This is a genomic window from Kribbella sp. NPDC048928, assembly GCF_043197975.1.
GTDB lineage: Bacteria > Actinomycetota > Actinomycetes > Propionibacteriales > Kribbellaceae > Kribbella.
Genome location: NZ_JBICUC010000012.1, coordinates 163,429 through 218,622 on the forward strand (window position 1 = coordinate 163,429; position 55,194 = coordinate 218,622).

Here is a 55,194-nt window from a genome sequence, read left to right on the forward strand (position 1 = left end):
CCGGACGTGGACTCGCGCCGGACGTGGACTCGCGCCGGACGTGGACTCGCGCCGGACGTGGACTCGCGCCGGACGTGGACTCGCGCCGGACGTGGACTCGCGCCGGACGTGGACCCGGGCCGGACGTGGACTCGCGCCGGACGTGGACGTGCGCCAGATGTCGGCCCGGGCCGGACGTGGACCTGCGCCAGATGTCGACTCGCGCCATACGCCGGCTCGAGTTAGACGCGTGAACTCGCGCCGGACGTGGACCCGCGTGAGACGTGGACCCCTCTAGACCTCGACCCTCTGGCCGGCGCGGCGCGCCGGCTGGCGCCCCTCGCCGAGTCGTGGCGATTGGTCTCACCCCCATTTCCCGAGTCGTGGATCGGGGCTGCTTTTTGGCCGTTTTGGCAGCCCTGATCCACGACTCGGCGGAAGCATCTTGAATCTCATACCCCCTGGGGGTATGTTCGAGGGGTGAATGAGCAGATGGGTGGCATGGAGCACGGCGGCGCGCACAGTGCGCACGCGGGTCATGACTCGCACTCGGGGCATGACGTGCACGCGGGCCACGGCGAGCACGCGGCGCATGACGAACACGGGGGGCATGACTCGCATGGGGGGCATGGGGATCATGCGGCGCGGTTCAAGGATCGGTTTTGGGTCAGTTTGGGGCTGGCTGTGCCGGTGGTGTTCTTCAGCGAGATGTTCGCGGATCTGCTGGGGTACACGCGACCGGACTTCGCGGGCGCGGGGCTGATCGCGCCGGTGCTCGGCACGGTGGTCTTCCTGTACGGCGGGCAGCCGTTCCTGACCGGTGGCTGGAGCGAGCTGAGGTCCCGGCGCCCCGGGATGATGCTGCTGATCTCGATGGCGATCACGGTGGCGTTCGTCGCCTCGTGGGTGACGACGCTGAAGCTCGGCGGGTTCGACCTGGACTTCTGGTGGGAGCTCGCCCTGCTGATCGTGATCATGCTGCTCGGGCATTGGCTGGAGATGCGTGCGCTCGGCGCCGCGTCGGGCGCGCTCGACGCACTGGCCGCGCTGCTTCCGGATTCGGCCGAGAAGGTCACCGACGACGGAGTGGTCGAGGTCGCGCTGCACGAGTTGCAGACCGGAGATGTCGTACTGGTGCGGTCGGGCGGAAGGGTGCCGGCCGACGGGACTGTCGTCGAGGGGCAGGCCGAGGTCGACGAGTCGATGATCACCGGCGAATCCCGGCCCGTCTCGCGCGCCGTCGGCGATGCGGTTGTCGCCGGAACTGTTGCCACCGACAACGCTCTGCGCGTCGAGATCACCGCGGTCGGCGACGACACCGCGCTGGCCGGTATCCAGCGGCTGGTTGCCGAGGCGCAGGCGTCGTCGTCGCGTGCGCAGGCGCTGGCCGACCGGGCCGCGGCGTTCTTGTTCTACTTCGCGTCGATCGCCGGCCTGATCACGTTCGTCGTGTGGGCGTTGCTGGGTGAGCTCGACGACGCCGTGACGCGGACAGTGACCGTACTCGTGATCGCCTGCCCGCATGCTCTTGGGCTGGCCATCCCGCTGGTGATCGCGATCTCCACGGAACGTGCCGCGAAGGCCGGCGTACTGGTGAAGGACCGGCTGGCGCTGGAACGGATGCGGACGATCGACGCGGTCCTGTTCGACAAGACCGGCACCCTGACCAAAGGCGAGCCAGCCGTCACCGGAGTCGCAACCGTCGACGCGCTCACGCACAACACACTCCTCGCCCTAGCCGCCGCAGTCGAGTCCGACAGCGAACACCCCCTAGCCAAAGCAATCGTCCGAGCTCACAAGTCCGGCGCCCAGTCCACCGCTTCGCGGGTCGGCAGCGATCGGGCCAGCGACGCCCGGGATGTGGCAAGCACGGCGGGAGCTGTGGGTGAGGATGCGGCGAGCACCGCTAGTTCGGCGAGCACCGCTAGTGCCGGGAGCGCTGCTAGTGCAGCGAGCGCCGCTAGTGTGGCGAGCGGGGCGGGTGGGCGTGCTGGAGGCTCCGGGGTGCTGGTGGCGTCTGAGTTTCGGTCTTTGACGGGGCGTGGGGTGCAGGCTGTGGTGGATGGGGCCGAGGTTGCGGTCGGAGGACCGGCGTACCTGCGGGAGAACGGATTGGTTGAGCCGGAGGCGCTGCGGACCGACGTCGTGGAGTGGAAGGCTCGTGGGGCTGCGGTGCTGCATGTGGTTCGGGACGGGCAGGTGCTGGGGGCGATCGCGCTCGAGGACGAGGTACGGGAGGAGTCCCGGCAGGCTGTCGCGGCGCTGCACAAGCGTGGAGTGAAGGTCGCGATGATCACCGGCGATGCGCACCAGGTGGCCGACGCGGTCGCGAAGGAGCTCGGGATCGACGAGGTGTTCGCGGAGGTGCTGCCGCAGGACAAGGACGCGAAGGTCGCCGAGCTACAGGCCCGCGGGCTCAAGGTCGCGATGGTCGGCGACGGCGTGAACGACGCGCCTGCGCTGGCCCGTGCCGAGGTCGGGATCGCGATCGGCGCCGGGACCGACGTCGCGATCGAGTCCGCCGGGGTGGTGCTGGCGGCGGACGACCCGCGGGCGGTGTTTTCGGTGATCGAGCTGTCCCGCGCGAGCTACCGCAAGATGTGGCAGAACCTCGCCTGGGCCACCGGGTACAACGTCATCACCGTGCCCTTGGCCGCAGGTGTTCTCGCCTTCGCCGGCGTTGTCGTCTCACCCGCCGTCGGCGCCCTGCTGATGTCGATCTCGACCATCGTCGTCGCGCTCAACGCCCAGCTTCTGCGCCGCCTCGACCTCAGCCCGACCCGCCTGGCCCCGGCCCAACCAGCCTCGGCCTCGTCAGCCTCGACCCAACTTGCCGCTTGATCTCGAAGGAGTCCGCTGTGCCTGCCGTCGAAGCCCGTCTCGCCACACCTCGTGCCGATCGCTACCTGACCCAACTCACCAGCCATCTGTCCCACGGGCCCGGCGGTCTGAAGGTCGTATCCACGTCTGCCGACGAGCTGGTCATTGATCTGGGTACGGCGACGTGGACGATCCGCACTACGCCCGCGGAGCTGGTCCTGCGTGTCGAGGCCGCCGATGCCGCTGCGGTCGACCAGCAGAGTGCCCGTGTGGCGAATCGGGTGGAGCAGATCGCCCGCCGCGACGGACTCCAGGTCACCTGGCAGCCCGCCTGAGCTTTCCGGAAACAAATTGTCACCCACTGACAACAAGTTTCCGGAAAGACCGGAAAGACCGGAAAGTCCGGAAAGTCCGGAAAGGCCGGAAAGCCGGAGAGCGGGTCAGGTGGTGGGGGCGTCCTCGCGGAGGAGGCCGGCCGACTTCAGGTCCGACCACAGCGCTGCAGGCACGTCCGTACGGGCCAGGGCCGCGTTGGTGTGGACCTCTTCCGGCGTACGGCAGCCGACCGCGATGCCTGCGACCGCCGGGTGGAAGAGCGGGAACGCCAGCGCCGCCGCGGGCAGAGTCGTCCCGTGCGACTCGCAGATGTCGGCGATCTTGTTGGCCTTGTCGATCAGCGACTGCTCCGCGGGCGCGTAGTTGAACGTGGTGTCCGCCGCGGGCCGCGGCTGCGACAGCAGTCCTGAGTTGAAGATGCCGACAGCAACAACCTGGACGTCGTTCTCGAGACAGGCCGGCAGTACGTCGTCGAGCCCGTCCGGATCGATCAGCGAGTACCGTCCGGCCAGCATGATCACGTCGAGGTCGATCTCGCGGACGAACCGGGTCAGCATCGCGGCCTGGTTCATCCCGGACCCGATCGCGCCGATCACGCCCTGCTCGCGGAGCTCGATCAGCGTCGGGAACGCGGTCGCGACGGCCTCGTCGTAGTGGTCGTCCGGGTCGTGCACGAACACCACGTCCAGCCGGTCGGTGCCGATCCGGCGCAGTGAGTCCTCGATGCTCTGCAGGACGCCGTCGCGCGAGAAGTCCCAGCGCCGGCGTCGCGTCGTACTGAGGTCGAAGCCCTCGTCGTCGGGCGCCGCGCTGTCCGCCGAGTAGATGATCCGGCCGACCTTGCTCGAGAGCACGTAGGAGTCCCGCGGCTTGCCGTGCAGCCCGAGCCCGAGGCGCTCCTCGGCGAGGCCGAGGCCGTAGTGCGGGGCGGTGTCGAAGTACCGCCAGCCTTCGTCCCAGGCGGCGTTCACCGCGGCGACGGCGTCGGTCTCGTGGACCTGACCGAGCAGGTTGCCCAGCGGCGCACCGCCGAGCCCGATGCGCTGATCCTCCGGAAAGAGCTTCATCCCTTGACCGCCGGCAGCCGCAGGTTCTGCATGCCGCCGTCGACCGCGAGCGCGGTACCGGTCGTCGAGCCCGCGAGCGGACTGGCGAGGTACGCGATCGCCGCGGCGACCTCGTCGGCCGACACCAGCCGGCCCATCGGCTGCCGCGCCTCGAGGGCCGCGCGTTCCGCCTGCGGGTCGGTGGCGACGTCGAGCAGGCGCCCGACCCACGGAGTGTCCGCCGTCCCCGGGTTCACGCAGTTCACCCGGATGCCTTCGCGGACGTGGTCGGCGGCCATCGCCATCGTCAGCGCGAGCACGGCGCCCTTGCTGGCCGAGTACACCGCGCGGTTCGGCAGGCCGGCGGTCGCGGCGATCGAGCAGGTGTTGACGATCGCGGCCGCGTCCGACTTGCGCAGGTACGGCAGGGCTGCGCGGGTGACGCGGGCGATGCCGACCACGTTGACGTCCAGCACCCGGTGCCACTCGTCGTCGTCGTTCGCGGTGACATTGCCCTGGGCGCCGATGCCCGCGTTGTTCACCACGATGTCGATCCCGCCGAGCTGCAGCGCCGCGGCGGCGACCGCGTCCCGTACCGAACCGTCGTCGGTGACGTCGGCCGCGATGCCGGTCAGCGGCGCATCGACCTCGGGCTTGAGGTCGAACACGACCACCCGGGCGCCCCGGGCGGCGAGCAACGAGGCCGCTGCCAGACCGATGCCCGACGCACCGCCGGTGACTACTGCGCGCAGGCCGTCGAAGTCGCTCACTTGCTCTCCTTAGTCAGGTCGGTCCAGATCTTGCCACCCGGGAACCGGAAGCCGGTCAGCGTCTCACTGTCCATCTCCGCCCCGAACCCAGGTCGCAGGGGTGCCACGTAGTGCCCGTCCCGGATCAGCACCGGGTCCAGGAAATGCTCGTGCAGGTGGTCGACGTACTCGATCACCCGGTCGTCCATCGATCCACTCACCGCGATGTAGTCGAACATCGACAGGTGCTGGACCAGCTCACACAGTCCTACCCCACCCGCGTGCGGGCACACCGGTACGCCGAACTTGGCCGCGAGCAGCAGGTTCGCGATGTTCTCGTTGACGCCCGCGACGCGCGCGGAATCGATCTGCATGACCGCCAGTGCCTCGGCCTGCAGGAGCTGCTTGAACACGACCCGGTTCTGTACGTGCTCGCCGGTCGCGACCCGGATCGGCGCGATGCCGCGGGCGATGGCAGCGTGCCCGAGAATGTCGTCCGGGCTGGTCGGCTCCTCCACCCACCAGACGTCGTACGGCGCCAGCGCCTCGACCCAGCGGATCGCGTCCGGGACGTCCCAGCGCTGGTTCGCGTCGATCGCGATCCGGATGTCCGGCCCGACCGTCTCGCGGGCCAGCCGCAGCCGGCGGATGTCGTCGTCCAGGTCCGCGCCGACCTTCAGCTTGATCTGCGTGAAGCCGTCCGCGACCGCCTCCTGGCACAGCCGGACCAGCTTCACGTCGTCGTACCCGAGCCAGCCGGGCGTCGTCGTGTACGCCGGGTAGCCGCGCTCGCGCAGCACCGCCTCCCGCTCGGTGCGCCCGCCCTCCGCCTTGCGCAGGATGTCCAGCGCCTCGTCCCGGGTCAGCGCGTCGGTCAGGTACCGGAAGTCGACCAGGTCGACGAGTTGCTCGGGCGTCAGGTCCGCGAGCAGCTTCCACAGCGGTACGCCGGCGCGCTTGGCGGCCAGGTCCCAGACCGCGTTGACGACCGCGCCGATCGCCATATGCATGACGCCCTTCTCGGGCCCGAGCCAGCGCAGCTGCGAGTCGTGCACGAGCGACTTCCAGAACCCGCCGAGGTCGTCGAGCGTCGCCTCCACGGGCAGTCCGACCACATGGTCGCGGAGCGCCTCGATCGCGGTGGTCTGGACGTCGTTCCCGCGGCCGATCGTGAACGCGAACCCGTGCCCTTCCAGCCCGTCCCCGGCGTCGGTCCGCAGGATCACGTACGCGGCGGAGTAGTCCGGGTCGGTGTTCATCGCATCGGACCCGTCCAGGTCCAGCGACGTCGGGAACCGGACGTCGTACGTCTCGAACTCGGTGAACCATGCCATGCGGGAGCCGTTCTACGCGGGCGGGCTGTCGAGACCAGATCCTATAGGATATGTGGCTCGCCGCGGTAGCTGTACCGCCATGCAGGCAGAACCCCGGATTTCGGGCGGTTCGAGGGCCTTGGACAGGGGTTCTGCCTGCGTGGCGGTACACCCCGTACAGTCAGGGCGTGGCTGATGACGCGATCCTTCGTCTGGGGCGCCGGGCGTTCGGGCCGGGGGAGTTCGCCGTGATGGCGATCGTGAACCGGACGCCGGACTCGTTCTTCGACGGTGGCGTGACGTTCGCGGAGCAGGCGGCGCTGGCGGCCATCGACCGGGCGGTCGCGGACGGCGCGGACCTGGTCGACATCGGCGGCGTGAAGGCCGGGTACGGCGAACCCGTCGACGAGGCCGAGGAGCTCCGCCGGACCGTGGACTTCGTCGCGGCCGTCCGGGAGCGGCATCCTGACCTGCTGATCAGCGTCGACACCTACCGCAGCGGCGTCGCCCGCCGGGTCGGTGCGGCCGGGGCGAATCTGATCAACGACACCTGGTCCGGGCACGATCCCGAGCTGGCAGGCGCGGCCGCCGAGTCCGGAGCGGGGCTCGTCTGCAGTCACGTCGGTGGGCTGAAGCCGCGGACCGATCCACATCGGATGGCGTACGACGACGTGGTCGCGGACGTGATCCGTACGACGACCGCGCTGGCCGACAAGGCGGTTGCTGCGGGCGTCCGCCCGGACGGGATCGTCATCGACCCGACCCACGACTTCGGCAAGAACACCCTGCACTCGCTCGAGGTGACCCGCCGCGTCGACGAGCTCGCCGCGACCGGCTGGCCGGTCCTGGTGGCCATGTCGAACAAGGACTTCATCGGCGAGACCCTCGATCTTCCGTCCGCGCAGCGCGGGCCGGCGACGCTCGCCGCGGTGAGTGTCGCGGCCTGGCTCGGTGCCCGCGTGTTCCGCGTCCACGACGTGGCCGGCGTCCGGCAGGCGCTCGACCTGATCGCCGTACTGCGGAAGTCCGCGGCGCCGGCCTACACCCGAAGGAGTCTGGTGTGATCCACGACCGCGCTGCCGGGACCGAGCTCACCGAGGAGCAATTGGTCGCCGCGTACACGGTTCCCGACCGTTCGGCGGTCCGTCTCCGGGCGAACTTCGTCACCAGCCTCGACGGTGCCGTGACGCTCGAAGGCCTGTCCGGTGGGCTGTCCAGCAAGGACGACCAGAACATGCTCGGCCGGCTCCGGATGCTTGCCGACGTCGTCCTGGTCGGAGCGGGCACGCTGCGCGCCGAGGGGTACGGCGGCCTGCGGCTCGGTGCGAAGCGCCGGGCGTGGCGGACGGCCCAGGGTCTTCCCGAGAACCCGACGCTCGCGGTCGTCAGCGCCCGTTTGGAGCTGGCTGCTGACAGCCCAGTCTTCACCGACGCTCCGACGCGGGCGATCGTCATCACGTGCGCAGCGTCGCCGGACGAGCAGCGCAAGGCGCTGGCCGAGGTGGCCGACGTGCTCGTGTGTGGCGAGGACGCGGTCGATCTCACCGCGGCTGTAGCGGCCTTGGCGGAGCGTGGTCTGCGTCAGATTCTCTGCGAGGGTGGGCCGCACCTGCTCGGTTCGCTGACCGCCGCTGATCTTGTCGACGAGCTCTGCCTGAGTGTCTCCCCGCTGCTTGCCGGGCCGGGCGCGCGCCGGATCACGGACGGTCTCGCGGCGACCGAGGCGCGGCCGCTGCCGCTGCTGCACGTGCTGTCCGGAGACGACGGCTTCCTGTTCCTGCGCCACGGAAGGGAATCGCGGTAGTGCCGGTCATCGCGGCCGCTGTGTGCCCGCATCCGCCGATCATCGTTCCCGAGCTCGCATCGGGTGCCGCTCCGGAGCTGGACGAGCTGCGCGCCGCCTGCTGGGCTGCCATCGACCTGCTCGCGTCCGCGACGAGCATCCTCGTCGTCGGGTCCGCGCCGGTCTCGGCCACGTACGCCGCCGACGCGGGCGGCTCGTTCGGTCCGTACGGCGCCCCTGACGTACGCATCGGATCCGGTACGCCGGTGCTCCCACTGTCGTTGTCCGTGGGAGGCTGGCTGCTCGAACGCTCGAAGGCCGCAGACCTGCCCCGGTCGTACGTCGCGGTGTCGGTGAACGAGGCGCCGCGACAATGCGTGGAGCTGGGTGCCCGTGTAGCCGAAGGCAACGAACGCGTCGGCCTGCTGGTGATGGGTGACGGCTCCGCCCGCCGCAGCGACCACGCGCCGGCCCACCTGCATCCGCGCGCCGAGGTCTTCGACACCACAGTCGCAAACGCCTTGCAGGACAGGGATGTCGAGGTCCTTGAAGCTCTCGATCCGGACCTCGCAGCCGTACTGCAGGCCGCCGGTCGCGCACCGTGGCAAGTGCTCGCCGGCGCACTCAAAGGTACGTCGTTGTCCGGCGATCTGACCTACGATGCCGCCCCGTACGGCGTCGGCTATTTCGTTGCCAGCTTCACCTAGTCTCTAGTTGCTCCAGGCCCCATTTCGCCCAGTCGCGGAGGGCCGGGAGCATCCGCAGGCCGCGTTCGGCCGCCAGCCGGCCGAACGCGAGCGGGTCGCCGCGCCACTCCGGGCCGGCCTCCTCGATCTGCGCCTCCAGTGCGGCCAGTCGACGTTCGGTCTGGTCGATCGTCTGTTGCAGGAAGACGCGCGCCTCGGCCGGCTCGAGTGAACCGACCAGGAACAGCCGGAGCGCGGCGCCGCTGCGGACCACCTCGTCGGCGGGCTCGAGCATCCAGCGCCGCAGCTCCTCGTGGCCGGCCGGCGTGATGCCGTACGTCTTCCGGTTCCGGGACTGTTCCTCGACGACCTCGATCAGGCCGGCGTCCAGCATCTTGCGCAGCTCCGGATAGATGTGGCTGTGCGACGCGTGCCACGCCCACTGGCTGAGCTCCTCGAAGGACTTGGTCAGCTCGTAGCCGGTGGCCGGCTCCTGGTCCAGCAGTCCGAGCAGTCCGTGGCGCAGTGACATGCGGCGAACCGTAGCATGACGAATGTACTTGTTGACATGTACAAATTGACATTAACCTGGAGGCCTGACGACGAGCGAGGGGATGCGACCGATGGTGGACGTACTGGTGGTGGGAGCGGGGCCGACCGGGCTGACGCTGGCGACCGAGCTGAGCCGGTGGGGGTTGTCGGTGCGGATCGTCGACCGGGCGCCCGGTCCGCAGCCGGGGTCGCGCGGGTTCGGGATCAAACCGCGGACGCTGGAGATCTTCGACAGCTTCGGGGTCGCGGACGAGTTCGTCGCCGCGTCCGGGACCAACGGGCGGACCAGGGTGCATCTCGGCGGGGCGCTGCTCGCGGACTTCACGGTCAAGCCCGATCGGCCGACACCGGCCAGGCCGTTCCCGAACTACGTGTCGCTGCCGCAGTGGCGGACCGAGGCGATCCTCCGGGACGGGCTGGCGCGGCGCGGCGTCACAGTCGAGTTCGGTACGACCATGACCGAGTTCGCCGACGACGGCTCGTCCGTGCTGGCGACGTTCGAGGACGGCTCGCAGGAGCGCGTGCGGTACCTGGTCGGATGCGACGGCGGCCGCAGTTCGGTGCGGAAGGCGCTGGGGATCGGATTCGAGGGGCGTACGGACGACGTCCGCGCGTTGCTCGCCGACGTCGACGTGTCGGGGCTGAAGGATCACGCCGTCCACATCTGGGGCGGCGACGAGGAGATGCTGGCGCTGCGGCCGTACCGGGAAGGCGAGCCGTGGCAGGCGATCGCATCGATCGGCGCGGACGAGGAGCCGACGCTGGAATGGTTGCAGCGTGCGGCTGTCGAACGCAGCGGCGTACCGGGATTGCGGGTGACCAGTCCACGCTGGCTGTCGGTGTGGCGCTACAGCCTGCGGATCGCGGAGCGGTACCGGTCCGGACGGGTGTTCATCGCGGGGGACGCGGCCCATGTGCACAGCCCGTTCGGGGCCTTCGGGCTGAACTCGGGCGTCCAGGACGCGTACAACCTCGGCTGGAAGCTCGCCCTGGTGCTGCAGGGCGCTCCGGAGGCCCTGCTCGACACGTACGAGGAGGAGCGGCTGCCGGTGGGACGGGCGATCCTCGAGGAGAGCGACCGCCGGTTCGCGTCCGCGACCGCGCCGCCGCGGTTCCTTCGGCCGATCCTCCCGTACGTCGTGAAGCGGTTCCTGGCCCGGTTGAACAAGCGTGGCCGCAACGATCACCCGCGGTACTACGAGTCGCCGCTGACCATTCCGGGCAAGCGCCGGCTGCGGGCCGGGGACACTGCTCCGGACGGGGTCGGGCGGACGGCGGACGGGCGCGTGCGGTTGTTCGACCTGTTCCGTGAGCGACGGTTCACGCTGCTCGCGATCGGGCGCGAGGTGCCGGAGCTCAGCGGGCCCGTGGACGGGTATGCGATCGATGTCGAGGGCAAGGGCTACCCGCGGTCCGGGTACGTGCTGGTGCGGCCGGACGGGTACGTCGCCGCGGTGACCGACGACGTCGCCGAGGTGACGACGTACCTGCGTCGCTGGACGGAGTCGCTGATACTGGCCGGGTGACTGAGGAACGGACGGGATATCGGCGGTCGGCGAAGTCGCCCCGGGGCGAGGCGCGGCGGCGGGAGCTGCTCGACAAGGTGGCGGACGACCTCGGCGCGAACGGGCTGGTCGACTTCTCGCTGCGGCGTGCGGCGCGGGCGGCCGGTACGACGCACAAGGTGCTGCTGTACCACTTCGAGGGCCCGGAGGACCTGCTGACGCAGGCGGTCCTGCAGTTGCGCGAACGGCGGATCACCCGGGCCGTGGCAGCCGCGAACGAGGCGGGCGACCGGTCGATGGCGGAGCGGGTGCGGTCGATGTGGCCGACGCTGATCGGCGCGGAGTCCTGGGTGCTGGACCAGGCGATCGGGCTGGCGATGTTCGATGCCGGCCGGTACGCCGATCTGGCGCGGTCGGCGTCGCGGCAGTACCTGCCGACGTTGCTGGCGCTCTGCCCTGACGACTGGGGCGACCAGCGCAAGACCGAGGTGGCGGAGTTCGTGCTGGCGACGCTGCGCGGGTTCCTGATCGAGTGGCGGACCAGCGGTGACGGGGCCGGGATCGAGGCCGGGCTGGCGGCGCTGGTCCGGGCGCTCGAGCGGGAGGAGACCGCCTGAGAAATGGCCATGGACAGATTTGCGAACCACGTGGTTCACTTCTCTCATGCGCGAGAAGGTGAACTTCACGAGTGCCGGGGTGCAGTGCGCCGCCTGGCACTATCCCGGCACCAACGGCGGGTGCCTGGTGATGACCGGCGGCTTCGGAGTGACGAAGGAGCCGGGGACGGATCGGTTCGCGGAGCGGTTCGCCGCGGCCGGATTCAGCGTGCTGGCGTTCGACCACCGGTACTTCGGTGAGAGCGGCGGCGAGCCGCGGCAGCTCGCCCGGGTGCGGGACCAGCTCGCCGACTGGCGGGCCGCGATCGAGTTCGCGAAGACGCTTCCGGGCGTCGAGCGGGTGGGCATCTGGGCGTTCTCGCTGCCCGGCGGGTACATCGTCCAGCTGGCCGCGGAGGACCTCGGCGTCTCGGCGGCGATCGCCCAGTCGGCGAATGTCGACGGCCCGACCGTGACTCGGCACGCCTCCCGCTACCAGGTGCCGAGCAGTGCGCTGCGGCTGCTCGGCCGGTCGCTGCTGGATGTCGTCGGCGGCTGGTTCGGTCGCCCGCCGCGGCTGGTGGACCTGGCCGGCCCGACCGGGACGGTGGCCCTGCTCAACACGCCCGATGCCCTGCTGGGCAACGGCATCTTGAACCCCGGCAACATCTACCCCGAGTGGGAGCAGACGATCGCTGCCCGTTCGGTCTTGCCGGCCGCGATGTACCGCCCGGCCAAGTACGCCCCTGACGCCCGCTGCCCGATCCTGTACGTCGTCTGCAAGGACGACAAGTCAGCTCTCGCGGCGCCGACGCTGAAGGCTGCTGCCACCACACCGAAGGCAGAGGTCCTGCAGGTCCCTGGCAACCACTACGCGCCCTTCACCAACGCCCACGAAGAGGTGGTCGAGGCGGAGCTGGCGTTCCTCACCAGGAACCTCGTAGCTAGTCGGACTCCACAGGCACAGTAGGCCAGCGGTCCGCGGTCGCCGCCAGGTCTTCCCGGCCTGCGGCGTTCAGCTGGTCGATCAGCTGACCACGGGCTGCTTGCACGGAGGCTACTGCGTCGTCGGACGTGGTGTGTGGCCCTGACCAGTTGCACACCGCGTCCCCGGCGTACCAGTCACCGGCTGCGGACCGCCGTACATGTGCTGCCGCCAGACGGGCAGCAGGTAGCGGTACGTCGGCCAGCTGTACAACGGTGTCGAGGGCGACCACGTCTGCGGACAGGTCAAGCAGGGGGCGCAGCTCGACGGCGTCTGTGAGTACGAACTCGTAGCCGGCCGGTGCGCGTTCCGCGAGCCAGTCGATGGCCAGCGCACTGACCTGTGCGAGCTCGTCAGCGAGCTCGGCCTCCAGGGTCTGCACGCCGCAGACCCGCGGATCGGTCGGGCGCAGGGCTGCCTGGCACCGACGTACGAGCATCTCCTCGGGCAGCGTCTGCCGGCGGCCGACGATGCGCGACAGCCCGACGATGTCGAAGTTCAACTCGTCCGGTGTGCGCTTCCGGCCCGGGGCCAGCGCCTCACCAGGACGCGTACCCCGCGTCGTCCACGGACCGACGTGCCACCGCTGCAGAGCCGTCATGGCGCCGACCCTATACGCGCGAGTGCCGAGTAACGGACCGTAGGCTGGCGGTGTGAGCTACACCGTGAGCCGTTTGGCAGACGTGCTGGCTGAGTCGGTCAGCTGGATGTCTGTGCGTACGGCGGACGCGGTCCCGGGGCCGGACTGGATCTCGTGCGCGGACCTGATCGCGGAGCAGCAGTCGGGCGCTGATCCGACGCTGGCGTGGCGCACTGCCGCCGCAGCCGACTACGCGCGTGACTACGAGATCGAGCCGCCGGAGCAGGTCGCGGCCATGTTCACGCTGATGTGGTATGTCCAGGTGCCGTCGCTGGTCGCTGCAGTGAGTGCTGCGGTGACTGGGGTCTCGCCGGAGGTTTCACCCGAGGCACTGGCCTTCAAACGGCACCCGCTGGCGCACTACCCGGCTGAGGTGGCGCTGCTGTCACAGGAGGTTGTTCCCCTCGACGTGGCGGCCGCCCAGCACAAGGCGCACGTGAACGCGTTTCTGGACTCGTACGAGCCAGGGGTGAAGCTGGGCTCGTTGCAGCGGCTCGGGGCAGTGGGGGACGAGTTGCGGGCCGCACTGCGGTTGCCGGAGGACGCCCCGTACGTGGATGAGGCGGCCCGAGCGTTCGGGGTGTCGCTGGAGCAGAAGCTGCGGACGTCCTGCTGCTACTTCTACGTACTGCCGAAGGTGACGGCCTGCACCACCTGCCCGCGTTTCCGCTGATTGGTCTAGACGGGCTCCCGGCGAAGGATTGCCGCCTGCTCCGCCGCCCCAAAGAGTGGAGCGCATGCGCTGGACACGAGTAGTGGTGGCGAGTGGACTGATGGTGACGACGGCAGGGTTGGCGCCGATGGCGCACGCGGCCCGCGCGACACCGGGTATGTGGACCGAGACGTCGTACAACTCGGTCTTCAAGGACAGCGGACGGTCACCGGAGGCCGGGAACGACCTCCGGCTCGACACCGCGAAGAACGACTACGAGGCGGCCCAGATCGTGCTGCGCGGCCCGGCCGCGTTCACCGTGCAGGGTGTGGACTTCAGCGCGCTGCGCGGGGCCCGCGACGCCATCCCGGCCGGGGAGCTCAGCTACAACCCGGTCGGGTACGAGTACCTGGACCACAACTCGTACAACGGCTGGGAGCCGGACAACTTCGTCACGCCGACGATCCGGACCGCGCCGGGCGACTTCCCGGACCGGCTGCTGAACCAGACGAGCATCGACGTGCCGGCGAACCAGACGCAGTCGATCTGGGTCCGGGTGCACGTGCCGGCAACCGCCAAGGGCGGCGTCTACACCGGTCACGCGCTGGTCCGGACGACCCAGGGCAACCTGAACGTGCCGATCCGCGTGAACGCCCGCAACGTGGTGATCCCGCCGGCGAACCAGAGCGAGTTCACCAACGTGATGTGGACGAACTTCCTCGGCCTGACCTCGTGGGACATGGGCCAGGGCGACACGGTCAAGCTCTTCTACGGACACGACCGGTACTCGCCGCAGTGGTGGCAGCTGATCGACAACTGGGCCGACACGATGAAGCGCTACCGGCAGAACAACCTGCAGCTGCCGCTGGTCAACCTGCTGACCGACGGCGGCAGCAAGGTCGATGCGGCAGGCAACTACACGTTCAACTTCGACCGCTTCGACCAGGTCGTGCAACGGTTCCTGGACAAGGGCGTGGTGAACCGGCTCGAAGGCTTCACCGGGGCCGGGCCGCAGAACGCGGACCACAACCCGCAGTACCCGCGGTACCTGCAGGAGGTGACGCCCAAGGAGACCGGGCGGCAGCTTCCGGACTTCGTGTACTGGGACTCGCCGGAGGCGGACAACTGGTACAAGCAGTTCTACCCGGCGCTTCGTCAGCACGTGGCGGCGAAGGGCTGGTCGAAGATGTTCTGGATGCACGTCGGGGACGAGCCGGGCGCCGGCGGCGACCCGGGCTGGTTCGGCATCGCGAGCAAGCTGAAGCAGTACTGGCCGGACGTGAAGATCGGCGACGCGACCGGGCAGGGGCTGGCCCCGCGGGTGGCGCACACCGAGGACATCGTGATCCCGAACCTGTTCGACTACACCCTCAACCCGAAGCCGTTCGACGACGAGCGCCGGGACGGCAAGCCGCTGTGGTTCTACAACTGCAATGTTCCGGCCGGCAACCACCTGAACAGGTTCATCGACCAGCCGGAGTGGAGTCAGCGGCAGACCATGTGGCTCGCGTACGGCAAGGGCGCCACCGGGTACCTGCACTGGGCGTACGGCAACTGGCAGTTCAAGATGAGCGACCAGACCGTGAAGGGCGACGGGTACATCGTCCGGCCCGACACGGTGCACAACACAGTCGAGGCCTCACCGCGGTACGAGTCGTTGCGGGACGGCATGGAGGACTGGGAGGTCCTCAACCATCTTGGGAAGACCAATCCGGGGCTGGCACACGACCTGGCGAACGCCGTGGTGCAGGCCAGCGACAAGTACTCGCCGGACGTCAACTACATGCAGCGGGTCCGCGCTCTGGCGCTGGACGCGGCGGCTGGGCTGCCCGTGACCAGCAAGGATCTAGTACGGGCCAAGACCGCCGGCCCGAACCGGGTACAGGTCGACCTGGGTAGTCAGGCACAGGTGGACGGCGTACTGCTGCACTGGGGCTCCACGTGGGCCGCCAAGTACCGCGTACTCATCTCGTACGACGGTAAGACGTGGGCCGAGGCCGCGAGCCGTGCTGACAACCCGGGCGATGACCTGGCCAAGCCGGGCGGCGACGACTTCCTGGGTGTGAACGCCAAGACCCGCTACATCCGGATCGAGTCCGCTACGCCGTTCCAGCCGCCAGAGGTGGAGGTCGCGGGGAAGCGCCTGGCGCAGCCGAACCTGGCGGGCGGGAAGACGTACACCGCCAGCGCGCCGTCCGGGCGGTTCCCGGACGCGGGCATCGAGGCGACCGACGGCGTGCTCGGGGACAACTGGGGCGACGGCAAGCAGTTCGGGTACGAGCTGGCCAACGTCGGTGACAGCGTGCAGCCGGTGGTCACGATCGATCTCGGGAAGGCGGAGCCGATCGGTACGGTCCGCGTGCACGCCTATGAGGAGTACCCGGATTACCGGCCTGACCAGATCACCGTCGCGACCAGTACGGACGGGACGAACTTCACCGACCGCGGGAAGGTCAGTTCCGTGAACGGCGCGTCCAGGATCTGGTACGACGTCGGCTTTGCGCCGGCGCCGGCCCGGTGGGTGCGGCTGACGTTCGACAAGACGATGCACAACAAGTACCAGACCGGTGTGTTCATCGACGAGATCGAGGCGTACCGGGGCGCTCCGCACCTCGGCTGAGTTGTCCGGACGGATTCTGTCGGTGGCGCCGGGGAACATGGTCGGCATGAGTCGACTTGCTACCCAGGCGTCACCGACCGGTAATTTTCTGGTCGGTTGTCCAGTCCATGACCCGGAGCTAGGTTCGCTGTCGTGACCTCGTCCGGTGGTTCTCCGGCGACGACCCCGATCGGCTCCCGGGCCGAGGCCGAGGGCTACGTCGCGATGGTGTGTTTCAAGCACGGTCCACCTCGGCTGCACGGCGTCGAGCTCGAGTGGACCGTGCATCATGCGGATGACCCGCACCGGCCGCTCGACGCCGGACAACTGAGCAAAGCCCTGGGCGAACATGCCCCCGCGACCCTGGTGCGCGGCAGTCCGCAACTGCCGCTCGGCCGGGGCGCTCTGGTCACCGTCGAGCCGGGTGGCCAGGTGGAGATCTCCGGCCCCGCGTCGGACTCGATCCCACGGCTGATCGACGACACTGCCGCCGACGCCGCCGAGCTCGCCTCCCTGCTTCTCGACGCGGACCTGGTAACCGGCGCCTACGGCCTGGACCCGTTCCGCGCTCCGCGCCGCATCCTCACCATCCCGCGGTACGCCGCGATGGAACACGCGTTCCAGCGCCTCGGACCGCACGGTCCCCGGATGATGTGCAGCACCGCCGGCCTGCAGGTCTGCCTGGACGCCGGCGAGGCGGACCAGACCGCACTGCGCTGGCGGGCGCTGCACGACCTCGGCCCGGCGCTGGTCGCACTCTTCGCCAACTCCCGTCGCCGGGACGGCACCGACACCGGCTGGGCCTCGGCCCGGACCGAGGCCACCTTCGGCACCTGCGCCCCGTTCACCGAGCCGCCTCCGCTGGACGGCGACCCGGCGGCCGCCTGGGCGCGGACGGCGATGGAGGCGCCGGTGCTCTGCCTGCGCCGGGGCGATACCTGGGACGCGCCCACCGGGCTCACGTTCGGAGCCTGGGCGGACGGGCAGCTCCCGGGCGACAGACCGACGTACGACGACCTCGAATACCACCTGTCCACACTCTTCCCGCCGGTCCGCCCGCGCGGGTACCTCGAGGTGCGCTACCTCGACGCGCAGCCGGGGGACGGGTGGATCGCCCCGACCCTGCTGCTCACCGCACTGATGTCCGCGCCGATGGACCAGGTGCTGGCCGCGGCCGAGCCGGCCGCCGGCCGCTGGTTCCCGGCGGCCCGCGAGGGCCTGAAGGACACCTTGGTCCGCCGCGCCGCGCGCGACGTGGTCGCGCTCGGCACCGAGGTGCTGGATCGGACCGGTGTGGATCCCGAACTCACCGCTGCCGTCGCAACCCGGCTGCAGCGCATCGTCGACAACACCCAAGGAAGGCGAGCCTCATGAACCACCAACTGTCCGACCTGTCGCCGGAGGGCCTGCGAGCCTTCGTCGGTGCGCAACTCGAGCGGTCCCGGGCCCGGACGACGCAGCTGACCGACGCGGTCGACACCGACGACCTGGTCAAGCAGCACTCCAAGCTGATGTCCCCGCTGGTCTGGGACTACGCCCACGTCGGCAACCAGGAGGAGCTCTGGCTGGTCCGCGACGTCGGCGGTCGCGACCCGCTCCGCCAGGACATCGACGAGTTGTACGACGCGTTCCAGCACCCGCGCGCTGATCGTCCGTCGTTGCCGCTGCTCGGTCCGGTGGAGACCAAGGCGTACGTGAACGAGGTCCGCGACAAGGTCATGGACGTCCTGGACCACGTGACGTTCGACCCCGGGCACGAGCTGGTCGACAACGCGTTCGCGTTCGGGATGATCACCCAGCACGAGCAGCAGCACGACGAGACGATGCTGGCCACACACCAGTTGCGCGAGGGCGCGCCGGTGCTGGATGCACCTCGGCCACCTGCTGGACGGTCGCTGCCCGCGTCCGAGGTGTTCGTACCGGGCGGTGTCTTCGAGATGGGTACGTCGATCGAGCCGTGGGCGCTGGACAACGAGCGGCCGGCGCATGCGGTCCACGTGCAGCCGTACGTGATCGACGCCGTACCGGTGACGAACGGGGACTACCTCGGTTTCGTGCTCGCCGGTGGGTACGACGATCCGCAGTGGTGGTCCGAGACCGGCTGGGCACACGTACGGAAGGCGTCGCTGGTCGCACCGCGGTTCTGGTCGCAGGCCGACGGGGAGTGGTGGCGGCTGCGGTTCGGGCACCGTGAGCGGCTGCCGTTGGACGAGCCGGTGATGCACGTCTGCTTCTACGAGGCGGAGGCGTACGCGAAGTGGGCAGGCAAGCGGCTGCCGACCGAGGAAGAGTGGGAGTTCGCGGCGCGGTTCGATCCGTCCTCCGGGCGGACGCGACGGTTCCCTTGGGGGGACGAGTCGCCCGGTCCGCAGCACGCGAACCTCGGCCAGCGGCACCTGTCGCCGGCACCGGTCGGGGCGTACCCGGCAGGCGCTTCGCCGCTCGGCGTCGAGCAGCTGATCGGGGACGTCTGGGAGTGGACGTCGAGCGACTTCCACGGGTACCCGGGGTTCCGCGCGTGGCCCTACGACGAGTACTCGCTGGTCTTCTTCGGACCGGAGTACAAGGTGCTCCGCGGCGGCTCGTTCGGCACCGATGAGGTCGTCGCCCGCGGCACCTTCCGGAACTGGGACTACCCGATCCGCCGGCAGATCTTCGCCGGCTTCCGCTGCGCCCGCGACCCGCGCCCCGAGGAGCTGCACGCCTGATGTGCCGTCATCTCGCATACCTGGGTCCGCCGGTCACGCTCGCCTCCCTGGTGATCGAGCCCGAGCACTCCCTCTACGAACAGAGCTGGTCCCCGTCGGACATGCGCGGCGGCGGGTCGGTCAACGCCGACGGCTTCGGCCTCGGCTGGTATCCCGAAGGCGATGCGGCTGTGTCCGGTGGGCCGGTGCGCTACCGGCGCGACGTTCCGATCTGGACCGACGAGAACCTTCCAGGCCTGGCGGGCACGATCCGCTCCGGCGCGGTCCTCGCCGCCCTCCGGAACGGGACGGTCGGCATGCCGTACGGGCAGTCAGCGGTCGCACCGTTCGCGCTGGATCATTGGCTGTTCAGCCACAATGGCCGCATCCCGGGCTGGCCGGAGGCGACGCTCAAGCTGGCCGAGCAACTGCCTGTCGCCGACTTGCTCGGTCTCGACGCGCCCATTGATTCCGTCTTCCTGTGGGCGCTGATCGCCCGTCGCCTCGGTGACGGCGTACCACCGGCGGATGCAGTCGCGGCCGTCGTGCACGAGGTGGAGGCGGCGGCACCCGGCTCTCGGCTGAACCTGCTGCTGACCGACGGGGAGCAGCTGATCGCGACCGCATGGACCCATGCACTGCACGTCCAGCAGACCGCCGACTCCGTCACCGTCGCCTCCGAACCGTTCGGCCCCGGCGACTGGTCCGCCGTACCCGATCGATCCCTGCTCGTGGCCACCGCCACAACCCTGCAGATCACCCCGATGGAAGGACGAGAGTGACCCTCATCGACGTACATCTGACTCCGGACTACGCAGCGCGGGCGTTGCGTGACGACGTACGGGCCGGGTTGTCGGCGACGCCGAAGTGGTTGCCGCCGAAGTGGTTCTACGACGCCCGGGGGAGTGAGCTGTTCGAGGAGATCACCCGCCTCCCGGAGTACTACCCGACCCGTGCGGAGCGGGAGATCCTGGATGCGCGGGCCGGGGAGATCGCGGCGCTCACCAACGCGCACACGCTGGTCGAGCTCGGCTCCGGATCGTCGGAGAAGACTCGGCTGCTGCTCGACGGGCTCCGCGATCACGGCACGCTGACCAGCTTCGTACCGCTGGATGTGTCGGAGTCGGCGCTGCGGGACGCGTCGGACGCGATCAACGCCGACTACCCGAGCGTCGACGTGCACGGCGTGGTCGGTGACTTCACCGCTCACCTCGACAAGCTGCCCGGTGATCCGCCACGGCTGGTCGCGTTCCTCGGCGGCACGATCGGCAACCTGACGCCTCCTGAACGGGAGACGTTCTACCGGTCGATCCGCGATGTGCTCGAGCCGGGTGAGTGGCTGCTGCTCGGTACGGACCTGGTGAAGGATCCGGCCACGCTGGTCGCGGCGTACGACGACGCGGCCGGGGTCACGGCGGAGTTCGACAAGAACGTGCTGCGGGTGATCAACCGGCAGCTCGGCGCGGACTTCGACGTGGACGCGTTCGAGCACGTCGCGATCTGGGACGCGGAGAACGAGTGGATCGAGATGCATCTGCGCGCGACGCGGGCGATGCGGGTGCTGATCCCGGAGATCCACCTGGACGTCACGTTCGCCGAGGGCGAGGAGATCAGCACCGAGATCTCCGCCAAGTTCCGCCGCCCCGGCGTAGAAGCCGAGCTGGGCAAAGCAGATTTCACCCCCACCGCCTGGTGGACCGACGGAGAAGCCCGCTTCGCCCTATCCCTCTGGCAAGCCACCTAACTACCCAACCCCCGCTCACACCCCACCCACCCACCCTCACCCACCCGCACCCCAACCGCACCGCACCGCACCCCACCCCGCCGCACCCCACCCCGCCGCACCCCACCCCGCCGCACGCCGACCCCGCCTACCCCCGTCGCCCCGCCCCGCGCCCTCCGGCAGGACGACACAGGAGCGGATATCCCCTCGACTTGTGGGTTCTCCACTCGTGTACCAGCGGAGAACCCTCAACGCCGAGGGATATCCGGCCCTGTCACGGGCGCCGCAGGGACCCAGGGGCAAGCCGCAGGCGGCATACACCACCAACCGCGTGCGACCGCCCGCCCCCTCGCACCGACTCGCGCTGTACTGGCGGCCGCCCGCCCGTTACCGCCTACCACGTGCTGCCCGCCGCCCGACCCCACCTCGCCGCCACACCGCCGTCGCCCTCACCTCATTTGCCTGGCAGGCCCAGCAAATGAGGGGTTCCACACCCTGGTTCCGGGTGTAGAACCCCTCATTTCATTGGTCTGCCAGGCAAATTGGTGGGTCTGCCAGGCAAATGAGTCAGCTAGCTGCCTTGTTTGATGAGGCCGTTGATCTTGTCGACGTAGGCCGGTAGGTCGCTGATCTGCTTCTTGCCGCTCAGGATGGGCTGGTAGTTGGCGGTGGTCAGATCACCGACCTGGCTGGCCCACTGCGTCGTGAAGCGAACACCGACCGTCTTCTCGGCAGCCAGATCCGCCTTGACCGTGTCCACGACCGTCGGCTGCTGCGCCTTCGTCAGCGAGTCGAAGTAGCTCGCCTGCGCGGGCGTGTACGCCGGCGGCGCGACCGGCGAGGCCGGCAGGACCGCGTCCCACACCTTCGTGTTGATGTACTCGAGCACCTTGAACGTCGCGTCCTGGTTCTTCGTGTACTGCGGCGTGCAGATGCCGACCGAGTCGTACAGCGTGGTCGGCGTCTGCACCTGCGGGAACGGCGCGAACCCGTACTTGACCTTCGGCTTGTCGGTCTGGAACCCGGCCGCCAGCCACTGGCCGCCGAACGTCATCGGCACCTTGCCGGCCGCGAACAGCGCCTGCACGTTCGACGCGTCGTACCCGGGAGGCGCGACCGACCCGTTCTTGATCGCGGCGGTCAGCTTCTCGACGCCTTCCTTGTACTTGTCGTCGGCCTCGGCCTTCGTCGGGTGGTTCACGTTGTCGGTGAACGGCGCGCCGCCGGCCGAGACCGAGTACATGCTCATCGTGAACGGACCGTCGGCGCTGGTCAGCTGATCGGCGACCAGGCCGTACTTCGCGCCGTTCTTGCCGGCGAGCTTCGCAGCGTCGGCGTACATCTCGTCCCAGGTCCACCCGGCCTTCGGCACCTGCAGACCGGCCGCGGCGAACGCGTCGGCGTTGTACCAGACGCCGTACGTGTTCATCAGCGACGGCAGGCCGCCCATCTGGCCGTCCGCGGTCTTCCAGTTCTCGATCGCGGACGGGACGAACTTGTCCGCCTTGAAGTCGCCGTCACCGCTCTTGATCTTGTCCGCCCAGTCGACGAGCAGACCCTGCGACGTGTACTGCTGCTCGGTGTCGTTACCGCACCAGAACAGGTCCGGCAGCTTCTTCGCCTGGGTCAGCGACGCCAGCTTGTCGCCGTACTGGCCACTCGGCGTGTCGAGCAGGTTGACCGTGATCTTGTCGTCCTTGAAGCCTTCCAGGGCCTTCTTGATCGCGACGTTGGTGTCGGCCGACTCCCACGTCATCACGGTCACGGTGACCGGCCCGTCGCTGGATCCGCCGGAGTCCGACCCGCTGCAGGCCGTTGCCGTCAGCAACCCGGCGCACGCCAGCGCGGTGATACCGATTGTCCTCTTCACACCAATCCTCATTTCTGGTTCGTGCTGCCGAGAGCGCCGAGGCCCTGGATGAAGTAGCGCTGCGCGGCGAAGAAGATGATCAGCGGCGGCAGCATGTACAGCAGGTTCGTGGCCATGTAGTAGCTCCAGTCCGGGGTCTTCCCGGCGAACGGTGAGATGAACGACGCCATCCCCACCGACAACGGCCACTTGCCGGACGAGTACAGATAGACCAGCGGATTCAGGTAGTCGTTCCAGGACGCCTGGAACGCCAGGATCGCCATCGTCAGCCAGGCCGGCCGGGTCAGCGGCAGCATCACGCTGACGAAGATCCGCAGGTGCCCGGCGCCGTCGATCTTGGCCGCCTCGTCGATCGAGTACGGGATGGCCAGGAAGTACTGCCGGGCCAGGAAGATGAACAGCGGGTTCCCGCCGAGGAAGGCCGGCACGATCAGCGGCAGCCAGGTGTCGTACCAGCCGATGCTCTTGTACATCTGGAACAACGGGATCAGGCCGACCACGCCCGGCAGCAGCATGCTGCCGACGAACAGGTAGAACCACACCTTCCGTCCCGGGAACCGCAACCTGGCCAGCGCGTAGCCGGCCATCATCGCGGTCAGCACGCCGCCGATCACGCTGAGCGCGGTGATGATGATCGAGTTCAGGAACAACCGCGGGAAGTGGATCGCCTTCGGCCCGTTGATGAAGTTGCTCCAGCTCCATTCGTGTGGCAGCAACTTCGGCGGGATGTCGAAGACGGCGCTCTTGCTCTTCAGGCCGATCGTGATCATCCACAGCAGCGGCACGATCATCACCGCGCAGATGAACAGCGCGACGACGTACCACGACGTCGTGCCGAGCACGCGGGGCTTCTTCTTCGCGGGCGGTGCGGCCTGGCCGGCAACCGTCGCGGGCGGGGCTTCAGTCGGAAGTGCTGTCACTGTACGTCCAGAGCGAGGAGAACTTCGCGGTCAGGGCGATCACGGCGATGATGATGATGAACAGCACCCACACCTGCGCGGACGCGTACCCGAGTTGCGGGACCCGGCCGAGGGTGGGGAAGCCGTTGTTGTAGATCCCGAGCATCAGCACGCTGGTACTGAACCCCGGACCGCCGTTGGTCAGGATCTTCGGCTGGTTGAACGTCTGCAGCGCGGCCGTGGTCTGCAGGATCACCTGGAGCAGCATGATCGGGCTGATCATCGGCATCGTGATCCGGAAGAACACCGACCACGGGCCGGCACCGTCCACCTTGGCCGCCTCGTACAGCTCGGTCGGCACCGACTGCAGTGCGGCCAGGAAGATGATCATCGTCCCGCCGACGCCCCACAGCATCACCAGTACCACGGAGGGCATCGCCATCTTGGGACTCTGCAACCACAGGCTCGTCGGCAGGCCGAGCCGGTCGAGGACCGTGTTCAGCAGGCCGACCTGCGGGTCGAGCATGAACTTCCACAGCGTGATGCTGGCGACCGCCGGCAGCACGACCGGCAGGTACGCGAGCGTACGGACCACGCGGACGCCGGCGAACCGCTGGTTGCAGAACATCGCCAGCGCCAGGCCGAGGACCAGCGACAACGGGACATAGAGCAACACCAGGTAGCCGGTCGCGCGCAACGCCGGCCAGAAGGCCGGGTCGGTGCTGAACAGCCGCCGGAAGTTGCCGAGGCCAACGAAGATCGGGTCGGTCAGCCCGTTGTACTTCGTCAGCGCGAGATAGAACGATCGGATCAGCGGATACCCCACGAAGACCAGAAACCCGATCACCGCGGGTGCGATGAACAGGTACGCGGCCTTCACATCGGAGCCGGCGTTGCGGCTCATCCCACCGCGACTTCGCCGCTTTCTGGTGGTGGTTCCGCCTGAAGACGAACTATTCATCCGGCCTCCTGGACGGTAACGTTTCCAACGTCTTACTGTTGGGTGACGATGCCGTGTCGTGAAAAGGAAGTCAACCCCGTGCCCGAAACGTTTCCAAGCCAGCCGGAGGTCGCCCGGCCGACGATGATCGACGTCGCCCGCCGGGCCGGCGTCGGGCTCGGCACGGTCTCGCGGGTGGTGAACGGTGGCCACGGTGTCCGCGACGAGACCGCGCAACGCGTCCGCGCCGCGATCGACGAGCTCGGATTCCAGCGCAACGAAGTGGCCCGCGCGCTCCGGCCGGGCAAGAAGTCGACGTCCCTGGCACTGGTCCTCGGCGACCTGACCAACCCGTTCTACGCGAGTATCGCGAAGGCGTCCCTCGAGGTCGCCGGGCAGTCCGGCTTCGCCGTCGTGCTGGGCAGTGTCGACGAGGATCCGGAAGGCGAGAAGCGGGCCATCCAGGAGCTGGTCAGCCGCCAGGTGGCCGGGCTGATGATCGTGCCCGACCAGGGCGATCACGCGTTCCTGCAGGGCGCCGGCGTTCCGGTGGTCTTCGTCGACCGCCCGGCGACCGGCATCGATGCGGACATCGTGATGGTCGACAACGAGGGCGGTGGCCGGATCGCCGCCGAGCATCTGCTGCGGCAGGGCCACGAGCGGATCGCGATCATCCTCGCCCCGTCGTACTACACGATCGGCCGCCGGCTGCGCGGGTTCCGGCGCGCGCACCGGGCCGCCGGGATCGACGTCGACGAGTCGCTCGTCATCCAGTTGCCCGAGGGCAACGCCGAGGCCGCCGAGAAGGCGACCCGGGAGGTGATGCTCCGTCCGGACCCGCCGACCGCGATCTTCGCCTCCACGAACTTCCTCGTCGAAGGTGTGCTGCGGGCGCTCGGCGAGCTCGACCGGAGTCCGGCGGTGGTCGGGTTCGACGACTTCCGGCTCGCCGACATGCTGCCGACGCCGGTCACGGTCGTTGCCTCCGACATCGCGGAGCTCGGTCGCAGCGCGGCGCGGTTGCTGCTCGATCGCGCGTCGGGGACGGACACCCGTCCGCCGCAGCGGATCGTGCTGCCGTGCGCGCTGATCGAGCGCGGGTCGGGGGAGCGTTCGCCGGATTCTGCTGCGAAGAGAACGCCGCAGTGATCGACGGCCGGGCTCGCTAAGGTCGCTTCGTGTACTACGAGTCCTTCGGCGACGGCCGGCCGATCTTCTTCCTGCCCAGCTGGGGCGGCGACGCCGGCGAGGGTCGCGACATCCACGAGCCGCTCTTCGAGCAGCGTCCGGGCTGGCGCCGCGTGTACGTCGACCCGCCCGGCACCGGGCAGTCGCCCGCTGTCGCATCGATCACCGACCAGGACGGGATGCTCGCGGCGATCGCGGAGCTGATCGACTCGATCGCGGGCGACGAACCGTTCGCACTGGTCGGTACGTCGGCGGGCGGTCTGCATGCCCGCGGCATCGTCCGGCGCGATTCGTCCCGCGTGCTCGGATTGTTGCTCAGGGCACCGGGTATCGTCATCGACCGGTCCCGGCGCACTCTCCCGACCGCTGAGCACCTGCTGCCGTCCGCGGCCCGGGACCGTCAGCACGAGTACTACGACACTGCCGAGGAGGTAGCCGATCTGGCCTTTCTCGGAAGGATCCAGCGCGACGTGTCGACGTACGGTCTCAGCGTTGATCCGGCGGTGCGCTTCGAGCGGCCCACGTTGATCGTGACCGGCCGGCAGGACACCACCGCCGGGTACGCCGATGCGTGGCCGCTGCTCGACGACTACCCGCGCGCGACGTACGCCGTACTGGATCAGGAAGACCACTTCCTGCCCGGGCCAGGGTCCCTTGTTTACAGGGCATTGGTGTCGGACTGGCTGAACCGGGTCGAGCACCCGGACGCGTGAGGGGCGGCGCGCGCGTCCGGGTGCTCGTGATCAGAAGTTGGGCCAGGCCCAACCGAGATAGCTGTTGAAGTACGGCAGCGCGCGGGTGCCGATCGCGCCGCTGACGCTGGTCGCCCAGAACGTGCCGTCGCCCTTCGCGACGCCGACGTGGCCGTACGGTGCGGCCAGGTCCCAGAAGACCAGGGCGCCCTTCGGCGGGTTCAGGTCGCCCTTGTGCGCGACGCCGCGGGCCACGGCGTCGTTCCAGTCGGCCTTGGCAGAGGCCCAGATCGCGGTCTTGCCGTACGAGTTCTCAGCAGCCTTCTCGCAGTAGCCCTGGTACGCCGTCGAGCCGCTGCGTGCGGCGTACCAGTCGATGGCGTTGTCGGCGCGCGGGTTGCTGGTGCACAGCGGTGCGATCAGGCCGCTGCTGCCGGTGTTGACGTAGGCATCGGTGATGTAGCCCTTGCCGGGGATGTGGTCCCAGACCAGGCTGCGGCCGTACTTGCCGGTGACAGGTTCGCCGTAGAGCTGGCAGTCGATCTCGACCGATCCGTTCGGCTGGGTGCCGACCGTACCGAAGATGGTGGCGTTCCCGGACCGGATGGCGACGCCTTGGCCGCTGTCGGTGACCACGGTGCCGGTGGCGGCGCTCGCGGTCAGGGTGCCGGTGCCGAGGACGGCGGCGCCGGCGAGGAGGGTTGTGGTGGCAACACGGGCGGTGATGCGCATGAGGGCGGTACGCATGGTGTGTTCCCTTCTTGAAGTTGTCTTCGCAGGGAACCAAAAACCGCTGGTGTTGTCGCAGTGGGCAACGGCGCCCGCGGGGCGGTCGGGCGCCGCCGCCGGTGGCTCAGAAGTTCGGCTGCGCCCAGCCGAGGTAGTTGTTGAAGTACGGCAACGCGCGCTTGCCGATCGCGCCGCTGACGCTGGTCGCCCAGAAGTTGCCGTCGCCGGTGGCCACGCCGACATGGCCGTACGAGCTGATGTTCCAGAACACCAGTGCGCCCTTCGGCGGGTTCGTGTCGCCGCGGTGCGCGGCGCCGCGGCGGACGGCGTCGTTCCAGTTGGCGATCGCGGACGCGTAGATGCCGGTGGTGCCGTACGCGTTCTCGACGGCCTTCTCGCAGTAGCCCTGGTATGCGGTGGATCCGTTGCGGGCGGCGAACCAGGCGACCGCGTTGTCGGCCCGCGACTGCGGTCCGAGCACTGCGCTGGCCGTCGGCGCTGTGCTGGCCGGGGCGGCGGTGGCCGGTAGGGCGGTGGCTCCGATGGTCAGCCCGCCTAGGACGGCGACGGTGGCGGTCAGGCGCGTGAACGTACGGGAAAGAGAGGACCTCATGATGGTTGCCTTTCACTCTGGGGGGCGGTGCAACGGCCTGTTCTCTTGGAGAAACACTTCCTTTGTGCAGACAATCAGAGCGTGATCGGATTGTCGCAGTGGGCAACGGTACTGATTCACTGCGATTTGGTACTTTGTGTAGATAAGTGACGGCGAGAGCGGAGAGTGCGCCGTGCGCCCAGCCCAGGCCAGGTACGTGATCGGAGCCCGCATGCGCGAGCTGCGGGAGGCCGCCGGGATGCCGTTGACCCGGGCCGCGAGCGAATCGGGCTGGGACAAGGGGCACCTGTCGCGGGTCGAGCGCGGTCACACCAAGCCGAGTCGCGAGCTGATCGAGTGGTACGACGGCTCGTTCGGGGCGAACCAGGCGCTCGTCAACCAGCTCATGGAGCTCGACGCCGCCGTACGGGCCGGTCGCGACATGTCCCAGCGCGACCTGCGCCGGCACGTCCAGCCGGTGCTGCTCGGCGGATCGGTGCCGATCGACCACCACCCCGACGACCGGGCGGAGCTCGTCGGCGAGACGATGCCGGATGGGACCCGTGTGTTCCGGGACGAGGCGTTCGAGAAGACCTGGGAGCTCCGCAACAGTGGCGAACGCATCTGGCACAACCGCTGGCTCACCCGCCAAGGCGCACCCGGCACCCCCGGCTGGCTGCGCTCACCCACCAGAGCCCCCGTCCCCGACGCAGCCCCCGGCGACATCGTGACGGTAACCCTGTCCCTCCAGGCGCCCTCCCAAGTAGGAGCCTCCACCGCCTACTTCAAACTCACAGACGAAGCCGGCCGCCTCTACTACCCAGGCCTAGAATCCCCACCCCTCTACTGCACCATCTTCACCATCTACGCGCCCTAGCCGCACCTCGGTCACCCTGTGGAGACCTCGTACACCTGATTAGGTGTACGAGGTCCCCGCCCGATGGTCAATGTCCACTCGTCAGGCGGCGCTGCAGCCGGGCGGCGAGTGCTGCCGGGCGATCGAAGTCCTTCCAGCCCACCCGAGCAAACCCGTACCCGCGTTCCCGGAGGCGGTCCTCCCGCCACTTCTCGGCGAGGACGGCGTCTGCGGTACTGCCGTACTTCAGGGCGCCGTCGAACTCGACGATCAGGATCTCGCCGAGGAGGAAGTCGACGCGACCGATCAGCCGGCCGCTTTCGTCGCGGATCTCCACCTGCAACGCAGGTCGCGGCAGGCCGTGGTTGTCCATCACCACGCGCAACCGAGACTCTCCGACCGACTCGCTCAGCCCGTCCGCGAAGCGGGCTGCAGATCGTGCCGCCGGCGAACCGCGCCAGTGCAGGCGCCGGTCCGCCGCTGCGACGAGTTGCTCCGGTACTGTCAGCCGCTTGCGCAGGGCCGCATCTCCGAGCACGACTCCGACTTCGTATGACGTGGTGCACGTTGTCTCGGTGATCGCGCGCTCGACCGTGGTCACCCGGAGACCGTCCACTTCGGTGATCTCGTCGGGATCGACGGCCGACCGGTGCACGTGCAACGAGGAGCTGGATCGAACCCGGCCGACCGCTCTGCTCACGTGGACCCTGCGGAGATCGAGGCCCCACGTGGGCAAGCCGTGCACGACGGCTGCGGATTGATGGCTGATGACGACATCGTCCAGTCGTGCGGTCAGTGCCCGCGCCGCCAGTAGGTGCAGCCGCCGCGCCCGATCCCAGGGTTGCTCTCCGACCGGCCACTCGCTGGGCTCGACGAAGGCATCGCGGCCGAGGCGCGACCACTGCCCGCGCCGCAGCCGGTTCCGCAACTCGGCATCGCTGTAGCCGGCAGCCAGGACGTCGGCCCGATTGAACCACCCCGACCGATGCTCGCAGGCTGCCCTCAATTTCGGATTCATACTTACAACATGCCGTCGGCGGCACCTCGTTGTACGCCGAACTTCTGGTCTGTGGATAACAGTCCGACGGACGTTGTCCAGCTCATGGGGACCGCGGACACCTGATCAGATGTCCGCGGTCTCCATCAGGTGTCCTAGGTCCGGCGGAGCCTGCCGGGTCAGGTGCCGTAGTTGGCGTCTAGTTCGGCTTTGCGTTTGATCCAGCGTTCGCTGAGGCCTTTGAGCTCTTCGCTGAGGAAGTCGATGAAGGCGAGCGAGACATGGACGCGGTGGTGGGCGTCGGTGCCGTCGCCGGCGGCGTCGAGGACCTTGCGCAGGGACTCGGACCAGCGGGACAGGGCGACGTCCTCGGTCATCATCGTCTGGTACCACGCGTCGTCCTGGACGACGTACACATCGCGCCGGCTGCCGGGCTCGCGCTCGCGGCTCGCGAGCCGCAACTGGAGGAGGTAATTGACGGCGCCGGAGACCGCGGCCGGACTGGCCTGCAGCTGGTCGGACAGCTCGGCGGCTGTCAGCCGGCCGTCCACGCTGGACAGGATCGCGGCGAAGACCCGGGCTGCCATCCGTGGCCAGCCTGTCTCGGCGAGCAGGTTGCCGAACTGCTCGGTGTACCGCCTGACGGCGTCGTCGTCTCGGTGTGCACTCACCGCCCCATCATCCCCTCTGGGCCACTGGATTACCTGACACGTGAGAAACGTGTTAGCAAGATTCACAAACTTCTGAATGAAGTGTACGTTATGAAACATGACATCAGCCATCGTGGTCTCTGGACTGCACAAGTCGTACGGGAGTACGCACGCCCTCGACGGTCTCGACCTGGAGGTCGCGACCGGTGAGGTGCACGGCTTCCTCGGGCCGAACGGCGCCGGGAAGTCCACCACCATCCGCGTCCTGCTCGGGCTGCTGCGGGGTGATGCCGGTGATGTCTCACTGCTCGGTGGCGACCCGTGGGGCGATGCCGCGAAGCTGCACCGGCGGCTGGCGTACGTCCCGGGCGACGTGAACCTGTGGCCGAACCTGACCGGCGGTGAGGTGATCGACCTGCTCGGTCGGCTCCGCGGTGGCCTGGACGAGAAGAAGCGTGACGACCTGCTGCGGCGCTTCGACCTGGACCCCACCAAGAAGGGCCGGACGTACTCGAAGGGCAACCGGCAGAAGGTCGCCCTGGTCGCGGCACTGGCCTCTGACGTCGAGCTGCTGATCCTGGACGAGCCGACCTCCGGCCTGGACCCGCTGATGGAGGAGGTGTTCCGGCAGTGCATCGAGGAGGAGCACCAGCGTGACCGTACAGTGCTGCTGTCGAGCCACATCCTGTCCGAGGTCGAGGCGCTGTGCGACCGGATCAGCATCATCCGGCGCGGCAAGGTGGTCGAGACCGGCACGCTGGCCGAGTTGCGGCACCTCACCCGTACGTCGATCCAGGCCGAGCTCGCCGGCTCGCCGAACGGTCTCGCGAACCTGCCCGGCATCCACAGCCTCGATGTCGAGGGCAACCGGGTCCGCTGCGAGGTGGACACCGCCCAGCTCGACGCTGTGATGCGGCAGCTGTCCGCGAGCGGCATCAAGAGCCTGGTGGCCCAGCCGCCGACGCTCGAGGAGCTGTTCCTGCGGCACTACGAGGACGACGTACCGGCCGAGGTTCCCGAGGCGGCAGTGCGATGACCGACTTCGCCGGGACCGGGACCCTGGTGCGGCTCGCGCTGCGCCGGGACCGGGTGCTGATCCCGATCTGGATCCTCGTGTTCGTGCTGTCGGCGGCCGGATCGGCCAAGGCCTCGATCGAGCTGTACTCCGATCCGAAGTCGCTCGCGGAGGCCGCGCGGACCACGAACGCCTCGCCTGCGCTGGTCTCGCTCTACGGGCGGATCTTCGACGAGACCTCGCTCGGGGAGGTCTCGCTGTTCAAGCTCACCGCGTTCGGCGCCGTACTGGTCGGGCTGCTCGCCGCGATGCTCGTGGTCCGGCACACCCGCACCGAGGAGGAGAACGGCCGCCTCGAGCTCCTGAGTGCAGGAGTCCTCGGCCGGTACGCCGCTCTGACGGCCGCACTGATCGTGTCCGGCGGGACTGTCATCGTGCTCGGGCTGGTGACCGCACTGGCCCTGATGGGAAGCGGTCTCGACACCACGGGATCGTTCGCGTTCGGGCTGATGTGGGCAGCGTCCGGCCTGGCGTTCGCCGGAGTTGGTGCCGTGGCGGCCCAGGTCACCGAGAGCGCGCGGGCCGCCAACGGGCTGACCGCAGTGGTGCTGGGTGTCTCGTACGTACTGCGTGCGATCGGCGACTCGTCCGCGGACGGCGGCAGCCGGTGGGTGTCATGGCTGTCACCCGTCGGGTGGTCGCAGCAGGTCCGTGCGTACGCGGGGGACCGGTTCGTCGTACTGCTCGTGCCGCTGGCGTTCCTTGGCGTACTGATCGCGGCTGCGATCGCACTGATCAAGCGGCGCGATGTCGGCGCCGGTCTGGTCCGGCCGCGTCCTGGTCCGGCGCGGGCGTCGGCAGGGCTCCGGTCGCCGCTCGCGCTGGCGTGGCGGCTGCACCGAGGGTCCTTGTACGGCTGGGGTTTTGCGTTCCTGCTGCTCGGTCTGCTGGTCGGCAACATCGCCAGCAACGTGGACGGGTTCGTGACGAGCGACAGCGCCAAGGAGATGGTGCAGAAGCTGGGTGGCGTCGAGGGCATCACGGACGCGTTCCTGGCCACTGAGATGGGCATGGTCGGTCTGCTCGCGTCGGCGTTCGGGCTGCAGGCGGCTCTGCGGTTGCGGTCCGAGGAGACTGCGCTGCGTGCAGAGCCGTTGCTGGCGACCGGTGTGACTCGCGCACAGTGGTTGGCGAGCCACGTGCTGATGGCAGTGCTCGGCACTGGCGTACTGATCCTGGTAGCCGGTCTGGGCTCCGGGGTCTCGAGTGGTGCGTCCTTGGGCAACATGGGGCACCAGGTGCCACGCATGCTCGCGGCCGCCGCCGTCCAGCTCCCCGCGATCTGGCTGGTGACCGCACTGGTCGTCACGCTCTTCGGCGTGGTGCCGAAGCTGGTCACCGGGGGGTGGGTGCTGTACGGGGTGTTCCTGCTGATCGGTCAGTTCGGGGAGATCTTCAACCTGCCGCAGTGGATGATCAACCTCAGCCCGTACGGCCACACGCCACGACTGCCCGGTGGTGACTTCTCCGTCACCCCCGTCCTCTGGCTGACCGCCATCGCCGCCGCCCTGACCCTGGCCGGTTTCGCAACCTTCCGCCGCCGAGACATCGGCTGACCCCCTGAACCGCGCTGGTCTGAGGGGTCCAGCGCATTGAGGTCCTGTCTGGCGACTCCCCGCCTACTGCGGGGCACTCGGCACGGCACCTCGCCGCACCGAGCACCTCCTCGCTACGGCGCGGAGTCGCCAGACAGGACCTAGGCCCGCCCGGTTGTACACCGGGCGGGCCTGTCTACGATCGCGGGGTGTTCAGTGAGCAGCTGGTGGAGTTCTGGAGCGAGCGGCATCTGTGTGTGCTGAGTACGGTCCGGGCGGACGGGACCGTACATGCCACGCCGGTCGGGGCGACGTTGGACGTCGAGGCCGGGCTGTTGCGGGTGATCTGCTCCGGTACGTCGTACAAGGCGCGGGTGATACGCCGGCTCGGTACGGCGGCTGTTGCGGTGACACAGGTGGACGGGCGTCGGTGGAGCACGCTCGAGGGACGTGCTGTGGTCAGCGACGAACCTGCGCACGTACTGGACGCCGAACGGCGGTACGCGAAGCGCTACAAGGAACCGCGGCCCAATCCGCAGCGGGTGGTCATCGAGATCACCGTGACGAAGGTTCTCGGCAATGGCGGCTGACCCGATCACGGTGACAATCTCAGCCACAGTCATAGGCATCGGCGCCGGCGGCTGGAACGCCCTGTCCCCCGAAGCCCGCACAGCAGCCCAGTCAGCCGAAGTTCTACTAGCCAGCCCTCGCCAACTAGCCCTCCTCCCATCCGACGAAACGGTTGGTGGGGTGCGGGTGGCTTGGCCTTCGCCATTGTCTGAGGCTTTGCCTCGGTTACTGGCGGAGTACCGCGGCCTCCGCATCTGCGTGCTCGCGAGCGGCGACCCGACCTTCCACGGCATCGGCACCACGCTGGTGCGGTTGCTCGGCGCAGACGCCGTACACGTGATCCCGCACCCGTCGAGCGTCTCACTGGCCTGTGCACGGCTCGGCTGGGCACAAGACCAGGTACAGGTCGTGAGCCTCGTGACCAACCCGGTCGAACGCCTCCACCCCCACCTCCAACCCGCCCGACGAGTTCTCATTCTCAGCCGCGGCGCCCAGACCCCAGCCGAGGTCGCGCAGCTCCTGACCGCCCGCGGCTACGCCGCCAGCACCTTCACCGTCCTGGAACAACTAGGCGGCCCCACCGAGCGCGTCCGTACGTCGCAAGCCTCCACCTGGTCCCACGACGTCGACCCGCTGAACGTCATCGCCGTACAGTGCCCGCCCGACGCCCCCGTACTGTCCACCGTGCCAGGCCTGCCCGACGACGCCTACGAGAACGACGGGCAGCTCACCAAACGCGAAGTACGCGCAGTCTCCCTGTCCCGCCTCGCGCCCGTCCCCGGACATGTCCTGTGGGACGTCGGCGGCGGCGCGGGCAGCATCGCGATCGAGTGGTCGCGCCACCACCCCACCTGCCGGGCGATCGCCGTCGAACGCGACCCCGACCGCGCGAAGCGCCTCGAACGCAACGTCACCGCACTAGGTGCCGCGGTCAACGTAGTCGTCGGCCCGGCCCCCGCAGCCCTCGACGGCCTCGAGACCCCCGACGCGATCTTTATCGGCGGGGGAGCGACGGCGCCCGGGATGTTCGACGCCTGCTGGAACGCCCTACGACCCGGCGGCCGCCTGGTGGCGAACGGAGTGACGCTGGAGACCGAAGCCCTGATCGCCCAGTGGTACAAGACGTTCGGCGGCGACCTGGTCCGCCTCGACGTCCAACGCGCCTCCGCCATCGGCACCATGACCGGCTGGCGCCCCGCCATGCCCGTCACCATCTGGAGCGTGACCAGATGACCGTGCACTTCATCGGGGCCGGCCCTGGCGCCGCCGACCTGATCACCGTGCGTGGGCGAGATCTGATCGCGGCCTCGCCGGTCTGCCTGTACGCCGGCGCGCTCGTCCCCGTCGAACTGCTCGACCACTGCCCACCCGGCGCCCGCAAGATCGACACCGCGGACCTGAACCTCGACGAGATCATCGCCGAACTCAGCACCGCCCACGCCGCCGGCCACGATGTCGCCCGCCTGCACTCCGGCGACCCGTCCGTCTTCAGCGCGATGGCCGAGCAACTGCGCCGCCTCGACGCCCTCCAGATCCCGTACGACGTCACGCCCGGAGTCCCCGCGTACGCAGCAGCCGCGGCCACGCTCAACCGCGAACTCACCGTCCCCGAGGTCGGCCAGACCGTCATCCTCACCCGCATCGGCGGCAGCGCCAGCGCAATGCCTGCGGGGGAGGACCTCGCCACTCTCGGCGCCGCCCGGGCCACGATCGTCCTGCACCTCGCCGTCCAGCAGATCGACCGCGTGGTCGCCGAACTCGTCCCGAACTACGGCGCCGACTGCCCGGTCGCGATCGTCGCGCGGGCGTCACGCGACGACGAGGTGGTCCTCCGTGGCACGCTCGGCGACATCGCGGCCCAGGTACGGGACGCGGGCATCCGCCGTACCGCCGTGATCATCGCCGGAAAGGTGCTCTCGGCAACGGCCTTCCGCGACAGCCATCTGTACTCGGCCGACCGCACCCGATGAGAATCCTGCTGCTCGGAGGCACCGGCGAGGCCCGCGAACTCGCACGGCGCTTGGTCGCCGAGGGCGTGCAGGTCATCTCCTCCCTGGCCGGCCGCACCACCACCGCCCATCAACCCGACGGTGAGGTCCGCGTAGGCGGCTTCGGCGGCGCGGAGGGCCTCACCCGTTGGCTCCGTACGAACCCGGTCGACGCGGTCGTCGACGCCACCCACCCCTTCGCGCACCGCATCACCACCAACGCCGCCCGAGCCGCTGCCGCGCCAGGCGCGGACGGTTCCGGCGTGCCGTTCCTCGTTCTTCGCCGGCCGGGCTGGAGTCCGGCGCCTGGCGACAGTTGGCACTGGGTGGACACCGCCTCCGCAGCGGCCGATCTCCTGCCAGGGCTGGGATCACGCGCCTTCCTCACGATCGGCCGCCAAGGGCTCGACACCTTCGCCACCAGCGGTGTGTGGACGCTTGCCCGATGTATCGAGCCGCCCACACCCGTCCCGACCTGGTGCACCCTGCTCCTGGCTCGAGGCCCGTTCACTCCGGCGGACGAACTCGCGCTGATGCGCCATCACCGCATCGACGTACTCGTCACCAAAGACAGCGGTGGCCCCGCCACGGCCGCCAAACTCACCGCCGCCCGCGAGCTGTCGATCCCAGTGGTCGTCATCCGCCGTCCACCACTTCCGGCCGATGTGCAGACAATCGAGTCCGTCGACGAAGCCGTCTACTGGGTGATGCGGGTCAGCCATTCGGCGAGTACGTGACGCTCGCCGGGTGTCAGCGCGTCGAGGTCCGGTAGATAGGCGCGGAGTGCGTTGGCTGCGGTGGTCGCCCCCGCTTCGATCGTCTTAGGTCTCGCCCTGTCCGCGGATTGTGCCGGCGTGGCGATGGTGGTCACAACGGTGTCGAACATGGTGTCGGGCAGGCGGGGATTACGTCGGTCCGGCGGGAGGCCGAGCAGGGTGAGTACGGCGCCTGAGCCGGCCGCTTGGACCAGGTCGACGGCGAGGTCCTCGTCGACGCGCAGCCGGCCGGCCGCGGCGATGTTGCGGATCCGGGTTCGCAGGATCGCGATCCCGGCCTCGGCTGCTGCGGGCCGGTTGCCTTGCTGCGTGCCGGTGTACATCAGCAGGAACAGTTCCGGGTTCGCCAGGCCGAAGCCGATGTGGAGGTCCCAGCCCGCACGCAGGTCCGCGATCGGATCGGCCGCCCTGTCGAGGGGTGGCTTGTCGGCCAGGTACGTCGCGAAGCCGTACTCGAGGACAGCGGCGAGCAGTCCGTCCTTGTCGCCGAACAGCCGGTAGATCGTCGGCGCCTGCGTACCCGCGGCCGCCGCGACAGCCCGCGTCGACACCGCGTCCCGGCCCTTGGCAGCGAGCAGCTTCGCCGCGACCTCGACGATCTGCGCCCGCATCCGCGCCCGCCCGCCCTCGCCCTGACCGCCTGGCTCAACGTCCTCCACGACGGCAACGGTAGCGGTTGGCTCGCGCTGTTTCCAGTGATAGCGTGATTATGTTTCCATCGATAACAAGGAGATCTTCATGATCATCGTCACCGGAGGGACCGGGCGACTCGGACGTGCCGTGGTGGAGGGCCTGGCCGAGCGGGTCCCTGCCGATCAGTTGGGCGTCAGCGTCCGCGAGCCGGAGCAGGCAGCCGATCTGGCCGCGAGGGGGATCCGGGTCCGGCGCGGCGACTTCGAGGCCCCGGACTCGTTGGCGGACGCGTTCGAGGGCGCCACCCAGGTGCTGATCGTGTCCGGCCCGGCTGATCCGGCGCCGCACCAGGTCGCGATCGAGGCGGCCAAGGCGGCCGGCGCGGAGCGGATCCTCTACACGAGCCACCAGGCCGCGAGCCTCGATTCGCAGTTCCTCGCCACCCGCGGCCACGCGGCGACCGAACAGGACCTGGCCGACTCCGGCGTGCCGTTCACGGCGCTGCGCAACGGCTTCTATGCGAGTACGCCGGCGTTCCTGCTGCGACCCGCCCTGCAGACGGGGGAGTTGGTGCTACCCGAGGACGGCCCGTTCTCCTGGACCGCCCACCAGGACCTGGCCGAGGCCGCAGTCGTCGCGCTGACCGAGCCCGGCCGCCTGGACGGCATCACGCCGCCGCTGACCGGTCCCGAGCTGCTCGACTACGCGGAGGTCGCGGCGATCGCGTCCAAGCTCCTCGGCCGGACGATCACCCGCGTCACCGTGCCGGACGAGGAGTGGAAGCAGGCTGCGCTCGGTCGCGGGATGCCGGAATTCGTCGTCGACCTGACGCTCGGGATCTTCGCGGCCGCGCGGCGAGGTGAGTTCGCTGTCGTCGACCCTGCACTGGCGAAGCTCCTGGGACGCCCCGCGACCCCGATCAGCGAGGTTCTCGCCCGTGAGCTCACCACCTGACGGCGCGCGGTCGAGGGCTCGATAGATTGACGCCATGGGGATTCAGATCGCGCCGAGCATCCTGTCCGCCGACTTCGCCCGGCTGGCCGACGAGGCGGTCGCCGTGTCGAACGCCGACTGGCTGCACGTCGACGTGATGGACAACCACTTCGTCCCGAACCTGACGCTCGGGATGCCGGTCGTGGAGTCGCTCGCGAAGGCGACCGACAAGCCGCTCGACTGCCACCTGATGATCGAGGACCCGGACCGCTGGGCGCCCGGCTACGTCGAGGCGGGCGCGTCCAGCGTGACGTTCCACATCGAGGCCTGCCGGGCGCCGGTCCGGACCGCCCGGGAGATCCGCGCGAAGGGTGCGCGGGCCGCGATGGCGCTCCGTCCGGCGACCCAGATCGAGCCGTACGAGGACCTGCTCGGAGAGCTCGACATGATCCTGATCATGACCGTCGAGCCCGGGTTCGGCGGGCAGAAGTTCCTCGACCTGTGCCTGCCGAAGATCCGGCGGACCCGGGAACTGCTCGACAAGCACGGCCTGGACCTGTGGATCGAGATCGACGGCGGCGTGTCGGCCGAGACGATCGAGCGCTGCGCCGACGCGGGCGCGGACGTGTTCGTGGCCGGTTCGGCCGTGTATGCCGCCGACGACCCGAACGCGATGGTCGAGCAGCTACGCGGTCTCGCTCAGCAGGCCTCCGGCCGGTAACTCGTCCGGCCGGTCCTCCGGCGGGACGCGGAGCAGCAACGCCGTCGACGCGAGCGCCAGCACGGCCGCGAGCAACCACACGTACCGGACGCCGAAGCTGTCGATGACCGCGCCCGACACCGCGGCCCCGATCGCCCCACCGGCTGTCGCCGCGCTGCTCATCCACCCGAAGACCTCGGTCTTCGCCACGTCCGGAGTCAATGCGCCGAGCCGCCCGTACAGCGCGCCGATCGCCGGTGCGAGCGTCAGCCCCGACAACGCCAGCGCGATCCCGAGCGACACTGCCGACCAGGTCGCGAACACGCACAGCAGCATCCCAACGGCGACGAGCGCCGCCCGCCGCCACAGGTGGGACCTACGCCGACCGGGCAGCGCGCCCGAGATCGCGCCGCCGACCAGGCTGCCGAACGCCCAGGTGGCCTCGAAGATCCCGGCGATCAGCCGATGGCCGTGGTCGTCGGCGAACGCGACGATCGCCAGCGAGATCCCGTTGAACGACATGATCCACAGGCCGAACGCGAGGATCAACGGTAACCGATGCCGATGCCACAGCAACTGCCGCGCTGTCAGCGGGACCGTGGTGTGTGAGTCGCCACCGAGCGGCTCGGGTTGTCGGAGCGCGTACCACCAGATGAAGACGGCGGACATCGCCGCCGCGAGCAGGACGCCGAGACGCGGATTGGCGACGCTCACGGCGGTGGCCCCGAGCATCGGCCCAACCATGAACAACAGCTCCTGCGCCGTGGCATCCACGGAGTAAGCCGTCCGCAGCGCCGGACCGGCCACGACCCGCGGCCAGGCGGCCCGTAGCGTCTGCGACACCGGAGGCACGACCGCGCCCGCGATCACAGCCAGCGCGGGCAGCAACCGGTATCGATCGGTGGGCAGCAGCGCGATCGCGAGCAGCGCCACGCTCCACAAGAGACCGGTCGCCAGCAGGATGCCTCGCGGACCGCGTCTGTCCGCCGCACGTGACCACAGCGGGCCGGCGACCGCAGTCCCGACCGAGTAGGCGCCGGCGACCACACCTGCCCAGCCGAAGGACCCGCTGGCGTCCTTCGCCAGGAAGGCGATCGGGACCGTTGTCGCCAGCATCGGCAGGCGCGCGAGCAGCGACGACACGAGCAACGGCAACACGCCGCCGGTGCGCCACAACTCTCGATAACCCATGTCTCGATACTGCACGCCGCCTCCGACAATTTACGATGAGCAGCGTGACCGAGCACAAACCAGTGGATACCTGGCTGACCGACATGGACGGCGTCCTCGTGCATGAGGAGCGCGCGATTCCCGGCGCCAGCGACTTCATCGCGGCGCTGCAGGCGTCCGGCAAGAAGTTCCTGGTCCTCACGAACAACTCGATCTTCACCCCGCGCGACCTCCGGGCCCGCCTGCTGGCCGCGGGCATCGACATCCCGGAGACCTCGATCTGGACCAGTGCGCTGGCCACCGCCCAGTTCCTCGAGGACCAGCGCCCGGACGGGACCGCGTACGTGATCGGCGAGGCCGGGCTGACCACCGCGCTGCACGAGATCGGGTACGTACTGACCGAGCGCAACCCCGACTACGTCGTCCTCGGCGAGACCCGGACGTACTCGTTCGAGGCGATCACCAAGGCGATCCGCCTGATCGCCGAGGGCGCGCGGTTCATCGCGACCAACCCGGACCCGACCGGTCCGTCGCAGGAGGGGCCACTGCCGGCGACCGGCTCGGTGGCCGCCCTGATCACGCGCGCGACCGGCGTCGCACCGTACTTCGTCGGCAAGCCGAACCCGCTGATGATGCGCAGCGCGCTGAACCGGATCGAGGGCCACTCCGAGACGACCGTGATGATCGGCGACCGGATGGACACCGACATCATCAGCGGTCTCGAGGCCGGTCTGCGCAGCGTGCTCGTACTGTCCGGGTCGACCGGCGAGCACGAGGTCGAACGGTTCCCGTACCGCCCGACCCGCGTCGTCACTTCGATCGCCGACGTCGTACCGCTGGTTAGTGCCCTGTCCTGATGCACTAGCAGGTCAACGTGCGGAACCCGTAGCCCTGAGCCTTGAGTGCCTTCAGGATCGCGGGCAGGGCCGCGACCGTCTCGGTGCGGTTCCCTCCGCCGTCGTGCATCAGGATCACCGAGCCGCTGTGCACGTTCTTCAGTACGCGTTGCACGATCGCGGCCGTCCCGGGCTTGGTCCAGTCCCGCGAGTCGACGGTCCACACCACCAGGTCCTTGCCCATCGCCTTCGCCCGTTGCCGTACGGTCGCGCTCACGCCGCCGTACGGCGGTCGGAGACAGGCAGGCGTACTGCCGGTCGCGGTCCGGATCGCCTGGTCCGTCGACGCGACCTCCTGCTGGAACTTCGCGGGCGTGAGTTTGCGCAGGTCGGAGTGGTCCCAGGTGTGGTTCTGCACGCTGTGACCGGCGGCGTGGATCCGCTTGCTCAGCTCGGGGTGCTTGCGGACGTTCTGGCCGACCTCGAAGAAGGTCGCCTTCGCGTCGAAGCGGGCCAGGACGTCGAGCACCTTCGGGGTGTACTCGAGGTCAGGGCCGTCGTCGAAGGTCAGGACGACGTACTTCGCCGGCAGCGGCGTCTTGCTGGGCACAGGGGCAGCCGGAGCCGCGACGGCAGGCGTGGACGTGACCGGCTGCGGCGGTGACTTCGCGGCCGCGACCACGACCGTACCGATCACCGCACTCACCAGCATCATCATCGCCAGGCCAACGGCCCTGTTCCCCGTACGTGTCAAGCGGACAGCCATGTTCCCCCCAGGGCGGTGGGTGGTTCACTTCCTCACAGGCTCACGCTAAAGCACTTGCGACAGGAATTGACGTAACCTCGGCGACTCGGCGCTGCCGAAGATCTTTTCCGGTCCGCCGGATTCGACCACGACGCCCTGATCCATGAACGCGACCTGGTCCGCGACCGAGCGCGCGAAGCCCATCTCGTGGGTGACCACAACCATCGTCAGGCCGGCGCCGGCCAGGTCCGCCATCAGTGCGAGCACGCCCTTGACCAGCTCGGGATCGAGCGCGGACGTGGCCTCGTCGAACAGCATCACCTCGGGCTTCATCGCCAGCGCGCGGGCGATCGCGACGCGCTGCTGCTGACCGCCGGAGAGGTTCCCGGGACGGGCGTTCGCCTTGTGGGCAAGGCCGACCAGCTCGAGCTGCTCGCGTGCCGCGGTCCGGGCCGCCTCGGTGCCGAGCTTCTTGATCTTGCGCAGCGGGAGCGTGATGTTGTCGAGCACGCTCTTGTGCGGGAACAGGTTGAAGTGCTGGAACACCATCCCGATCCGCCGGCGCAGAACGTCCGGATCGCTGCGCAGTACGGACTCGCCGCCGAGCAGCACATCGCCGGCATCCGGTTCGAGTAGCCGGTTGATCGCACGCAGCAACGTCGACTTCCCGGATCCCGACGGACCGATCACGCACGCCGTCTCCCCGGCCGGTACGGCGAGGTCCACGCCACGCAGCACCAGGTTCTTGCCGAACGCCAGCTCGACGCCGCTGACCTCCAGGCTCGCGGCCTCAAGCTGCCGCATGCTCGACCTCCTCCACCGGACGCCCTTCGCGCAATCGCTTGTCGAAATGGTTCACCAGGTGCGTCAACGGCACCGTCATCACCAGATAGAAGATGCCCGCGAGCAGCAACGGCGAGAGGTTGCCGTTGGTCGCGGCCGCGTCCTGCCCGATCCGGAACAGCTCGCGCTGACTCGCCAGCAGGCCGAGGAAGTACACCAGGCTGGAGTCCTTCACGAGCGCGATGAACTGGTTCACCAGTGCCGGCAGCACCCGTCGTACGCCTTGTGGGATGACAACCAGCCGCATGCCACTGGTGTAGGTGAACCCGAGCGCGCGCGCCGCCTCGAGCTGGCCCTTCTCCACGCTCTGGATGCCGGACCGGAAGATCTCACCGATGTACGCCGACGCGATCAGCGACAGGGCGAGGATGCCGAGCGGGTACGGGTTCGGGCCCCACCAGTGCCGCGTGATCGGCGAGAGGCCCTGGCCGATCAGCAAGATGGTGAGGATCGCCGGCAGCCCGCGGAAGATGTCGGTGTAGATCTTCGCCGGCCAGCGCAGCCACGGCTTCGCGGACAGGGCGAGGACCGCCACGAACATGCCGAGCACAGTGCCCAGCACGACCGAGGCGGCCGCCAGGATGAGGGTGTTGACCAATCCGACCTTCAGCATCTCGGGCAGGACCGCCTTCATCGACTCCCAGTCGAGGAAGGTGTCGCTCAGGGTGGACCAGATGTCCATCAGGCTTTGGGAACCGTGAACTTGACCGATCCGCTGCCCGGCTTGAAGGTCGCCGGTACGGCGCGACCCGGGTAGTACTGCTCGACGAGCTTGGTCCAGGTGCCGTCCGCGATCACCTCGTCGAGCGCCTTGTTGACGGCCTCGCGAAGCTTGTCGTTGCTCTTCGCCACCGCGAACGCCATCGGTGCGTCGCTGAGCTCCTTGGCGGCCAGGACCACCGTGCCGCCGCCCTGCTCCTTGGCCATCTTCTCGCCGATCTCTGCGGGCGAGACCCACGCGTCCGCCGTGCCGGCCTTGAGCTGGCCGAGCGCGGCGTTGTAGTTCGGGACGCGCACCGGGTTCAGGTTCTTGCCGGTGGCGTAGTCGTCCTGGACGGTGCCCTGGACCACGACGACGCGCTTGCCGGACAGCTGGTCGAAGGACGTGATGCCGGAGTCCTTGGTGGTGTTCAGGCCCAGGTAGCCGAAGTCGTACCCGTTGCTAAAAGCAACGGTCTTCTTGCGGGCCTCGGTGACCGTGATCGACGAGCTGCCGAGGTCGTACTGGCCGCCGTTCACCTGCGAGAGCAGCGCCGAGAAGTCGGTCCCGACGAACTCCGGCTTCAGGTTCAGCTTGGCCGCGACCGCGGTGATCAGGTCGTTGTCGAACCCGGTGAACCTGCCGTCCTTGACGTACACGTTCGGCGGCGCGTCGGTCAGCGTGCCGATCCTGAGCGTCCCGGACTTGATCAGGCCCAGGTCCGGGCCGGACGCCGCATCCTTGTCATCGCTGCCGCAGGCAACCATTGCCGCCGCCAAGGTGAAAGCCCCGACCACCGCGACAACTCGCCGAAACGCACGCACCACTGTCTCCTCACACCGTCAACGAACGCAGGGCGATCGGCCCTGCCTTCGCAACCCAACAGCACTGGGTGGGCCCGGCATTCCAGCACGACGAGGCGTGAGACAACGGCAAAAGTGGAGTCGCCTTGTGCTATATCAAGCTTTAGGTGCAGCGCACTACACCCGGCGCTGTGTGAGGTGAGGGCGCTGGGCCCGGTGCTGTGGTCAGCCGTGATGCTGCTCATAGTGCGCGAGGGCGTCAGCCGTGCGACCGGTGCCGTAGGCAAGCAGTAGCTCGGCAACGGCCGGCGACTCCGCGGCCGCCGCGGCGGCCGCGCGCTGGATCTCGTCGGCGGCGGCGACCTCCCGGAAGAGCTCTTGGATCTCGCGTACGACGGCACGCGCGGACGGTGGCGCGGCCACGGCCGGATCCGGTGGCGCCGCTGTCCAGGTCTGTCCGGCGGGCCGATCGAGTCCGGGAGGTCCTGCAAACGCCGTCGCCGAACCCGTGGCGGGCAGCGGTGGACGGGCGGTCGGCCGCAACTGCTGGGTGATGGTGGTGGGGTAGGCGCCAGAGGTCTCACGGATGGCGTCCAGCGCTTCCGGAATGTTCTCCCGGCCGATCTCGTCGGTGGCGGCCAGTTCGGCGAGCTCGGAGACGGCGCGGAGCCGGGACACCACCGCGGGGTTGCCGATCTTGACGCGCTGGGCGCTCATCAGCTGGGACAGCATCGGCGCCGACAGTCCGATCACGTGGGCCAGAGCACCCTGGGTCAGTCCGAGCAGCGGTGCCACCCGCCGCACTGTCACACCCAGCGGCTCGCCGTACAGCTCGACCTGTTGCTGGAGATTGTGTGCGGTCTGGTCCATCGCTGAGCTCCCCTCGAGCAGTCCGGCCCCGTGTGCAAACATTTTTGCATTTGCGAAGAGAAAACTCCAGCACCGAGGCGCGCCTGGTCACGACTCGACATCGGCGATCGACCGGGCTTGACATTTGCAATAGCAAACTGAGAGTGTTTGCGACAGCGAATCCACTCTGGAGGAAATGATGACGGCTCTGCACGGCCACCGCCGCCCCGCGGTGTGGGCGATCCTCGCTCTCACACTGATCGCCTTGCTGGCCGGTCTGACGACCGGGACCGCTGTGGCAGACCCTGATCCGGCGGGCGGCAAGCTCGTCATGGTGCTCGACTCGTCCGGTTCGATGAAGGAACCGGCCGGCGACGGCCAGACCAAGATCGCCGCGGCCCGGACCGCGCTCACCAAGGTGGTCGCCAAGCTGCCGCCGGAGGCGCAGGTGGGCCTGCGGGTGTACGGCGCGACCGTGTTCAAGCGCAGCCAGGCCGGTGCCTGCACCGACACCCAGTTGACAGTTCCGATCGGCACGAACAACCGGCCGCAACTGCAGGCCGCGATCGCGAAGTACAAGCCGTACGGCGAGACGCCGATCGGGTACTCGCTCCAGCAGGCCGCCAAGGATCTCGGTCCGAGCGGCCAGCGCACGATCGTCCTGGTCTCCGACGGTGAGGCGACCTGCGCGCCGGACCCGTGTGTGGTGGCCCAGTCGATCGCCAAGCAGGGCATCGACCTGAAGATCGACGTCGTGGGGTTCCGGGTGGCCGGGAAGGCGCGCACCCAACTGCAGTGCGTCGCCCGTGAAGGCCGTGGCGACTACTACGACGCCGACTCGACGATCGACCTCGAAGCCGGGCTGGATCGCCTGTCCACCAGGGCGTTCCGTCCGTTCCGCATCTCCGGTACGCCGGTACACGGCGCGCCGCAGGCCGAGGGCGCTCCGGTGCTTGCTCCGGGCCACTATTCGGACACGTACGGTGCCGATGACACCGCGAAGCACTACCTGATCAAGCGAAGCATCACAGGATCGACCCTCCGGGCCGGCGTGAGCTTCCGTCGTCCGGCCGGCGGCAGCCTGGTCATCCGGACCGAGGTGAAGCTCAACACGACCGACGGCGTGCAGTGTGGCTGGAGTTACCCGGGTGCGTTCGACGGTGATCAGGGTCTCGCGACCGGGACCGCTGCGAGCTGGTCGAAGTACGAGAAGAAGCAGGGCCAGTGCTCAACGGCCGACCAGTTGGTCCTGACGGTGAATCCGGGCAAGGACTACCGCGAGATCAAGGGCGTCCCGTACGAGCTGCGCATCGACGAGGAGCCGCCGGTGGACTCGACCACCAGCCTCCCGGCGCCGGCCGGGAACCCGGTCTGGGTGCCGATGAACGCCACGACCCCGCGCGAGATCATTCCCGGCTCGAGCTTCCCGGACGCCCCGCTGCTGAGCGCGGGCACGTACAAGACGACGATCATGCCGGGGGAGCTGCAGCTGTACAAGGTGAAGGCGGACTGGGGCCAGCGGATCCAGGCGCAGTTCACAGTGCCGGAGCTGGCCGGAGCGACGGCCACGGCGATCGACGGCATCCGCTACCTCGACACCGCGCTGATCTCGCCGATCGGTGAGGACGTGTACGCCGTTTTTGCCAAGCAGCAGCCGGGTGGCTCGGGGCGGCGCGGGGTGCTCACCAAGCGCGGTGTCACCAAGTCCGTCACGACCAAGGAGATCCGCTACCTCAACCGCAACGGTGCCAACAACCAGGACACCGGCACCTCGACCCCGGGCGAGTACTACGTCGCGGTGTCGCTGACCCGCAAGGACAACGACAAGGCCTTCGCGATCCCGATGACGCTGACCCTTGGCCTGGAAGGTACGGCCGGCACCGGCAAGCCGCAGTACGTCGACGGCGCCACGCCCGTCTCCGGTGACTCGGTCACCCCGTCGGCCAGCGCCGACCCGTCGGACTCGCCCAGCAACGACCCGAGCAGCACTCCGGGCGATGGCGACAAGACCGAGGCCGGCGGGCCGATCCAGGGCCGCAGCGACTCCGACGACGGCACGCCGGTCGCGCTGGTCGCAGGCCTCAGCGGCGGCGGACTCGTACTCGTCCTGGTCGGCGTCTTCCTGGTCCTCCGCCTCCGCCGCAAGCCGGTCGCGGCGCACCACCCGGCCCAGCCCGGCCCGCACTACCCGAGCAACCAGCAGTACCCGAACAACCAGCAGTACCCGAACGGGCCGAACGACCAGGGCGGACCGCAGTACCCGAACCAGCCGCCGCGCTGATCGCTCAGCCGGCTCTGACGAGGCCCGGGAAGCCCCATCGGCTCCCGGGCCTCGCCATGTGCGCGGTCCCGGGGAGTGCCCGGGACGGACTGGGGGAGGCGGTAGGTTCTGGGCGGTGGAGGCGTTTGCTGGGCGGTATCGGCTGATCGACCTGATCGGGACCGGCGGGATGGGCTCGGTCTGGCGCGCGTGGGATCTGCGACGGTCGAAGTACGTCGCCGCGAAGGTCCTCGGCCAGCACGATGCGGCGACGCTGCTCCGGTTCGTACGGGAGCAGTCACTGCGGATCCAGCATCCGCACGTGGTCGCTCCGCACGGCTGGGCCGCGGACGACGACAAGGTCGTGTTCGCGATGGATCTGGTCCGCGGTGGTTCGGTGGCGACGCTCCTCGGTGACCATGGCCCGCTGCCGACCCCGTACGTCGCCGTACTGCTCGATCAGCTGCTGCACGGCCTGTCTGCGGTGCACGCGGCCCGCGTCGTACACCGGGATGTGAAACCGGCCAACCTGCTCCTCGACGTCACCGGCACCGGTCGCCCGTACCTGCGCCTGTCGGACTTCGGCGTCGCAGGTCTGCTCGACGAGCCGCGGATGACGCGGCACAGCACCGTCCTCGGAACACCCGGCTACCTCGCTCCCGAGCAGCTGGCCGGCGCCGATCCAGATCCTCGCCAAGACCTGTACGCCGTCGGAGTAGTGGCCGCCGAGCTCCTGACCGGCGAACGCCCCACCCCCGACGGCCAGCTAGCCAGCCTCGACGGCCCATTAGCTGAGTTCATCGCCCACCTCACCGCACCAGACCCCTCCAACCGCCCCAACTCAGCCACCACCGCCGGCCGCCTCCTAGCCACCACCAACACCCTCCCGCCCGCGACTGCCTCCACGGGTGCCGTCCAACCCGCAGGTGCTGTCCCGCCCGGCCAGGCCGATCCGTGGGCCGGCACTCCCGACGCACCAGAAGTCTTCGACCAACTCCCATCCCTCCCACCCAACTGGACCCCCACTGGCCCTCAGCCCACCCCACCACCGGCCGGGCAGGAGGGGCGCGGTGCGACAGTTCCTGCGCAGGACGGTCGTCGCCTGCAGACCGAAGGCGCACCAGTTGTCGAACAGAACCGCACTGAGGCGTCGAACCGGGGTGGGGCGTCGGGGCGGGGGCGGCGGGGGTTGTGGGCGGGGGTTGTTGTTTGTTTTGTGGGGGCGGTTGGGTTGTTGGGGAGTGCTGCCTGGTTCCTGTTCCGCTGAGTGGTAAATGGCCGGACGGTGCGGTTGCTCGGTGGAAGACTGTCAACGGTGGATCCGGCTGAGCGCGAACTCGAGGTGCCTTCGCCTGGGAGTGCCGCGCCGGGCAGGAACCGGCTGCTGATCGGCGCGCTGGCGATCACGACGACGGTCGGGTACGGCGTCCTGACCTACGCGTTCAGTGCGCTGCTCGGCCCGATGAGCGCCGAGCTCGGCATCTCCACAACCACCACGGTCGGCGCGTCGACCACCGCCGTACTCGTCAGCGGCCTGGTGTCGATCCCCGTCGGACGCTGGCTCGACGCGCACGGAGGGCGGGCCCTGATGACGGGCGGCTCGGTCCTCGCGGCAATCGCCGTACTCGCCTGGTCGCAGGTCCACAACACCGTCCAGTTGTACGGAGTCTTTGTCGCGATCGGCATCGCGTCGGCGATGGTGCTCTATCCGCCCGCGTTCGCCGTCGTGGTGGCGGTCACCGCACCGGAGCGGCGGACCAACTCGATCCTCACCATCACCTTGGTCGGCGGGCTCGCCAGCTCGATCTTCATCCCGCTCACCGGATACCTCGCCCACGCGCAAGGTTGGCGTACTGCGCTGGTCATCCTGGCGGGTGCCGTGGCCGCCATCACGGTCCCGCTGCACCTGATCGCCGTACGGCGGCGTCCGCCGCGGCCGGCTGTCGGCGTGCGACACAGCACGTCGCCGGCGAGGGTGCTGAGCGATCCCGGGTTCTGGCTGCTCGCGGGAGCGTTTGTCGTACACAGTGCGGCGCTGGCCGTGATCTCTGTGCACCTCGTGCTGTATCTGGTCAGCCTGGGGCACCCGCCGGCGCGGGCGGCGAGCCTGGCTGGTCTGCTCGGGCTGTTGTCGGTGACCGGGCGGCTGGTCACAAGCGTGTCGGCGCGGTGGTTGCCGATGGCGACGGTTACTGCAGTGATCCTGTTCGTGCAGGGGATCGCGATCGGGCTGCTGCCCGTCCTGGGGCGTCATGTGGCGGGAGCGGTCGGGTGTCTGGTGCTGTTCGGCCTCGGGTTCGGGGTGTCGTCGATCGCGACGCCGGCGATCCTGCTGGACCGATACGGCGCGACCGGGTTCGGGACGATCGCCGGCATGCTCGGTACGCCGACCACGATCGCCAAGGCGGCCGGCCCGCTGGCCGGCGCGGGTCTCGCCGACGCGTTCGGCTACCGCCCGCTGATCATCGCGGTCGCAGTCGCCTGCGCGGTCGCCGCAACAGCCCTCGCCCTCACCCGCCGCCTCCTGCCATGCACTCCCGACCCGTCCCACACTTAGGGCACGTCTCCCAAGTGCGTCGAGGACCAGGATGTGACCTGGGTCGTGGTGCGGGTTGTGGGGGAGGGCATACTTGAAGTACGAGTGAAACCCACTCGCGTGCTCCGGGGTCGGTGTAATTCCGAGCCGGCGGTAACAGTCCGCGACCCGGTCGCTGCGGTTCGGCGATCGGTTGACCTGGTGGAATTCCAGGACCGACGGTGAAAGTCCGGATGGGAGGCGCACGCGGTCGGCGGGTGTGCTCTGGCGCCCGGCGGCGCGGAGCGTGGGCTGTGAGGCCCGCGGGACGTGACGGCGGCAGGGTCCGGCAACGGACCGGGTGCCGGGATCGGTGAGATCCCGGTGGGCGACGGAGCAGACAGGCCGGCCGGAGGCCCCGGAGTGCGTCCGTGACGACGAGGGGCCCGAGTAGTGAACGACGTGTCGCCGATGGATGTCGCCTGGATGCGGCGTGCCATCGAGCTGGCCGCACGTGGCACCGGCAGTACACATCCCAACCCGGTCGTCGGCTGTGTGATCACCGGCCGTGACGGGCATCCGGTCGGCGAGGGCTTCCATGCTGTTGCCGGCGGCCCGCATGCCGAGGTCGAGGCGCTCCGGATGGCCGGCGCCCAGGCTCGCGGCGGTACGGCGTACGTCACGCTGGAGCCCTGTAACCACACCGGCCGGACCGGGCCGTGCGCCGATGCGCTGATCGCGGCCGGAGTCGCACGCGTCGTGTACGCCGTACCGGACCCGAACCGGACCGCGGCGGGGGGTGCGGAGAAGCTGATCAGCAAGAACATCGAGGTCGTGCAGGGCGTCCTGCAGGCCGAGGCCGAAGCGGTCAACCACGTCTGGCTGCACAGCGTCCGGGTCGGCCGGCCGTTCGTCACCTGGAAGTTCGCGACGACGCTCGACGGGCGCTCGGCGGCGCCGGACGGAACCAGCCGCTGGATCACCGGCCCGCTCGCCCGCGCCGACGTCCACCGGCAGCGCGCCGAGTGTGATGCGATCGCCGTCGGCACCCAGACGGTGCTGGACGACGACCCGGAGCTGACGGTCCGCGATCAGGACGACGTACCGGCCGCTCGGCAGCCGTTGCGGGTGGTGGTCGGCGACCGGGAGATCCCGGAGTCGGCCCGGGTCCGCAACGACCGCGCCGAGACGCTGCTGCTGCCGACCCATGATCCCGCCGAGGTGCTCCGGCAGCTCGACGACCGGCAGATCCGGCACCTCTGGCTCGAAGGCGGCCCGACGCTGGCCGCAGCCTTTCTGCGCGCCGGTCTGGTCGACCAGATCGTCGCGTACGTCGCCCCGGCCGTGCTCGGTTCGGGGTACGCCGCGGTCGGCGATCTCGGCGCGGAATCGATCGACCACCTGCGGCGGTTCAAACTAACGGACGTCACGCGGCTCGCCGACGACGTCCGGCTCACCCTGGTTCCTCTGGGAGGAAAGTAGATGTTCACCGGCATCATCGAAGAGCTCGGCACGATCGAGTCCCTGGACCTGCTGGACGGAGACGCTGCGCGGCTCAGCATCCGCGGGCCGAAGGTGACCGAGGACGCCGCGTTCGGCGCCTCGATCGCGGTCAACGGCTGTTGCCTGACCGTCGTCGAGTACGGCGGCGGTACGTTCACCGCGGACGTGATGCGCGAGACGCTGCAGCGGACCAGCCTCGGCGGACTGGAGAAGGGCTCGACGGTCAACCTCGAACGCGCGGTCGCCGCGCACGAGCGACTCGGCGGGCACATCGTCCAGGGCCACGTCGACGGCACCGGCACGATCGCGTCACGCAGCCCCGGTGAGCACTGGGAGGACGTCCGGATCAGTACGCCGCCGGAGATCCTGCGCTACATCGCCGAGAAGGGCTCGATCGCGATCGACGGGGTCTCGCTGACCGTGACCGACGTCGACGACGCGTCCGGGACGTTCGGGGTCAGCCTGATCCCGACCACGCTCGAGCTCACCGTACTGGGGCGCAACAAGGTCGGCGACACCGTCAACCTCGAGGTCGACGTGATCGCGAAATACGTCGAGAGACTACTTGCCGGAGGCACCAAGTGAATCCCGTTGACTGGTTGTTGACGTCGCAGGTCACCATCGCCGGTTCGCCGGTGCTGGTCCGCGAGATCGTCGGCAACGTGTTCGGTCTGGCCAGCGCGCTGTTCGGCATGCGCCGGCTGGTCGCCGCGTGGCCGGTCGGCATTGTCGGCAACGTCCTGCTGTTCACGGTCTTCATCGGCGGGATCTTCGACACCCCGCAGGACAAGGACCTCTGGGGCCAGGCCGGCCGTCAGGTGTTCTTCGCGCTGATCAGCCTGTACGGGTGGTACCGCTGGTACCAGACCCGGCACGGCGGATCCGCGTCCGCGGTCCAGCCCAAGTGGGCGACCGCGCGGCAGCGGCTCGAGCTGCTCGGCATCGGCGTCGTGATCTACGCGATCGCGTACTTCGTGCTGAAGGCGCTCGGCTCGTGGGGGCCGCAGTGGGACGCGTGGATCCTCACCGGCTCGATCCTGGCGACGTACGGGATGGCCCGCGGGTTCGTCGAGTTCTGGCTGATCTGGGTGGCGGTCGACGTGGTCGGCGTACCGCTGCTCGTACAGGCGAAGTTCTACCCGTCGGCGACCATGTACGTCGTGTACGGGCTGTTCTGCGTGCTCGGATTCGCGTCCTGGTGGAAGATCCAGAACAACGAGCGGGCGGCGACGCCCGAACCGGTGGTGGTGGGCTGACATGGGCGACGTACTGAAACTGGACACGATCGAGCACGCGATCGAGGAGATTCGCGCCGGCCGGCCGGTGATCGTGGTCGACGACGAGGACCGGGAGAACGAGGGCGACCTGATCTTCGCCGCGTCCAAGGCGACGCCGGAGCTGCTGGCGTTCCTGATCCGGTACAGCTCCGGCGTGGTGTGCGTGCCGATGGAGGGCGCCGAGCTCGACCGGCTCGGGATCCCGCTGATGACGCCGCACAACCGCGAGCGGATGCGGACCGCGTACACGATCTCCGTGGATGCGCGGGACGGGATCAGTACCGGCATCTCCGCGGCCGACCGGGCCCGGACGATCCGTGTGCTCGCCGATTCGGCCTCGGAGTCGTACGACCTGGTGCAGCCTGGGCACGTGTTCCCGCTGCGCGGTCGTGACGGCGGCGTGCTCGTCCGGCCGGGTCACACCGAGGCGTCGATCGACCTGGCCCGGATGGCCGGGCTGACACCGACCGCGGTGATCTCCGAGCTGGTGAACGACGACGGCACGATGAAGCGCGGGCTCGAGCTGCGCGCGTTCGCGGACGAGCACGGTCTCGTACTGGTGTCGATCGACGACCTGATCCGGTACCGGCGGCGTACCGAATCGCAGATCAAGCGGGTCGCCACCACGACGCTGCCCACGCAGTACGGCGACTTTGTTGCCCACGGCTACCGCAACACGGTGGACGGGTCGGAGCAGCTCGCACTGGTACGCGGCGAGCTGGGTGATGGGCCGACGTTGGTGCGGCTGCACTCGGAGTGCTTGACCGGCGACGTGTTCGGGTCGCTGCGCTGCGACTGCGGGCCGCAACTCGAAGAGGCGATGCGACAGGTGGCTGCCGAGGGCGGTGTTGTCGTGTATTTGCGCGGTCATGAAGGACGTGGAATCGGTCTGCTGCACAAGCTGCAGGCTTATGAGCTGCAGGACGCCGGCCGCGACACCGTGGATGCGAACCTGGACCTCGGGCTGCCGGCTGACGCCCGCGACTACGGGACGGGCGCGCAGATCCTGGCCGACCTCGGCGTGAAGTCGGTGCGGCTGCTGACGAACAACCCCGACAAGCTCGCGGGCGTTCAGGGGTACGGCATCGAGGTCGTCGAGCGCCGCGGCATCTCCATCGACCCGACCGAGCACAACCTGCGGTACCTGCGCACCAAGCGCGACCGAATGGGCCACCATCTCCCGGACGGCCTGCTGAGCGAAGAGAACGGAGCCGGCTGATGTCGGGCAGTGGAGCACCCACCATCGAGGCACCCCGCGTCGACGGCGCCCGCGTCGCGATCGTCGCGGCCCAATGGCACCCGAAGGTCACCGACGGCCTGCTCGCCGGGGCGTTACGCGCCCTCGAGGACTCCGGCGTCACAGACCACACCGTCGTACGGGTGCCCGGATCGTTCGAGCTCCCGGTCGCGTCGTTGCACGCAGCCAAGTCCGGGTACGACGCCGTGGTCGCCCTCGGCGTCGTGATCCGCGGTGACACCCCGCACTTCGAGTACGTCTGCCAGGCAACCACCGAGGGCCTCATGCAGGTCGGCGTCAGCACCGGCGTACCCGTCGGCTTCGGCGTCCTCACCTGCGACAACGACCCCCAGGCCCTCGACCGGGCCGGCCTCCCCGACAGCCGGGAAGACAAAGGCTACGAAGCCACCCAGGCCGCCCTCTCAACCCTCGCCGCCATCCGCACCCTGCGCTAACCGCCTCTCCGTCGGACGGCAACCAGCCACCTTTCCGGAAACAATTCCGCACCCACCGGCAAAAACTCTCCGGAAAGGTTCACCGGTCATCGGGACGTTAGTTGATGCGGGTGTGTTGCATGTGCCAGTTGGGGGTCCAGGTTCGGCCGTTGTCGGTGGAGAAGGATTGTTGCCAGGCGGCTTTGTCGGTGCCGGCTGTCCAGAGGAAGCGGACGTCGATGGGCTGGCCGTCCCAGATGTCGGGGCCTTCGAAGGTGCCGACGCCGCTGGTGAAGGTGCCGATGACGGGGGTTTCCAGGTGGCCCCGGGTGCTGTTGATCCAGTGGATGGACCAGGTGCGCGACTGCGGGTCGTACAGGCGGAAGGTGGCGCCGCGGAAGTTCTCGCTCGGGAACCAGCCTTCGTCGAAGCTGATGGAGCCGTCGAAGTAGGTGGTGGCTTCCATCGTGGCGTCGTGTTCGTACCACTCGAAGGGCTCGCCGAGGACAGGGCGCCGGCGCCGGTTGTGGAACGACCAGCGACCGACCAGGAAGTCGAAGTCGTCGGTGATCTTCGGTACGTCGAGGGCAGGTGGGGGCGTGGCGCGCCGCGTGAAGTCCATCGTCCAGTTGGTCTCCCACGTCTTGCCGTCGTCGGCCGAGTACGCCTGCTCCCAGTGCGCCGACTCGTCCGTGATGCCGGACCACTCGTAGCTGCACAGGATCGGCCGGCCCTCATGGGTGTCCTCGCCGACCAGCCGGCAGCTCGAGCCGTCCGCGGTCCAGCCGCCGTGCACCGGTGGGTAGAGCTTCATCGTGGTGCTGCTGACCCACCAGATGCTCCACTTCTCGCTCACCGGGTCGAACAGCCGCAGCGACAGCCCGTACGTCCCCTTCGTCGGGAAGCGCATCTCGTCGATGCTGATCTGTCCGTCGAAGTACGTCCGGGCGGTCGACGTCCCGTCGTACTCGAGCCACTCGTCGCACCCCGCGAGCGCCCGCGTCAGCTGCCGGTGGCGGACGTCGAAGTACCCGTTGAGGAAGTCGAAGTCGCCGGTCACCTTGGTCCAAGTCGTCATACCGACCAGCCTGCGAGTAATACCTGACAATCCATGGCAGTGATCGGAGCTAACCTCGGAGCATGCGTTCGAGCCGACTGCTGTCGATCCTGCTGTTGCTGCAGACGCGCCGGCAGCTGACCGCGCGTGAGCTCGCGGACGAGCTCGAGGTGTCGCTGCGGACCATTTACCGCGATGTCGAGGCGCTCGCGGCGGCAGGCGTTCCTGTGTACGCCGACCAGGGCCGCGCAGGCGGGTACCGCCTGGTCGAGGGCTACCGCACCCGCCTGACCGGCCTCACCGAGCAGGAGGCCGCCGCGCTCTTCCTGGTCGGCATGCCCGGCGCCGCCGCGGCGCTCGGGCTGACCGCGGAGACGAGCGCCGCCGAACTCAAACTGCTAGCAGCGCTCGCACCCGATCAACGCGACCGCGCCGGCCGGCTGAAGAACCGCTTCCACCTCGACCTGCCCGCTTGGTACCGGGATGCCGAGACCTCACCACAGCTCTCGGCCGTCGCCGATGCCGTACTTCACGACCGTCGCGTCAGGGTGCGCTACCGCCGCTGGGAGGAGCCGCGCGAGGTCGAGCGCGTGCTCGAGCCGTACGGTCTCGTGCTGAAGAACGGCATTTGGTACGTCGTCGCCGCAACGCCGGGTGGGCTGCGTACGTACCGTGTCTCGAACATCCTCGA

Annotated in this window: 55 protein-coding genes and 1 riboswitch (1 of these 56 only partly in view); of the genes, 35 read left to right on the forward strand and 20 right to left on the reverse strand. The window is 69.1% G+C overall.

The window, feature by feature from the left end:
- Positions 1–480 precede the first annotated feature (480 nt).
- Together ACGFI6_RS39060 and ACGFI6_RS39065 are read left to right on the forward strand one after the other, a co-directional pair.
- The gene (locus tag ACGFI6_RS39060; protein WP_393127856.1) at positions 481–2,820 is read left to right on the forward strand and encodes a heavy metal translocating P-type ATPase; all 2,340 of its coding nucleotides are present in this window, start codon (positions 481–483) and stop codon (positions 2,818–2,820) included.
- 17 nt (positions 2,821–2,837) lie between these two features.
- On the forward strand, positions 2,838–3,134 hold the full coding sequence (locus ACGFI6_RS39065) for a DUF2218 domain-containing protein (protein WP_393127718.1): 297 nt from the start codon (positions 2,838–2,840) through the stop codon (positions 3,132–3,134).
- Positions 3,135–3,239: 105 nt separating this feature from the next.
- Here ACGFI6_RS39065 and ACGFI6_RS39070 read toward each other — a convergent pair whose 3' ends face one another.
- Genes ACGFI6_RS39070 through ACGFI6_RS39080 form a run of 3 tightly spaced genes read right to left on the reverse strand, consistent with a single transcriptional unit; the run spans position 3,240 to position 6,264 of the window.
- Positions 3,240–4,202: an aldo/keto reductase gene (locus ACGFI6_RS39070; protein WP_393127719.1), complete on the reverse strand. Its 963-nt coding sequence runs from the start codon at positions 4,200–4,202 to the stop codon at positions 3,240–3,242.
- Positions 4,199–4,951: an SDR family NAD(P)-dependent oxidoreductase gene (locus ACGFI6_RS39075; RefSeq protein ID WP_393127720.1), complete on the reverse strand. Its 753-nt coding sequence runs from the start codon at positions 4,949–4,951 to the stop codon at positions 4,199–4,201. The genes ACGFI6_RS39070 and ACGFI6_RS39075 overlap by 4 nt, the downstream gene beginning before the upstream one ends.
- Positions 4,948–6,264, reverse strand: a complete 1,317-nt coding sequence (locus tag ACGFI6_RS39080; RefSeq protein ID WP_393127721.1) for an L-fuconate dehydratase — start codon at positions 6,262–6,264, stop codon at positions 4,948–4,950. Before ACGFI6_RS39080 ends, ACGFI6_RS39075 begins: the two co-directional genes overlap by 4 nt.
- Before the next feature lie 167 nt (positions 6,265–6,431).
- Here ACGFI6_RS39080 and folP point away from each other — a divergent pair, with 167 nt between their 5' ends.
- The 3 genes from folP to ACGFI6_RS39095 are packed head-to-tail and all read left to right on the forward strand — an operon-like array spanning position 6,432 to position 8,733.
- A complete protein-coding gene (gene folP / locus ACGFI6_RS39085; RefSeq protein WP_393127722.1) occupies positions 6,432–7,307 on the forward strand; it encodes a dihydropteroate synthase in 876 nt (291 codons plus the stop codon).
- Positions 7,304–8,047: a pyrimidine reductase family protein gene (locus ACGFI6_RS39090; RefSeq protein ID WP_393127723.1), complete on the forward strand. Its 744-nt coding sequence runs from the start codon at positions 7,304–7,306 to the stop codon at positions 8,045–8,047. Before folP ends, ACGFI6_RS39090 begins: the two co-directional genes overlap by 4 nt.
- Positions 8,047–8,733: a class III extradiol dioxygenase subunit B-like domain-containing protein gene (locus ACGFI6_RS39095; RefSeq protein ID WP_393127724.1), complete on the forward strand. Its 687-nt coding sequence runs from the start codon at positions 8,047–8,049 to the stop codon at positions 8,731–8,733. The genes ACGFI6_RS39090 and ACGFI6_RS39095 overlap by 1 nt, the downstream gene beginning before the upstream one ends.
- On the opposite strand, the gene ACGFI6_RS39100 is transcribed toward ACGFI6_RS39095, so the two are convergent.
- The gene (locus tag ACGFI6_RS39100; RefSeq protein ID WP_393127725.1) at positions 8,726–9,244 is read right to left on the reverse strand and encodes a PadR family transcriptional regulator; all 519 of its coding nucleotides are present in this window, start codon (positions 9,242–9,244) and stop codon (positions 8,726–8,728) included. The two genes, ACGFI6_RS39095 and ACGFI6_RS39100, sit on opposite strands and share 8 nt — an antisense overlap.
- Positions 9,245–9,326: 82 nt before the next feature.
- Between ACGFI6_RS39100 and ACGFI6_RS39105 the strand changes: the two genes are divergently transcribed.
- Genes ACGFI6_RS39105 through ACGFI6_RS39115 form a run of 3 tightly spaced genes read left to right on the forward strand, consistent with a single transcriptional unit; the run spans position 9,327 to position 12,335 of the window.
- Positions 9,327–10,790, forward strand: a complete 1,464-nt coding sequence (locus ACGFI6_RS39105; protein WP_393127726.1) for an FAD-dependent monooxygenase — start codon at positions 9,327–9,329, stop codon at positions 10,788–10,790.
- Positions 10,787–11,386 (forward strand): hypothetical protein, encoded by a 600-nt coding sequence (locus tag ACGFI6_RS39110; RefSeq protein WP_393127728.1) that lies wholly within the window; start codon positions 10,787–10,789, stop codon positions 11,384–11,386. Before ACGFI6_RS39105 ends, ACGFI6_RS39110 begins: the two co-directional genes overlap by 4 nt.
- A 46-nt stretch (positions 11,387–11,432) precedes the next feature.
- On the forward strand, positions 11,433–12,335 hold the full coding sequence (locus ACGFI6_RS39115) for an alpha/beta hydrolase (RefSeq protein WP_393127729.1): 903 nt from the start codon (positions 11,433–11,435) through the stop codon (positions 12,333–12,335).
- On the opposite strand, the gene ACGFI6_RS39120 is transcribed toward ACGFI6_RS39115, so the two are convergent.
- Positions 12,310–12,951, reverse strand: coding sequence for a hypothetical protein (locus ACGFI6_RS39120; protein WP_393127730.1), 642 nt, complete (start codon positions 12,949–12,951; stop codon positions 12,310–12,312). The genes ACGFI6_RS39115 and ACGFI6_RS39120 overlap by 26 nt on opposite strands.
- A gap of 52 nt (positions 12,952–13,003) precedes the next feature.
- Here ACGFI6_RS39120 and ACGFI6_RS39125 point away from each other — a divergent pair, with 52 nt between their 5' ends.
- From ACGFI6_RS39125 to egtD, 6 genes are all read left to right on the forward strand, one after another.
- Complete coding sequence (locus ACGFI6_RS39125) at positions 13,004–13,663, forward strand: (2Fe-2S)-binding protein (protein WP_393127731.1); 660 nt, start codon at positions 13,004–13,006, stop codon at positions 13,661–13,663.
- Positions 13,664–13,727: 64 nt separating this feature from the next.
- The gene (locus tag ACGFI6_RS39130) at positions 13,728–16,262 is read left to right on the forward strand and encodes a glycoside hydrolase domain-containing protein (RefSeq protein WP_393127733.1); all 2,535 of its coding nucleotides are present in this window, start codon (positions 13,728–13,730) and stop codon (positions 16,260–16,262) included.
- 132 nt (positions 16,263–16,394) lie between these two features.
- Positions 16,395–17,615, forward strand: a complete 1,221-nt coding sequence (locus tag ACGFI6_RS39135; RefSeq protein WP_393127734.1) for a glutamate-cysteine ligase family protein — start codon at positions 16,395–16,397, stop codon at positions 17,613–17,615.
- On the forward strand, positions 17,612–18,949 hold the full coding sequence (gene egtB / locus ACGFI6_RS39140; RefSeq protein ID WP_393127735.1) for an ergothioneine biosynthesis protein EgtB: 1,338 nt from the start codon (positions 17,612–17,614) through the stop codon (positions 18,947–18,949). The genes ACGFI6_RS39135 and egtB overlap by 4 nt, the downstream gene beginning before the upstream one ends.
- Positions 18,949–19,710, forward strand: a complete 762-nt coding sequence (gene egtC / locus ACGFI6_RS39145; protein WP_393127736.1) for an ergothioneine biosynthesis protein EgtC — start codon at positions 18,949–18,951, stop codon at positions 19,708–19,710. The genes egtB and egtC overlap by 1 nt, the downstream gene beginning before the upstream one ends.
- A complete protein-coding gene (egtD, locus tag ACGFI6_RS39150; protein WP_393127737.1) occupies positions 19,707–20,672 on the forward strand; it encodes an L-histidine N(alpha)-methyltransferase in 966 nt (321 codons plus the stop codon). The genes egtC and egtD overlap by 4 nt, the downstream gene beginning before the upstream one ends.
- A 550-nt stretch (positions 20,673–21,222) precedes the next feature.
- On the opposite strand, the gene ACGFI6_RS39155 is transcribed toward egtD, so the two are convergent.
- From ACGFI6_RS39155 to ACGFI6_RS39165, 3 genes are read right to left on the reverse strand one after another with little or no spacing between them, the layout of a single operon-like run.
- Complete coding sequence (locus ACGFI6_RS39155; RefSeq protein WP_393127738.1) at positions 21,223–22,521, reverse strand: ABC transporter substrate-binding protein; 1,299 nt, start codon at positions 22,519–22,521, stop codon at positions 21,223–21,225.
- A gap of 8 nt (positions 22,522–22,529) precedes the next feature.
- Positions 22,530–23,441 (reverse strand): carbohydrate ABC transporter permease, encoded by a 912-nt coding sequence (locus ACGFI6_RS39160; protein ID WP_393127739.1) that lies wholly within the window; start codon positions 23,439–23,441, stop codon positions 22,530–22,532.
- Positions 23,422–24,324: a carbohydrate ABC transporter permease gene (locus tag ACGFI6_RS39165; protein ID WP_393127741.1), complete on the reverse strand. Its 903-nt coding sequence runs from the start codon at positions 24,322–24,324 to the stop codon at positions 23,422–23,424. Before ACGFI6_RS39165 ends, ACGFI6_RS39160 begins: the two co-directional genes overlap by 20 nt.
- A 135-nt stretch (positions 24,325–24,459) precedes the next feature.
- Here ACGFI6_RS39165 and ACGFI6_RS39170 point away from each other — a divergent pair, with 135 nt between their 5' ends.
- Complete coding sequence (locus tag ACGFI6_RS39170) at positions 24,460–25,509, forward strand: LacI family DNA-binding transcriptional regulator (protein WP_393127742.1); 1,050 nt, start codon at positions 24,460–24,462, stop codon at positions 25,507–25,509.
- A gap of 29 nt (positions 25,510–25,538) precedes the next feature.
- On the forward strand, positions 25,539–26,261 hold the full coding sequence (locus ACGFI6_RS39175; RefSeq protein ID WP_393127743.1) for an alpha/beta fold hydrolase: 723 nt from the start codon (positions 25,539–25,541) through the stop codon (positions 26,259–26,261).
- 30 nt (positions 26,262–26,291) lie between these two features.
- Here ACGFI6_RS39175 and ACGFI6_RS39180 read toward each other — a convergent pair whose 3' ends face one another.
- Together ACGFI6_RS39180 and ACGFI6_RS39185 are read right to left on the reverse strand one after the other, a co-directional pair.
- Positions 26,292–26,987, reverse strand: a complete 696-nt coding sequence (locus tag ACGFI6_RS39180; protein ID WP_393127745.1) for a CHAP domain-containing protein — start codon at positions 26,985–26,987, stop codon at positions 26,292–26,294.
- Between the two features lie 106 nt (positions 26,988–27,093).
- Positions 27,094–27,582: a CHAP domain-containing protein gene (locus ACGFI6_RS39185; RefSeq protein WP_393127746.1), complete on the reverse strand. Its 489-nt coding sequence runs from the start codon at positions 27,580–27,582 to the stop codon at positions 27,094–27,096.
- Positions 27,583–27,793: 211 nt separating this feature from the next.
- On the opposite strand from ACGFI6_RS39185, the gene ACGFI6_RS39190 reads away from it, so the two are divergent.
- The gene (locus ACGFI6_RS39190) at positions 27,794–28,438 is read left to right on the forward strand and encodes an NBR1-Ig-like domain-containing protein (RefSeq protein ID WP_393127747.1); all 645 of its coding nucleotides are present in this window, start codon (positions 27,794–27,796) and stop codon (positions 28,436–28,438) included.
- 67 nt (positions 28,439–28,505) lie between these two features.
- Here ACGFI6_RS39190 and ACGFI6_RS39195 read toward each other — a convergent pair whose 3' ends face one another.
- Together ACGFI6_RS39195 and ACGFI6_RS39200 are read right to left on the reverse strand one after the other, a co-directional pair.
- Entirely contained in the window at positions 28,506–29,435 is a 930-nt protein-coding gene (locus tag ACGFI6_RS39195) for a type IV toxin-antitoxin system AbiEi family antitoxin domain-containing protein (protein WP_393127748.1), read from the reverse strand.
- 158 nt (positions 29,436–29,593) lie between these two features.
- Entirely contained in the window at positions 29,594–30,085 is a 492-nt protein-coding gene (locus tag ACGFI6_RS39200) for a GbsR/MarR family transcriptional regulator (RefSeq protein ID WP_393127749.1), read from the reverse strand.
- A 97-nt stretch (positions 30,086–30,182) separates the two neighbouring features.
- On the opposite strand from ACGFI6_RS39200, the gene ACGFI6_RS39205 reads away from it, so the two are divergent.
- The 6 genes from ACGFI6_RS39205 (at position 30,183) to ACGFI6_RS39230 (ending at position 35,969) form a co-directional block, all read left to right on the forward strand.
- Complete coding sequence (locus tag ACGFI6_RS39205; protein ID WP_393127750.1) at positions 30,183–31,100, forward strand: ATP-binding cassette domain-containing protein; 918 nt, start codon at positions 30,183–30,185, stop codon at positions 31,098–31,100.
- Positions 31,097–32,695: an ABC transporter permease gene (locus ACGFI6_RS39210; RefSeq protein ID WP_393127751.1), complete on the forward strand. Its 1,599-nt coding sequence runs from the start codon at positions 31,097–31,099 to the stop codon at positions 32,693–32,695. Before ACGFI6_RS39205 ends, ACGFI6_RS39210 begins: the two co-directional genes overlap by 4 nt.
- Before the next feature lie 188 nt (positions 32,696–32,883).
- On the forward strand, positions 32,884–33,264 hold the full coding sequence (locus tag ACGFI6_RS39215) for a PPOX class F420-dependent oxidoreductase (protein WP_393127752.1): 381 nt from the start codon (positions 32,884–32,886) through the stop codon (positions 33,262–33,264).
- Positions 33,254–34,477, forward strand: coding sequence for a precorrin-6y C5,15-methyltransferase (decarboxylating) subunit CbiE (cbiE, locus tag ACGFI6_RS39220; RefSeq protein ID WP_393127754.1), 1,224 nt, complete (start codon positions 33,254–33,256; stop codon positions 34,475–34,477). The genes ACGFI6_RS39215 and cbiE overlap by 11 nt, the downstream gene beginning before the upstream one ends.
- Complete coding sequence (gene cobM, locus ACGFI6_RS39225) at positions 34,474–35,214, forward strand: precorrin-4 C(11)-methyltransferase (protein WP_393127755.1); 741 nt, start codon at positions 34,474–34,476, stop codon at positions 35,212–35,214. The genes cbiE and cobM overlap by 4 nt, the downstream gene beginning before the upstream one ends.
- Positions 35,211–35,969, forward strand: coding sequence for a cobalt-precorrin-6A reductase (locus tag ACGFI6_RS39230; protein WP_393127757.1), 759 nt, complete (start codon positions 35,211–35,213; stop codon positions 35,967–35,969). Before cobM ends, ACGFI6_RS39230 begins: the two co-directional genes overlap by 4 nt.
- Here ACGFI6_RS39230 and ACGFI6_RS39235 read toward each other — a convergent pair.
- Positions 35,930–36,667 carry a TetR/AcrR family transcriptional regulator gene (locus ACGFI6_RS39235; RefSeq protein ID WP_393127758.1) on the reverse strand — a complete coding sequence of 246 codons (738 nt, stop codon included), beginning with the start codon at positions 36,665–36,667 and terminating at the stop codon, positions 35,930–35,932. The two genes, ACGFI6_RS39230 and ACGFI6_RS39235, sit on opposite strands and share 40 nt — an antisense overlap.
- A 79-nt stretch (positions 36,668–36,746) precedes the next feature.
- Between ACGFI6_RS39235 and ACGFI6_RS39240 the strand changes: the two genes are divergently transcribed.
- Both ACGFI6_RS39240 and rpe read left to right on the forward strand, forming a co-directional pair.
- On the forward strand, positions 36,747–37,595 hold the full coding sequence (locus ACGFI6_RS39240) for an NAD(P)H-binding protein (RefSeq protein WP_393127759.1): 849 nt from the start codon (positions 36,747–36,749) through the stop codon (positions 37,593–37,595).
- A gap of 34 nt (positions 37,596–37,629) precedes the next feature.
- Positions 37,630–38,295, forward strand: a complete 666-nt coding sequence (gene rpe / locus ACGFI6_RS39245) for a ribulose-phosphate 3-epimerase (protein WP_393127761.1) — start codon at positions 37,630–37,632, stop codon at positions 38,293–38,295.
- Here the strand turns inward: rpe and ACGFI6_RS39250 are convergent.
- Entirely contained in the window at positions 38,260–39,465 is a 1,206-nt protein-coding gene (locus tag ACGFI6_RS39250) for an MFS transporter (RefSeq protein ID WP_393127762.1), read from the reverse strand. The genes rpe and ACGFI6_RS39250 overlap by 36 nt on opposite strands.
- A gap of 35 nt (positions 39,466–39,500) precedes the next feature.
- Here ACGFI6_RS39250 and ACGFI6_RS39255 point away from each other — a divergent pair, with 35 nt between their 5' ends.
- Positions 39,501–40,301, forward strand: a complete 801-nt coding sequence (locus ACGFI6_RS39255; protein WP_393127763.1) for an HAD-IIA family hydrolase — start codon at positions 39,501–39,503, stop codon at positions 40,299–40,301.
- A 4-nt stretch (positions 40,302–40,305) separates the two neighbouring features.
- Here ACGFI6_RS39255 and ACGFI6_RS39260 read toward each other — a convergent pair whose 3' ends face one another.
- The 5 genes from ACGFI6_RS39260 to ACGFI6_RS39280 form a co-directional block, all read right to left on the reverse strand.
- Complete coding sequence (locus tag ACGFI6_RS39260; protein WP_393127857.1) at positions 40,306–40,992, reverse strand: polysaccharide deacetylase family protein; 687 nt, start codon at positions 40,990–40,992, stop codon at positions 40,306–40,308.
- Between the two features lie 99 nt (positions 40,993–41,091).
- Positions 41,092–41,829 (reverse strand): amino acid ABC transporter ATP-binding protein, encoded by a 738-nt coding sequence (locus ACGFI6_RS39265; protein WP_393127764.1) that lies wholly within the window; start codon positions 41,827–41,829, stop codon positions 41,092–41,094.
- Positions 41,816–42,550 (reverse strand): amino acid ABC transporter permease, encoded by a 735-nt coding sequence (locus tag ACGFI6_RS39270; RefSeq protein ID WP_393127766.1) that lies wholly within the window; start codon positions 42,548–42,550, stop codon positions 41,816–41,818. The genes ACGFI6_RS39265 and ACGFI6_RS39270 overlap by 14 nt, the downstream gene beginning before the upstream one ends.
- Positions 42,550–43,392, reverse strand: a complete 843-nt coding sequence (locus tag ACGFI6_RS39275; protein ID WP_393127767.1) for a substrate-binding periplasmic protein — start codon at positions 43,390–43,392, stop codon at positions 42,550–42,552. The genes ACGFI6_RS39270 and ACGFI6_RS39275 overlap by 1 nt, the downstream gene beginning before the upstream one ends.
- Positions 43,393–43,596: 204 nt before the next feature.
- Positions 43,597–44,241 (reverse strand): DNA-binding protein, encoded by a 645-nt coding sequence (locus ACGFI6_RS39280; RefSeq protein WP_393127768.1) that lies wholly within the window; start codon positions 44,239–44,241, stop codon positions 43,597–43,599.
- A 175-nt stretch (positions 44,242–44,416) separates the two neighbouring features.
- On the opposite strand from ACGFI6_RS39280, the gene ACGFI6_RS39285 reads away from it, so the two are divergent.
- From ACGFI6_RS39285 to ribH, 8 genes are all read left to right on the forward strand, one after another.
- Positions 44,417–46,501, forward strand: coding sequence for a VWA domain-containing protein (locus ACGFI6_RS39285; protein ID WP_393127769.1), 2,085 nt, complete (start codon positions 44,417–44,419; stop codon positions 46,499–46,501).
- 115 nt (positions 46,502–46,616) lie between these two features.
- Positions 46,617–47,747, forward strand: a complete 1,131-nt coding sequence (locus tag ACGFI6_RS39290) for a serine/threonine-protein kinase (protein ID WP_393127770.1) — start codon at positions 46,617–46,619, stop codon at positions 47,745–47,747.
- 48 nt (positions 47,748–47,795) lie between these two features.
- On the forward strand, positions 47,796–49,037 hold the full coding sequence (locus ACGFI6_RS39295) for an MFS transporter (RefSeq protein ID WP_393127771.1): 1,242 nt from the start codon (positions 47,796–47,798) through the stop codon (positions 49,035–49,037).
- A 95-nt stretch (positions 49,038–49,132) separates the two neighbouring features.
- Positions 49,133–49,266: riboswitch (FMN riboswitch) on the forward strand.
- A 200-nt stretch (positions 49,267–49,466) separates the two neighbouring features.
- Positions 49,467–50,477, forward strand: coding sequence for a bifunctional diaminohydroxyphosphoribosylaminopyrimidine deaminase/5-amino-6-(5-phosphoribosylamino)uracil reductase RibD (gene ribD / locus ACGFI6_RS39300; RefSeq protein WP_393127858.1), 1,011 nt, complete (start codon positions 49,467–49,469; stop codon positions 50,475–50,477).
- The gene (locus ACGFI6_RS39305; protein WP_393127772.1) at positions 50,478–51,083 is read left to right on the forward strand and encodes a riboflavin synthase; all 606 of its coding nucleotides are present in this window, start codon (positions 50,478–50,480) and stop codon (positions 51,081–51,083) included.
- Positions 51,080–51,754, forward strand: a complete 675-nt coding sequence (gene pnuC / locus ACGFI6_RS39310) for a nicotinamide riboside transporter PnuC (RefSeq protein ID WP_393127773.1) — start codon at positions 51,080–51,082, stop codon at positions 51,752–51,754. Before ACGFI6_RS39305 ends, pnuC begins: the two co-directional genes overlap by 4 nt.
- Position 51,755: 1 nt before the next feature.
- On the forward strand, positions 51,756–52,994 hold the full coding sequence (locus ACGFI6_RS39315; protein ID WP_393127774.1) for a bifunctional 3,4-dihydroxy-2-butanone-4-phosphate synthase/GTP cyclohydrolase II: 1,239 nt from the start codon (positions 51,756–51,758) through the stop codon (positions 52,992–52,994).
- A complete protein-coding gene (gene ribH / locus ACGFI6_RS39320; protein ID WP_393127775.1) occupies positions 52,994–53,467 on the forward strand; it encodes a 6,7-dimethyl-8-ribityllumazine synthase in 474 nt (157 codons plus the stop codon). The genes ACGFI6_RS39315 and ribH overlap by 1 nt, the downstream gene beginning before the upstream one ends.
- Before the next feature lie 97 nt (positions 53,468–53,564).
- On the opposite strand, the gene ACGFI6_RS39325 is transcribed toward ribH, so the two are convergent.
- On the reverse strand, positions 53,565–54,524 hold the full coding sequence (locus ACGFI6_RS39325; protein WP_393127776.1) for a hypothetical protein: 960 nt from the start codon (positions 54,522–54,524) through the stop codon (positions 53,565–53,567).
- Positions 54,525–54,586: 62 nt separating this feature from the next.
- Between ACGFI6_RS39325 and ACGFI6_RS39330 the strand changes: the two genes are divergently transcribed.
- Positions 54,587–55,194, forward strand: partial view of a helix-turn-helix transcriptional regulator gene (locus ACGFI6_RS39330; RefSeq protein ID WP_393127777.1) — the 5' portion only. It continues 358 nt past the right edge of the window; the window shows 608 of its 966 coding nt (coding positions 1–608); its start codon is at positions 54,587–54,589; its stop codon lies off the right edge, out of view.

What these genes read in the sequence shown, in the direction of transcription:
- ACGFI6_RS39060 (WP_393127856.1), top strand. Translation starts at nt 481, where the DNA reads ATGGAGCACGGCGGCGCGCACAGTGCGCACGCGGGTCATGACTCGCAC.
- ACGFI6_RS39070 (WP_393127719.1), bottom strand. Translation starts at nt 4,202, where the DNA reads ATGAAGCTCTTTCCGGAGGATCAGCGCATCGGGCTCGGCGGTGCGCCG.
- ACGFI6_RS39080 (WP_393127721.1), bottom strand. Translation starts at nt 6,264, where the DNA reads ATGGCATGGTTCACCGAGTTCGAGACGTACGACGTCCGGTTCCCGACG.
- ACGFI6_RS39100 (WP_393127725.1), bottom strand. Translation starts at nt 9,244, where the DNA reads ATGTCACTGCGCCACGGACTGCTCGGACTGCTGGACCAGGAGCCGGCC.
- ACGFI6_RS39105 (WP_393127726.1), top strand. Translation starts at nt 9,327, where the DNA reads ATGCGACCGATGGTGGACGTACTGGTGGTGGGAGCGGGGCCGACCGGG.
- ACGFI6_RS39115 (WP_393127729.1), top strand. Translation starts at nt 11,433, where the DNA reads ATGCGCGAGAAGGTGAACTTCACGAGTGCCGGGGTGCAGTGCGCCGCC.
- ACGFI6_RS39120 (WP_393127730.1), bottom strand. Translation starts at nt 12,951, where the DNA reads ATGACGGCTCTGCAGCGGTGGCACGTCGGTCCGTGGACGACGCGGGGT.
- ACGFI6_RS39130 (WP_393127733.1), top strand. Translation starts at nt 13,728, where the DNA reads ATGCGCTGGACACGAGTAGTGGTGGCGAGTGGACTGATGGTGACGACG.
- egtB (WP_393127735.1), top strand. Translation starts at nt 17,612, where the DNA reads ATGAACCACCAACTGTCCGACCTGTCGCCGGAGGGCCTGCGAGCCTTC.
- egtC (WP_393127736.1), top strand. Translation starts at nt 18,949, where the DNA reads ATGTGCCGTCATCTCGCATACCTGGGTCCGCCGGTCACGCTCGCCTCC.
- ACGFI6_RS39165 (WP_393127741.1), bottom strand. Translation starts at nt 24,324, where the DNA reads ATGAGCCGCAACGCCGGCTCCGATGTGAAGGCCGCGTACCTGTTCATC.
- ACGFI6_RS39180 (WP_393127745.1), bottom strand. Translation starts at nt 26,987, where the DNA reads ATGCGTACCGCCCTCATGCGCATCACCGCCCGTGTTGCCACCACAACC.
- ACGFI6_RS39185 (WP_393127746.1), bottom strand. Translation starts at nt 27,582, where the DNA reads ATGAGGTCCTCTCTTTCCCGTACGTTCACGCGCCTGACCGCCACCGTC.
- ACGFI6_RS39190 (WP_393127747.1), top strand. Translation starts at nt 27,794, where the DNA reads ATGCGCGAGCTGCGGGAGGCCGCCGGGATGCCGTTGACCCGGGCCGCG.
- ACGFI6_RS39195 (WP_393127748.1), bottom strand. Translation starts at nt 29,435, where the DNA reads ATGAATCCGAAATTGAGGGCAGCCTGCGAGCATCGGTCGGGGTGGTTC.
- ACGFI6_RS39205 (WP_393127750.1), top strand. Translation starts at nt 30,183, where the DNA reads ATGACATCAGCCATCGTGGTCTCTGGACTGCACAAGTCGTACGGGAGT.
- ACGFI6_RS39210 (WP_393127751.1), top strand. Translation starts at nt 31,097, where the DNA reads ATGACCGACTTCGCCGGGACCGGGACCCTGGTGCGGCTCGCGCTGCGC.
- cbiE (WP_393127754.1), top strand. Translation starts at nt 33,254, where the DNA reads ATGGCGGCTGACCCGATCACGGTGACAATCTCAGCCACAGTCATAGGC.
- cobM (WP_393127755.1), top strand. Translation starts at nt 34,474, where the DNA reads ATGACCGTGCACTTCATCGGGGCCGGCCCTGGCGCCGCCGACCTGATC.
- ACGFI6_RS39230 (WP_393127757.1), top strand. Translation starts at nt 35,211, where the DNA reads ATGAGAATCCTGCTGCTCGGAGGCACCGGCGAGGCCCGCGAACTCGCA.
- ACGFI6_RS39240 (WP_393127759.1), top strand. Translation starts at nt 36,747, where the DNA reads ATGATCATCGTCACCGGAGGGACCGGGCGACTCGGACGTGCCGTGGTG.
- rpe (WP_393127761.1), top strand. Translation starts at nt 37,630, where the DNA reads ATGGGGATTCAGATCGCGCCGAGCATCCTGTCCGCCGACTTCGCCCGG.
- ACGFI6_RS39250 (WP_393127762.1), bottom strand. Translation starts at nt 39,465, where the DNA reads ATGGGTTATCGAGAGTTGTGGCGCACCGGCGGCGTGTTGCCGTTGCTC.
- ACGFI6_RS39255 (WP_393127763.1), top strand. Translation starts at nt 39,501, where the DNA reads ATGAGCAGCGTGACCGAGCACAAACCAGTGGATACCTGGCTGACCGAC.
- ACGFI6_RS39260 (WP_393127857.1), bottom strand. Translation starts at nt 40,992, where the DNA reads ATGCTGGTGAGTGCGGTGATCGGTACGGTCGTGGTCGCGGCCGCGAAG.
- ACGFI6_RS39265 (WP_393127764.1), bottom strand. Translation starts at nt 41,829, where the DNA reads ATGCGGCAGCTTGAGGCCGCGAGCCTGGAGGTCAGCGGCGTCGAGCTG.
- ACGFI6_RS39270 (WP_393127766.1), bottom strand. Translation starts at nt 42,550, where the DNA reads ATGGACATCTGGTCCACCCTGAGCGACACCTTCCTCGACTGGGAGTCG.
- ACGFI6_RS39280 (WP_393127768.1), bottom strand. Translation starts at nt 44,241, where the DNA reads ATGGACCAGACCGCACACAATCTCCAGCAACAGGTCGAGCTGTACGGC.
- ACGFI6_RS39285 (WP_393127769.1), top strand. Translation starts at nt 44,417, where the DNA reads ATGATGACGGCTCTGCACGGCCACCGCCGCCCCGCGGTGTGGGCGATC.
- ribD (WP_393127858.1), top strand. Translation starts at nt 49,467, where the DNA reads ATGGATGTCGCCTGGATGCGGCGTGCCATCGAGCTGGCCGCACGTGGC.
- ACGFI6_RS39305 (WP_393127772.1), top strand. Translation starts at nt 50,478, where the DNA reads ATGTTCACCGGCATCATCGAAGAGCTCGGCACGATCGAGTCCCTGGAC.
- ACGFI6_RS39315 (WP_393127774.1), top strand. Translation starts at nt 51,756, where the DNA reads ATGGGCGACGTACTGAAACTGGACACGATCGAGCACGCGATCGAGGAG.
- ribH (WP_393127775.1), top strand. Translation starts at nt 52,994, where the DNA reads ATGTCGGGCAGTGGAGCACCCACCATCGAGGCACCCCGCGTCGACGGC.
- ACGFI6_RS39325 (WP_393127776.1), bottom strand. Translation starts at nt 54,524, where the DNA reads ATGACGACTTGGACCAAGGTGACCGGCGACTTCGACTTCCTCAACGGG.